The following is a 57,671-nucleotide window of genomic DNA, read 5'->3' on the forward strand; positions in this document are numbered from 1 at the left end:
GGTATCCGCCGAGCGCCCTGCCTGACGCGGGGCGTGCGGAGTGACGGGCCGACCTGCGATCGGCCTGGGACGAGGTGCGACGGGATCGAGGGCTCACCTGATCGATCGTAGTCACCTCCCCGGTAGACTTCCGCCCACCAGCCGAGGTCCCTGAGGCCGACTCCTGAAGGAAGGCGCCGTCATGTCTGTCGACCCGAACGTCGATCACCACGCCCACGATCCCGAGGACGAGGACCAGCCCTCGGACGATCCGACGATCCGGGAGGCGCAGGAGCTCGAGGCCAAGATGCGCCGCGCGCTGGCGACCAAGGAAGATCCGCTGCGCGATGACGAATCCACGTCGGAGCGTCTGCGCCGTCTGGCCCGCGAGAACTCCGCCTCCGACGACACCTGAGCCTCCCAGCGACCTCTCCTCCCCATCGGGGCCGGGACGGGTTCTGTCCACCACGGCGCTCTGCCAGCTCGCGCGTCGGCACGAGTTGCCACACTGGGGGCATGGAACCCTCGCAGCCCTCCCCCGCCCCGTCCGACTCGGCACTGCACGACGAGGCGCAGCAGGCTCTGGCCGCGCTCACCGGGCGCCCCGATGCCGATTTCCATGCGGGGCAGTTCGAGGCGATCTCGGCACTCGTCGAGGAACGGCGCCGCGTGCTCGTGGTCCAGCGCACGGGATGGGGGAAGTCCGCCGTCTACTTCCTCGCCTCCCTGCTGCAGCGTCGCCGCGGCGCTGGACCGGCACTCATCGTCTCCCCGCTGATCGCGCTCATGCGCGACCAGGTCGCCGCGGCCGCGCGAGCCGGGGTCCGGGCCGAGGCGATCAGCTCGGCGAACCCCACGCAGTGGCAGGAGATCGAGCAGAGCCTCGCAGCCGATGAGATCGATGTGCTGCTGGTCTCCCCCGAGCGTCTGGTGAACCCCCGCTTCCGCGGAGAGCAGCTGCCCCGCCTGGTCGAGCGCTGCGGCCTGCTGGTGATCGATGAGGCGCACTGCATCTCCGACTGGGGGCACGACTTCCGGCCCGACTACCGCCGGCTGCGGGATCTCGTCGCGCAGCTCGGCCCGGAGGTGCCCGTGCTCGCCACCACCGCGACCGCCAACAGCCGCGTGGTCGCGGACGTCGAGGAGCAGCTTGGGGTCATCGCGCAGGGCCCCGAGACGACCACCTCGGGGGTGCTGACGCTGCGTGGCCCGCTCACCCGGCGATCCCTGCGACTGGGCTCCCTGTCCCTGCCCGATGACCGGCAGCGGCTGGACTATCTGGTGCGCCACCTGGACTCCTTCGAGGGGTCCGGCATCATCTATACCCTCACCGTCTCCGCCGCGGAGGACCTGGCGACGCTGCTGAACCGTCCCGACCGGCCCGTGCGCGCCTACACGGGGCGCACGGATGCCGAGGAACGCGCCCAGCTCGAGGCGGACCTCAAGGACAATCGGCTCAAGGCTCTCGCCGCCACGAGCGCGCTGGGCATGGGCTTCGACAAGCCCGACCTCGGCTTCGTGATCCATCTGGGCGCACCGAGCTCGCCGGTCGCCTACTACCAGCAGGTGGGGCGTGCCGGCCGTGCGACGGACACTGCTGACGTGCTGCTGCTTCCCGGGCGTGAGGACCGAGCGATCTGGGAGTACTTCGCCACGGCGTCGATGCCCTCGCAGGAGTCCGCGGCGCAGGTGCTCAGCGCTTTGGCGGAGTCCGGCTCCCCGCTGAGCACGCCGGCTCTCGAGGCGCGGGTGGACGTGCGCCGCACCGCGCTCGAGCTGCTGCTGAAGGTCCTCGCGGTCGACGGCGCGGTCGAGGCCGTGCGCGGAGGTTGGATCGCGACCGGTGCTCCGTGGCACTACGACGCCGAGCGGTACGAGAACGTGGCGCGCACTCGTCGCGAGGAGCAGCAGGCGATGCTCGCCTATGAGCGTCTCGGCGCGGACGGCCAGGGCCCCGAGGCGGTCGCTGCGGACCCGGCCCAGTGCAGGATGGTGTTCCTGGCCCGTCAGCTCGACGACACCACAGCCGTCCCCTGCGGCCGCTGCGACGTCTGCTCAGGACCCTGGTATCCCGCGGTCGACGCTCCGGCAGCGGCGGGCTCCGCGGCCGATACCCAGGTCGCCGCGCTGCTGGATCGTGTCGGCGTGCCGGTCGAGCCGCGTGCTCAGTGGCCGCAGGGCCTGGATCGTCTGCAGGTCACTCTCGACGGGAGCGCTCCTCCCAAGGGCCGCATCCCCGAATCCGAACGGGCCGAGGTGGGGCGCGTGATCGCGCGCATGTCGGATCTGGGATGGGCGGTCCCCCTGCGCGAGCTGCTGCGCACCGACGAGAACGGCCACCGCGTCGACGCCGAGGTGCCCGAGCGCATCGGCTCCCGGATCGTCGAGGTCCTCGCCGAATGGGACTGGGCCCGGCGACCCGTCGGAGTGCTGGCCGTGCCCTCGGCCACGCGTCCGCATCTGGTGAGCTCACTCGCCTCGGGCATCGCGTCGGTCGGTCGGCTCGAGAATCTCGGTCAGCTCGGCCTCGCCCCCGAGGCGGCTCCTCTGAACGGGGCTCGCAACAGCGCCTTCCGGGTCGCCGCCCTCTGGAACCGTTTCGCGGTCACCCCGGAGCTGCAGCAGCGCCTGCAGGCCCTGGACGGTGCCCCGATCCTGCTGGTGGACGACATGATCGACACCCGGTGGACGATGACCATCGCCGCGCGCCTGCTGCGGCGCGCGGGCTCCGGTCCGGTGCTGCCGATCGCCCTCGCCCAGGAGGCGTGAGCACCTCGGCGCTGCGGGTCCGCGCCGGCGATCTCGCCGACATGGGGCCCGCCGTGCCGTCGGACTACGCGTCCGTCGACGGTTCCTCGACGGTCTCGTCTGCCGAGCTCTCCTCCACCGCCGTCTCGTCCGGGGCGGCCGCCCCGTCCTCGGCGTCGGCTCCGGTCTGGTCTCCGGCTGCGGCCTCGTCCTCGGCGTCGGCCTCGACGACCGCGTCGGCCCCGCCGTCGAGCAGCGCGACGAACCCGGCCTCGTCGAGGATCCTCAGTCCGAGGTCGCGGGCCTTGGTCTCCTTGGTACCGGCGTTCTCGCCGACCACCACGAAGTCGGTCTTCTTGGAGACCGAGCCCGAGGCCTTGCCGCCGCGGGTGATGATCGCTTCCTTCGCGCCGTCACGGCTGAAGCCCTCCAGCCCGCCGGTGACCACGATCGTCAGGCCCTCGAGGGTCTTCACGAAGCCCTCCTCGACCTCGTCGACCATCCGCACGCCGGACGCGGCCCAGGCATCGACGAGCTCGCGGTGCCAGTCCACGTCGAACCACTCGACCACGGCCTCCGCGATGATCGGACCCACGCCGTCGGTGTCGGCGAGCTGGTCGACGCTCGCCTCGCGGATGGCGTCCATCGACCCGTAGGCGGTGGCGAGAGAGCGTGCGGCCGTCGGCCCCACGTGCCGGATCGACAGCGCGACGAGCACCCGCCACAGCGGCTGGCTCTTCGCCTTCTCGAGCTCGGAGGCGAGGGTCTCGGTGGTCTTCAGCACGGTCGGGGCCTTGTGCTGCGTCCAGACGCCGTCGCGCTTGAAGTGCTTGAACTGCGGACGGGACCAGAAGGCGGGCTGGATGCGCCAGTCCCCCGTCGGCTCCCCGTCACGACGCTCCGGCTGCCAGACGACCACGTCCCGCAGGTCCTCGACGGTGAGGTCGAACAGATTGCTGCCGATGGTGACCACGGGCTCCTGCAGCCCGGGCAGCAGAGGATCCTCCGCCGAGGTGATCTGCAGCAGCGGCACGCCATCGGTGCCCTGGGTGACCCGACCGTTCTTCACCACGACGAAGTTCTCGAGCTCCGCGTCGGAGGCCTCGCGGATCGGGAGGTGGATGCTGTGCCCGGCGCTCAGGGCGGCGAGCGCCTCCCCGCGGCGCTTGTCGGGATCCGTCAGGGCGATGGCGGACTCCTCACCGAGCGCCTCGATGTCGAAGCCTCCTCGGGAGGCGGCGTGCTCCACGCGCCCGGTGACCTGCGCGGGACAGTTCTTCTGGTTGGGACAGCGCCAGTCCTTGTCGCCCTCCCGCTCGGGCCGGATGGTGGTGCCGCAGGCCGGGCACTGCGTGGGCATCACGAAGGGGCGCTCGCTGCCGTCGCGCAGGGAGTCGACGGGGCCCAGGATCTCCGGGATCACGTCGCCGGCCTTGCGCAGCACGATGGTGTCGCCGATCAGCACGCCCTTGCGCTCCACATCGAACTGGTTGTGCAGCGTGGCCTTCTCGACCGTGGAGCCGGCGACGGTCACCGGTTCCATGACGCCGAAGGGGGTGACGCGGCCGGTGCGTCCCACCTGCACCTGGATGTCCAGGAGCTTGGTGGTGACCTCTTCGGGCGGATACTTGAAGGCGGTCGCCCAGCGCGGGGCGCGCGAGGTCGCGCCCAGGGCCCGCTGCTGCGCGAAGGAGTCGACCTTCACGACGATGCCGTCGATCTCGTGCTCGACGTCGTGGCGGTGCTCGCCGTAGTGCTCGACGTAGTCGACCACCTCCTCCGACGAGGTCACGACCTTCATGTAGTGGCTGGTCGGGAGCCCCCAGGACTCCAGCAGGTCGTAGACCTCGCTCTGGGAGCCGACGGGCGGGTCCGGCCAGGCGCCGAGGCCGTGCACCGTCAGCCGCAGGGAGGTGAGCCGGGCGTCGCCCGCCTCACGCTCCAGACCTGTCTTCTTCTCGAGCTGCTGGCGCAGCCCTCCGGCCGCGGTGTTGCGCGGGTTCGCGAAGGTCGGGAAGCGGCGGGTCGCGGCCAGCTGCTCCCGTTCCTCGTCGAACGCGCGCCGGCCCGCGGCCTGACGCGATTCCCAGCGCGAGCGGGATTCGGCGACCGCGCGCTCACGCAGCTCCACCTGGAAGTCGTTCAGACGGGCGAAGTCCGCGGTCGGCATGAACACCTCGCCGCGCACCTCGACCAGGTCGGGATGGCCGCTGCCGGACAGGGACCGCGGGATGCCGGGGATCTGCACCGCGTTGGCGGTGACATCCTCGCCGGTGCGCCCGTCGCCGCGGGTCGCGGCCGTGACCAGCTCGCCGCGCTCATAGCGGAGGTTGATCGCGAGACCGTCGATCTTCAACTCGGTGAGCCAGCGGACGTCCTGGCCGAGCTCGGCGCCGGCATGGGCGCACCAGTCGCGCAGCTCCTGGACGGAGAAGACGTTGTCGAGGCTGAGCATCCGCTCCGCGTGATCGATCTCCGCGAGACCCTCGGCCACCGCGCCGTGCACCGTCTGCGTCGGGGAATCCTCCTTGGCCAGCTGCGGGTGCCGCTCCTCGAGCTCGCGCAGCTCGCGCTCCAGCGCGTCGTACTCGGCGTCGGCGAGGGTCGGGGCGTCATGGACGTAGTAGTCCTCGATCGCCTTCTCGATCTGAGCCGTCAGCTCGGCGATGCGCTGCTGCGCCTGGGTGGCGTCGCCCCCCGAACGCTCGGTGGATGCGGTGTGCTGGGTGTCCTGCTCGTCCTGACTCACCAGGACATTGTGACCCACCGTCCTGACAAGGCATAGCCGGGCGGATCAGCCCGCGACGCGCTCCGCCCACGGCGGCGCGGCGCGCAGGAGCGATTCCAGGGCGTTCTCATCGAGCATGGTCGACAGCTCCGGCTGCGCTGAGGGATCGAGCCTGCCGGCGTGGACGTCGTGCGAGACGCCCGTGTTCGCCAGCAGGGTGCAGCCGGCCGCATCGGCGTCGGCGTATCCCATCTGGTTCCAGATGCCCAGAAGCTTCTCGAGCTCGGGGGCGAGCTTGCCGCCGGGGCGCGGATCGACGACGACCTCGAAGGAGCAGCCGGCCTCGCGGGCATCGGCGATCCCCTCCCACAGGGCGCGACCTCGGGGGTCCTCGAGCGTCGGCATGCGGCGCGGGCCGAGCGTCATCCTGCGCACGCCCGCATCGCGTGCGGCGCGCAGCAGCTCGAGATCTGCGCCGATCCCGATGGTGATCGAGTCCGCGCCCAGGCCGGCGTCCTCGAGCGCGACGATCAGGCTGCGCCACAGCGCCCCAATCTCGGGAGCCGGGACGGCCGGGTAGGCGCGGCGACCGGACGGGGTGGGGATGCGCCCCTCGTGCACACCGGCGACCGCGTCCTCACGCAGCAGCAGGTGAGGGCGCGCGCCCGGGACCCGCTCACGGACCTCGGTGAGGTGGTCGATGAGTCCCTCGGCCAGCAGCAGCGGCAGGTCGCGCACGGCGCCGGGATCACCGAGGGTGCGTTCGCCCGAGTTCAGGAAGGTGGCGCCGGCCAGGGTGACCGGGCCGAGCGCCGTCGTCATCAGCGGTCCCTCGTAGCCGAGCAGGGCGATGCGGGCGGCGTCCAGGAGCCGGTCGCGCAGCTCGCGGGCGTGCTGCCAGGCGCGCCCGATGCCCGGGCCCAGCCGCCAGCCGTAGCTGACGAGGTCGCCGGTGGTCTCGGCGAGCAGGGCCAGGGTGGCCGGCAGCAGGTGGTCGGTCTCGTCGGTGCCGAGCGCCGAGGGCAGGTAGAGCCGGGTCGCGATCTGCTCGTCGAGATCGTCGCCCAGCAGAGCGCGCAGGCGCATCAGCGCGGCCAGGTGCGGATCGTCGGGGAGCTCGAGGCGGAGCGTCTCGGCAGGGGTGGGCACTCGGAAGGTGCCGTCGCCCGTGAGGGTGACCAGTGTCGTCATGCGCGTCGCTCCAGGGTGGCGGCGGCGATCACACGGTCGCCGTCGTACAGGACGAGGGTCTGACCGGGCGCGACGCCTCGGATCGGGGTCTCGAGACTCACGCGGAGGCTCGAGTCGGCGGTGGGGGCGTCAGGGTCGGTGCCGGCCCCGGTGGCAGCAGCGCCAGTGGCAGTGGCCCCGGTGGCGGCGGCGCCGGTGGCAGCGGCGCCGGTGGCAGCACTATCGGCGGTGGCCCCGGCGGCAGCGCTATCGGCGGTGGTGGCGGGGACCGTGGCGTCGGTCGGGACTTCGAGCAGGCGGGCCGGGGTGGCCTCGCCATGCGCTCGGATCTGGGCGCGCACCTCGCGGCCGACGGACAGCGGCTCGAAGGAGATCACGTCGGTGGCGATGAGCTCGCGGGTGGACAGCAGCTCCGCCGCACCGACGACGACCTGGCGGGAGGAGGGGTCGATGTCGACCACGTAGCGGGGCGCGCCGTCGGCCGCGGGGTGCTGGATGCCCAGGCCCTTGCGCTGGCCGATGGTGAAGCCGTGGGTGCCCTGGTGGGAGCCGATCACGCTGCCGTCCGCGTCGAGGATCTCGCCGGGCGAGGCCCCGAGGTTGCGCTCGAGGAAGCCCTGGGTGTCGCCGTCGGCCACGAAGCAGATGTCGTAGCTGTCCGGCTTGGTGGAGACGCCGAGTCCGCGTGCCCGGGCCTCGGCCCGCACCTCCTCCTTGGTCTCGTACTCCCCCAGCGGGAACAGCGAGCGGCCCACGGCGTCCGGACCCATCACGGCCAGGACATAGGACTGGTCCTTCGCCATGTTGCGGGAGCGGTGCAGGGACGGCGCGCCGTCCGGGCCGTCGGTGCGGATCGAGGCGTAGTGGCCGGTGCACACGGCGTCGAAGCCGAGCAGCCGGGCACGGTCCATGAGGGTGGCGAACTTGATCCGCTCGTTGCAGCGCACGCAGGGGTTGGGGGTGCGGCCGGCGGCGTACTCGGACAGGAAGTCCTCGACGACGAGGTCGTGGAAGTCGTCGGAGAGGTCCCACACGTAGTACGGGATGCCGATGCGGTCTGCGGCACGCCGGGCGTCGGAGGCGTCCTCGACGGTGCAGCATCCCCGGGAGCCGGAGCGGGTCTGGTCCCGGTTCTTGGACAGGGCCATGTGGACGCCGACGACCTCGTGGCCCGCCTCGGCCGCGCGGGCCGCGGCGACGGCCGAGTCGACCCCACCACTCATCGCTGCGAGCACCTTCATCGTCCCGTCACCTCCTTGAATCGCACCCGAGAAGTCTACGGTCGCGCATGGTCCCGGGCAGGTGGCCCGAACGTGAGATGCGCCCCGGTAACAACCGGCCCGACGCCGGGGCCCGGTGCCGGGGGCAGGGCGCGAGCGGACCGGTGCGTCAGCCCAGGAGCGCGCCGACGGCCCGAGCCTTCTCCAGCGTGTCCGGCAGGGCGCGCAGCAGGAGGTCGACGTCGTGGTCGGTGCTGGTCCAGCCCAGGGAAAGGCGCAGTGCGCCCCGGGCGGTGGCGTCGTCGATGCCCATCGCGGCCAGCACGGGGCTGGCCTGGGTGACGCCGGCGGAGCAGGCGGAGCCGGCCGACGCGTCGATCCCGCGCTCATCGAGCAGGAACAGCAGGGAGTCGGAGTGCGCGCCGGGGAACACGACGTGCACGATGTGCGCCGAGCGCGGGGTGTCCTCGGCGAGGGTGAATCGGGCCGTGGGGTCGATCTCGTGGATCCCGCGACGCAGCCGCTCGGCGAGGGCGCGCAGCCGTCTGATCTCCTGGTCGCGATCGGACAGGGTCTCGCGCAGCGCGGCGGCGAAGGCTGCGGCGAGGGCGAGGTCCAGCGTTCCCGAGCGCACTTCGCGCTGCTGACCGCCGCCCGTGCTCACGGGCCCGAAGGGCACGTCGGGCTTGGCGACCAGTGCCCCGACCCCCACGGGGGCTCCGATCTTGTGCCCGGACAGCGTCATGAGGTCCACGTCGTCCCACGACCAGAAGGGGAACGCCCCAGCGGAGCCGTGCCCCAGGGCAGCACCGTGCCCCAGGTCAGCACCGTGTCCCAGGGCGGCACCGTGTCCCAGGGCCTGGACCGCATCGGTGTGCACGATGGTGCCGTGGGGACGGGCCTGCGCAGCCAGGGCCGCCGGATCCTGCATCGCGCCGGTCTCGTTGTTGACCAGGGCTGCGCTGAGCAGCCCTACGGCACCGTCGGCCAGGGCGGCCTCGACGCCCTCGGACCGCAGCATCCCCTGGCCATCGACCGGCAGCATCCGGGCCTCGAGAGCGGGTGCGAGCGACCGCGCCGTGGCGACCACGGCCGGGTGATCGGTGGCCGCCACCGCGACGGCGGTGCGGGAGGGATCCGCGGCGAGGATCCCGGTGGCCGCGCCGCGGATCGCGAGGTTGTCCGCCTCGGTCCCTCCGGATGTCATGATCAGCCAGCTGCGAGGCACTCCGAGCTGCTCGGAGATCGACTCCAGGGCGTCGTCGAGCACGGCTCGGGCGCGGCGTCCCGTGGCATGGGTCGAGGACGGGTTGCCCGGAGTCGCCGAGGCCTCGAGAAGGGCTTCCCGGGCCGCGGGACGCAGCAGGGTGGTCGCCGCATGGTCGAGATAGGCGCGCTCGGCGCCGACGTTGTTCACCATGGCTTGTTCGGATCCTGGTCGGTGTCGCCGGGCTCGTCGTCGCCCTCGCCGCCCTGCGCGCCCTTGTTGCGCTCCTCCAGCTCGTCGTCCTTCTTCTGCTGGTCGTCCGAGCCGTCCGTGGGGGCCTCCTCGTCGGGGCCATCGCCCTCGGGGTCCTCACGGGTGGGATCACCGGCGGGCGGAGGGCTGCCCTCGCCCTCCTGATCGCGGTCCGCAGGGTCGTTGCCGGCCTCCTCGTCGGCCTCGCGGCGCTTCTCCTCGACACGCTCTCCGTTCTTCTCGGTGGTCTCGGAGTCCTCGTTGCCGGTGCCCTCCTCGCCGCCGCCGGAGCCGCCTTCGCCTTCTCCCTCGCCGCCGCCGCCACCGCCGCCGCAGACCGCCAGCAGCTCCTCGGCCTCGTGGAGGCGATCGGCGCGCTTCTGCGCGTCCTCGATCTCGTCGGCCTGTCGCTCGATGGAGATCGCGAGGTTGTTGGCGATCTTGCACTGCGCGTGCAACGGGGAGTTGAGGTCGCTGTGCTCGTCCCACTCGTCCATCGCGATGCGCAGCTCCTCCTCCGCCGCCTCGTTCTCCCCCTGCTGCAGCAGGGCCGTGCCCTTGGACAGATGCGGCAGGTAGGGCTCGAACCAGTTTGCGAGCTCCACGGGCGCCAGCCGTTCGATCGCCGCCGGATAGTCACCGCTGTCGTAGGCGGAGCGGTGACCGGCCTGCGTGATCGGCATGGACACGAACTTCACGGCGAGCAGCGCGAGCGCCAGGATCGGCAGCGCGAGCACCACGAACACGATGATCCGGGTGCGTCGCAGCCGGCGCACGTTCAGCCCGAAGTCCTTCGGGCTGCCGGAGGTGTCCTGCTCGAGCGCGGGCGGCATCGGGCTCGTCGCCGGCGACGGGCTGGGAGCGCTCGGGGCGGAGGGATCGGGCCCGGGGGCCGTGGGTGCACTCATCGCTGCGCTCCTGTGACGTCGTCCCGATCCAGCCGCCGAGGAAGCCGATAGGTCATCGCGCCGAGCTCCCAGATCAGGAGTGCGGCGAGCGGGATCGAGGCGACCCAGTACCAGTCCTCGAAGCTGGCCACGTCCCGCGCGGACTCCATCGGGACCGGGCGCAGCGTGATCCCCTCCATGGTGCCCTCGATCTCCGCCTCGGGGTCCTCCCGATGGAGATAGGGCACGCCCATCTGGTCGGCGATGGCCTGCAGCTGCTCCTCGTCGATCTTCGAGATGCCCTTCGCCCCGCTGGAGTCGGTGATGTACTCGCCGTCGGCGTCGCCGCCCTCGACCTTCATCGGTCCGCCCTCGGCGGTGCCGTAGCCGAGCACGCCGCCGCCGTCGGTGTAGCCGGCGATGGGGCTGAACGATTCCGAGTCCCGATCATCGGTGTTCTCGCCGTCGGTGAGGAGATAGACCAGGATCTGCGAGTCCGGGTCCTCCTTCCGGGTCGCTGCGAGCTGTCCCATCAGCGACTCCAGCGGGCGGTCGACGTTCGAGCCCTGGGAGTAGGCCGTCGGCTCCGTGGTGAGGGTGTCGATCCAGGAGCGGGCGGCCCCGGCATCCGTGGTCAGCGGCAGCTGCTGCGTGGCGGAGGAGTCGAAGGCGAGGATCGAGTAGCGCGACCCCTCGGTCATCCCCATGATCCGGGTCATGTCCGCCTTCACGCCCTCCAGGCGCGGCTGGCCGTCGGCATAGTCCTCGGCGTTCATCGAGCCGGTGCGGTCCACCACGAAGAACACGTTCGCGTTCATCCTCTGGGTCTGCTCGCTGTCCAGCGGGGTCACCGGGCGCAGGGCGACGGCGAGCAGCAGAACCACCATCAGCAGGCGACGCAGCCACGCGATCCGCTGGCGCGGCCGCCGGATCAGCAGCACCGCGCACAGCGCGAGCATCGCCGTGAACAGGGGGATCGTCGCCCACAGCGGCATCAGGGGCTCCAGGCGGATCATCGTGCCCTCCAGCCCAGCACCAGGATGCCGATCAGGGACAGGAACGTGAGCACGAACCCGAACGTCGGATGGTCGGTGCGCACCACGGTGGGTTCGGCCCCCATCGCCTGGGCCTGGGACTTCTGGATCTGGTCGATGATCGACGGGATCGCCCGCGGGTCCGAGGACTCGTACAGGGAGCCGTCATGACCCTCGGTCGCGGAGCGCAGCTCCTCGAGGCACTCGGGGCCGCAGTCGTACGCGCCGGGATAGAAGGTGTACAGGTCGATGTCCCGCGCAGCGACGGCGTCGGCGGCCTCGTCCAAGGTGAAGATCGGCTCTCCGTTGACCTCGTTGTCGGTGGCGAAGATGATCGAGCGGGAGCGCTCGGTGTCCGCCTGGTCGAAGACCTGCCCGCAGGAGGCCAGGCCGTCGGGCACCACGGAGGCCTGGTCCGGGATCCCGCGCGTGCCCTCGACGAAGTCGACGTAGCTGCGCACCTTGTCCTCGGGATAGTCGCGGTTGCCGAGCCGGTACCCGAACTCGTCGAAGTCGATCGCCTCGGCGCCCTCCTCGAGCTGGCGCTGGATCAGGTCGTAGTCGTTGGTCAGCGGGAACACGGTGCGACTGGTCGAGTTGAAGATCGTCAGGGCCACCCGCTCCCCGTCGAAGGAGTCGACCATCTCGGCGAAGGTCGAGAGGATCTCGGTGTCGTACTCGTACATCGAGCCGGAGACATCCAGGCACAGCACGATGTCCCGCGAGGAGAACTCCGGGGTCTCGATCCGCTCGGTCGCGATCCGGCCCGAGAGCACGGAGGCGGAGACCACGGCGATCACGGCGATCCCGATCTGCAGCACCCGCAGCACCTTGGCGACCCGCTGGGCGCGCACGAAGCTGGGGATGCGGTCGAGGTACTGGGAGTTGGCCACCAGCACCGGCGCCTTGCGCATCGCCCGGCGGTTCCAGAACGTGATGCCCCAGACGGCGAGCGCGGCCAGCAGGAGCAGCAGGGTGACCCACCAGAAGGTCATGACCATCGTCGGATCACCTCCCGGGCGCGGCGCACGGAGTCCCGCAGCTCGGCGTCCGTGGACAGCGCGAAGTCGGGCTCGTACAGTGCCGCGATCAGCTCGCCGACGTCACGGGTGCGCGGATCCGCGGTCAGGGTGCCGGTGTCCTGGCTGGTCACGTCGTGGCCGGTGGTGCGGCGCACGAAGCGGCGCATCACGGCGGTGAGCTCGTGATGGCCGGGGCGGGCCTCCAGCTCCCCCGCGTCATGGCGGTCGGCGATGTCGTTGACGGCTCGCAGGAACTCGGCCTTCAGGGTGTCCACGTCGGTGGGGCGGCGCCGGTAGGCGACACGCTTCTCGATCGCCCGGGTGATCTTCAGGGTGGCGACGATCAGTGCGGTGATGACCAGCAGGCACAGCACTGCCAGGATCACCCATGCCACCGAGTACTGGGGCGGGGCGATGATGTCCTTCGGCGAGGGGTCGGCCAGGAGCGCGCCGGCGCCGGTGAGCAGCTCAGACGCGGGCATGGCGGTACTCCCTCGACCTCAGCATGGCGATCATGTCCTCGACCACGGTGGTCTCGCCCTCGGTGATCATGTGGGTCACGTGCAGACGATCGAGCATCTCGGTGATGCCCTCGCGGCGAGCGCGGCGGTACGCCTCGACATCCTGGGCGACGCGCTTCGAGGAGCGGGACAGCGAGGCGATCTCGCGGGGACGGTCCACGTCGATCACCTCGTGGTCCAGCTCCGTGCGCTGCAGCGGGTCGGCGTCGGCGATGCGGATGACCATCACGTCGTGCCGTGTCGTCAGGCGCCTCAGCAAGGTGTAGTCCTCGACCACGGGATGCGCCTCATCGGTGATGATCGTCATCAGCGTGGAGCGCGAGGTGACGCGGAAGGCGCGCTCGAGCAGCCAGGAGGTGTCCGTCGCGGGGGCCGCCGGCGTGGCGGCCTGCTGGACGCTGCGCAGGAGCAGCTCGAGATGACCGTCGCTTGAGCGTGAGGGCAGCTGGATCGGGTGGCCCTCGTGGCCGCCCACCAGGCCCACGAGGTCGCCGTTCTTCTGGGCGAGGAAGCAGATCATCCCCGCCGCGAGGATCATCGCTTCCCGCTTGGACGTGCCGTCCGCAGCGGTCGCGGCCATGGCCGAGGAGGTGTCGGCGACGACCGAGAGGTGCCGCACCCGCTCCTCGTTGAACCGCCGGATCAGCGGCTCGCCGGAACGGGCGGTCGCCTTCCAGTCGATCTCGGAGATCCTGTCGCCGGGCTGGTAGTACTTCAGATCGTCGAAGTCCTCGCCGCTGCCCTTGAACAGCGAGCGGCCGCGGCCCTGGATGAGGCCGCGCGCTCGGTTCGAGGTGTGCAGATCGACCTGGGCCTTGACCCGGGTCAGCAACGAGGTCGCCATGGGGTGTCTCCGGTCCTTCGCGCCGTGCTCGGGCCGCTCAGGGCATCGGCACGGCGTGGAACACCGCGTCGATGATCTGTTCGGGCTTGATGCCGCCGGCCAGGGCGTCGAAGGTGAGCACGAGGCGGTGCCGCAGCACGCCATAGCGCATCGCCCGCACGTCATCGGGGGTGACGTAGTCGCGCCCGTGGAGCAGCGCATGCGCCTGTCCCACCCGCATCAGCGCCAGGGACCCTCGCGGGCTGGCGCCGACGCGCACGGACTGGGTGAGATTCGGGACCGGGCGGGGCCCCGAACCGCGGGTGGTGAACACCAGATCGATGATGTAGCGCTTGACGGCAGGGTCGACGTAGACCGCGTCCACCATCTCCTGCAGGAAGCGGACGTCCTCGAGGTCCACGGTGCCCACGGCCTCGCGCGGCCCGGTGAGGCTGCCCGATGTGGAGCGGTCGAGGATCTCGTGCTCCTCGCCGGGACGGGGGTACGTGAGGATCTCCTTCATGAGGAAGCGGTCCATCTGCGCCTCGGGGAGGACGTACGTGCCCTCCTCCTCGATCGGGTTCTGGGTGGCGAGCACCATGAACGGATCGGGCAGGCGGTACACCTCGCCGCCGATGGAGGTCTGGCGCTCCTGCATCGCCTCGAGCATCGCCGACTGCGTCTTGGCGCTGGAGCGGTTGATCTCGTCCAGCAGCACCACGTTGGCGTGCACCGGGCCCAGCTGGGTGGTGAAGGTGCTCGAGCCGTAGTTGAAGATCTGGGTGCCGATGATGTCGTTCGGCATGAGGTCCGGGGTGCACTGGATGCGTGCGAAGGAACCGGTGATCGAGGAGGCCAGCGCGCTCGCAGCGGTGGTCTTGGCGAGCCCCGGCACGGATTCCAGCAGCACGTGGCCGCCCGCGGCGAGCGCCGCCACCAGGGTGAGGCGCAGGTTCTCCTGGCCCACCACCCGGGACTGGAACACCTGGGAGATGGTGCCGATGATGGATCCGGTGCGCTCGAGGTCCGCCGGCGGGATCGCGGCCGACGACGGGGCGAAATCCCCGGAGCGACGGGGCGCCGCACCCTGCGCGGCAGTGCCCTGGGGCACGCCGCCCTGGGGCACAGCGCCCTGGGCGACGGGGCCCTGGGTGACCGGACCCTGGGTGGCCGGGCCCTGAGCAACGGCGTCCGGAGCGCCGTGTCCCGGGGCCCTGCGGCCGCCCGGCTGGTGCTCCTGGTGCTGGGGATGCTGCGGTCGCTGCTGGTGCTGCGGGCTCAGCTGGCCCTGCCCGTGCGGCTGGCTCTGCCCGCCCTGGTGGCCGGGCTGGCTGGCTGGAATGCTCATGCGCTGCTGCTCCCCGTCGTGCGTTCGACTCGTGCTGTCCTTGCGAGCAGGCTCGCGGCCCGATCTCTCCGCCCGGCCCGTGCCCTGCGGCGGCCGGCGGCCGTGACCGGTCCTATGACTGTGCGGCGCCTGTCGGCCCCTCGTCGAGGGGCGTGACGGCACCGCGACGATCCTAACGGTACGGGGCCGGTCAGGGTGGGATCGTCCCCGCTCGGTGCAAGAATGCGGGCGTGCCAGCAGACCCTCCCGATCGTGCCGCTCCCCCGGTCCCTCCGACCTCCCCAGGCCTCGTCGTGGACGAGCTGGGCCGGGGCACGTTCGCCGTCGCCGCGCCGCGCGCCGAGGCGGTCGACCTGTGCATCCGGCACGGCGCCACCGAGCACCGGCAACGGCTGCGCCATGTCGACGGCGGTCTGCACTGGGACCAGGTCACCTCGATGGTGCCGGGCACCCGGTACGGACTGCGGGTGCACGGACCCTGGGATCCCGGTGCCGGACAGTTCGCGAACCCGCAGCGCCTGCTCCAGGACCCGTGGGGCCGCGGCATCTCGCACTCCTCGCCGCTGCTGAGCTCGTTCTTCCCCTTCGACGTCGATGCGATGCTCGACCGGGTCGAGGAGCGCACCCGGCGCGCCGAGGCCGACAACGGCGAGGACGCCGTGTGGTCGGTGGTCGTCTCGGACGCCTTCGACTGGCAGGAGGATCTCCGACCGATCCTCGAGTGGGATGCCTCCGTGCTCTACGAGCTGCACGTCAAGGGCTTCACCGCCCAGCATCCCGCGCTGCCGGCCGAGCAGCGCGGCACCTATGCGGGTCTCGGCCATCCTGCCGTCACCAGCTATCTGCGCGACCTCGGCGTGACCGGTGTGGAGCTGCTGCCGATCCATGCCGCGATGGACGAACCGCATCTCACCCGGCAGGGCATGACGAACTACTGGGGCTATTCGACGATGTCGTTCTTCGCCCCGGAGCCCTCCCTCGCCACGGCCGCCGCGCAGGCCGCCGGAGCGCAGGCGGTGCTCGACGAGGTGAAGACCATGATCCGCGCGCTGCACGCGGCCGGGCTCGAGGTGATCCTCGACGTGGTCTACAACCACACCGCGGAGGGTGGCGCGGATGGCCCCTCGCTGTCCCTGCGGGGACTGGAGAACCTCGAGTACTACTGGACCGACAGCGGCGCCTTCCGGGACATGACCGGCACCGGTGGCACCCTCGACCCCCGCTCGGTGCACGTGATGGACCTGATCCTCGGCTCGCTGCGCTACTGGGTGCAGGAGCTGCACGTGGACGGCTTCCGCTTCGACCTCGCAGCGACGCTGGGCCGCGATGACCGGGGCTTCCGCGCCGACCATCCTCTGCTGCGAGCGATCGCCACCGATCCGGTGCTGCGCGGGGTGAAGCTCATCGCCGAGCCCTGGGACCTGGGCACCGGCGGCTGGCAGACCGGGAGCTTCCCGCCGCCCTTCGCGGAGTGGAACGACGCCTTCCGCGACCAGGTGCGGGCGTTCTGGCTCTCCGACCAGGCCGTCCGCGCCCGCACCGGCGACGAGTCCCTCGGCGGCATCCGCGATCTCGCCACCCGACTGGCCGGGTCCAGCGATCTGCTCACGGCGCAGGACCCGCCCTGCCTTCCCGCAGGCCGCAGCCTGCGCGCCCCCTGGGCCTCGATCAACTATCTCACCGCCCATGACGGCTTCACGCTGCGCGACCTCACCACCTACGAGTGCAAGCGCAACGACGCCAATGGCGAGGGCGGCCGGGACGGCACCGACGACAACCGCTCCTGGAACCACGGCCACGAGGGCGAGGTCGACCCGCGTGCGGAGGACTCCGCCCGCATCCTGGAGCTGCGCACGCGCACGGCGCGCAGTCTGCTGGCGACCCTGCTGCTCGCCTCGGGCACGCCGATGCTCACGGCCGGCGACGAGTTCGGCCGCACCCAGCGGGGCAACAACAACGCCTACTGCCAGGACAACGAGATCTCCTGGATCGACTGGTCCCCGACGCCCCGGGGCCGCGCGCTGCGCGAGACCGTCACCAGGATCCTCACCCTGCGCGGGAAGCACCTCCAGCTGCGCACACGCCACTTCCTGCGACCGGCGGACGTCGAGCAGCTGGCACCCGATCAGGTCGCCTGGTTCGGGGCCGACGGGGAGGGCCTGAGCCACGAGGACTGGATGGATCCGTCCCGGCACCTGCTGGCGATGCTGCGCCCCGCCCCGCGCGGACGCACGGACGCCGACCACCTCCTGGTGATCCTCTCCGCCGCCTCGGAGGACACTGCGGTGCGCCTGCCCGGCTCCCCCTGGCCGCAGGGCATCGCCCGGGTGCTGCTGGACACGTCGCTCGAGCGTCAGGACGATCTGCCGGCCTCCCCGCTCACGGAGCGGACGGTGCTCGTGCCCGCCGGCAGCGTGGTCGTCCTCGGGATCGCAGCCGACGGCCCGGTGGAGTCTCCCGAACGGCTATCGTGAGGACCGTCACCGCGAACGTCGCAGGCGCCGAGCCGCCAGGCAGGAGAGGTCATGTCCGAGACCACCGAACACCGCGAGGTTCCCGCATCGGCCTCTTTGTCGTCCGCGTCTGCTTCCGCGTCATCCCCTGCGGCGGCGTCTGAGCCCGCCGGGCTGGACGGCGGAGTGGGGCGCATCCCGATCATGGGTGTCCAGCCAGTGGTCGACGGCGGTCGCTTCCCGGCCTCCTGCGTCGACGGGGAGACGGTGAGGATCACCGCGAACGCCTTCCGCGAGGGCCACGACGCGATGGGCGTGCAGGTCGTCCTCGTGGATCCCGAGGGCCGCGAGGAACGCGTGCCGATGGTCTCCACGAACCCGGGGCTGGACCTCTGGGAGGCCGCCGTCCGGCCCGAGACCACCGGGCACTGGTCGTTCCGGATCGAGGCCTATTCCGCGCCGTACGACACCTGGGCCCACGCCGCCGAGGTGAAGGTCCCCGTCGGCATCGACGTCGACCTGGTGTGCGCCGAGGGCGTGCTGGTGCTGCACCGGGTGCTCACGGAGATCGCCGAGGGCGACCGTCCCGCCTCCGACGGCCCCGTCGTCACCACCGCGTTGGAGAGCCTGCGCTCCTCCGACCTTCCCGCCGCCGCCCGGGTCGCCCCGGCGCTCGCGGCGGATCTGCGCGGACTGCTCACGGAGCGTCCGCTGCGCGAAGGGGTCACCGTCTCCGGTCCGTACGAGCTGATCGTGCATCGCCGTCGTGCGCTGTACGGCTCCTGGTACGAGTTCTTCCCGCGCTCCGAGGGCGCCCATTTCGATCCCTCGACCGGATGGACCTCAGGGACCCTGCGCACTGCGGCGACTTCCCTGGACCGGATCGCCCGGATGGGCTTCGACGTCGCCTACCTCACGCCCATCCATCCGATCGGGACGACCTTCCGCAAGGGACGCAACAACTCCCTGGACCCGCGGCCCGAGGATCCCGGCTCCCCCTACGCGATCGGCTCGGCCGACGGCGGCCACGATGCGATCCATCCCGACCTCGGGACTCTCGAGGACTTCGACGCCTTCGTCGCCCGCGCGAAGGAGCTGGACCTCGAGGTCGCGCTCGACATCGCCCTGCAGTGCTCCCCGGACCATCCCTGGGTGCACGAGCATCCGGAATGGTTCACCGTGCGTGCGGACGGCACGATCGCCTACGCGGAGAATCCGCCCAAGAAGTATCAGGACATCTATCCCCTCAGCTTCGACACCGACTACGACGGGCTGTACGCGGCGGTGCGGGACGTGCTCGAGCACTGGGTCGCCCACGGCGTGACACTGTTCCGCGTCGACAACCCGCACACCAAGCCGGTGCGGTTCTGGGAGGAGCTGCTGGCGGAGTTCGACCGGAAGCATCCCGAGGTGATCTTCCTGGCCGAGGCGTTCACCCGGCCCACGATGATGCACACGCTCGGCAAGGTCGGCTACCACCAGAGCTACACCTACTTCACCTGGCGCGAGAGCGCGAAGGAACTGCGCGAGTATCTCGAGGAGCTGGTCGAGTCCGCGCCGTACATGCGGCCCAGCTTCTGGCCCACCACGCATGACATCCTCACCCCGTTCATGACCAGCGGCGGCCGCCAGGCGTTCGCGCTGCGCGCCATCCTCGCCGCGACCCTGGTGCCCACCTGGGGCATCTACACCGGCTATGAACTGGTGGAGGACGTCCCGCGGCCCGGGGCCCAGGAACAGATCGACAACGAGAAGTACGAGTACAAGCCCCGCGACTTCGCCGGTGCGCTCGTCTCCGGGAAGAGCCTCGAGCCCCTGCTCACGGACCTCAACCGCATCCGGCGGGAGCATCCCGCGCTGCAGTCGCTCACCGCGATCCGCTTCCACGAGGCCGAGGACGAGCAGGTGCTGGTCTTCTCCAAGCACCTCGACGCCGAGGCCAGCGGCACCGGCTCCCCGGACACGATCCTGGTGGCCTCGGTGACCGCGCACGACCGTGACGCCGCCACCACCTTGCACCTGGACCTCGACGCTCTCGGTGTGGGCACGACCTTCGAGGTCGAGGACCTCCTGAGCGGTGAGCGCTACACCTGGGACAAGAATCCCTACGTCATCCTCAGCGCCGCCGACCGGCCCGCGCACGTCCTGCGGATCATCCACCCCGAGGAGAGCTGACATGGCTGACCACATCGATCCCGCCGCCCCTGCGGTGATGCCCCTGGGCGTGCACGAGCTCGGCGCCACCGCCACCGGCAGCTACCACGACCCCCACTCGGTCCTGGGGGCGCACGAGTACGAGGGCACCACCACCGTGCGCACCCTCAAGCCCCTCGCCCGCGCCGTCGAGCTGGTGCTGCCCGACGAGAGCGCCCATCCGCTCGCCCACGAGTACGACGGGATCTGGGCGCTCGCGCTCGACGAGCCACGGCTGGAGTCCTATCGCCTCCGCGTCACCTGGGAGGAGGGCGCCGAGCCGGTCGAGCTCGAGGAGCCGTACCGCTTCGAGCCCACCGTCGGCGAGTTCGATCTCCACCTGATCCGCGAGGGCCGCCACGAGGAGCTGTGGAGGGCGCTCGGTGCGCATGTGCGCACGCTGGACGACGTCGAGGGGACGTCCTTCGCGGTATGGGCTCCCAACGCCCGCGCCGTGCAGGTGATCGGCGCCTTCAACGGCTGGGACGGTCGCAGCCACGCGCTGCGCTCCCTGGGCGCCTCCGGGGTGTGGGAGATCTTCGTGCCCGGGATCGGGGACGGCGAGGTCTACAAGTACCGGATCCTCGGGGCCGACGGCACCTGGCGCGACAAGGCCGATCCGATGGCACGACGGGCCGAGGTGCCCCCGGCGACCGGCTCCGTCGTCACCACCAGCGAGTTCGAATGGACCGACGAGCACTGGCTCGCCCAGCGCGCCGCACAGGATCCCGTCTCGTCCCGGATGTCGATCTACGAGCTGCACCTGTCCAGCTGGCGGCCCGGCCTCACCTATCTCGAGCTGGCCACCGAACTGGTCGACTACGTCACCGACCTCGGCTTCACCCATGTGGAGTTCATGCCCCTGGCCGAGCATCCCTTCGGCGGCTCCTGGGGATACCAGGTCACCGGCTACTACGCGCCGACGTCCCGCCTGGGCTCCCCCGACGAGCTGCGCCATCTGATCGATGCGCTGCACGCCGCGAACATCGGGGTGATCCTGGACTGGGTGCCGGCCCATTTCCCCAAGGATGACTGGGCGCTGGCCCGCTTCGACGGCACCGCTCTGTACGAGCATGCCGATCCGCGTCGCGGCGAGCACCCCGACTGGGGGACGCTCGTGTTCGACACGGGTCGTCACGAGGTGCGCAACTTCCTGGTCGCCAACGCCAGCTACTGGCTCGAGGAGTTCCACGTCGACGGCCTGCGGGTGGATGCCGTCGCCTCCATGCTCTACCTCGACTACTCGCGCGAGGAGGCGCAGTGGATCCCGAACCGCCATGGCGGGCGCGAGGACCTCGAGAGCATCGCCTTCCTGCAGGAGACCACCGCGACCGCCTACAAGCGGGCCCCGGGCATCATGATGATCGCCGAGGAGTCCACCTCGTTCCCCGGCGTCACCCGCCCCACCGATGCCGACGGCCTGGGCTTCGGCTTCAAATGGAACATGGGCTGGATGCACGACACCCTGGAGTATCTCGGCCAGGATCCGATCAACCGCCAATACCACCATGGCGACCTGACCTTCTCGATGGTCTACCAGTACTCCGAGAACTTCGTGCTCCCCATCAGCCACGACGAGGTGGTCCACGGCAAGGGGTCGCTGCTGCGCAAGGCGCCCGGCGACGACTGGCAGCAGGCCGCTTCGCTGCGCACCTACCTCGCCCTGCAGTGGACCCACCCGGGCAAGCAGCTGCTGTTCATGGGCAGCGAATTCGCCCAGGGCACCGAGTGGTCGGAGCAGGCGGGCCTGCCCTGGTGGCTGCTGGAGTACCCGCTGCACCGCGGGACCCAGCAGCTGGTCAAGGACCTCAACGCCCTCCAGGCCGAGCTGCCCGCGCTGTACGAGGGCGATCAGGACCCCGCCGGGTTCGAGTGGCTGATCGGGGACGACGCCGAGCACAACACGATCAGCTTCGTGCGGCGCGACCGCGCCGGCGATCCGGTGGTGGTGGTCTTGAACTTCTCGCCGCAGCCGTGGCACGACTACCGGATCCCGCTGCCCGAGGGCGGCGATTGGCTCGAGGTGCTGAACTCCGACGCTCCGGTCTACGGCGGCAGCGGGCTCGGCAACCTGGGACGGGTCCATGCCGAGGAGCTGCCGCTGCACGGTCGTGGTCATTCGGTGCGACTGACGGTGCCGCCGCTCGGCGCGGTGGTCCTCGTGCCGGCGCGACTGCGCGAGAGCTGAGTTCGACGCCTCACCGGCCCGGACACCGCGCGACCGCATAGACGGCACGGGCACCGCAGCTCGGGCACCGCAGCGCAGGTACCGCGGCTCGGACACCGCAGCGCAGGTAGCGCGGCTCGGGTGGCACGGACACGGCATCAAGAGCGGGCCGGGGGCATCCCCGGTCCGCTGGCCTGTCAGCAGAGCGGATCTCCACCCGGACGGCCGCCCGCCGTCAGCACTGCACGATCAGGTACGCGAGATCGGCACTGCACGATCAGGCAGGCGAGATCAGTAGAGCAGGTTCGCCAGGCGCTTGCGGGCGGCGGGCACGCGCGGATCGGCGGGACCGGCCACCTCGAACAGCTGGAGCAGACGGTCACGGAGCTGCGCCTTCGTCTCCGCGTCGGCGCCCCGGAGGCGGTCGAGCAGACGGGTGAAGGCATCCTCGACGTGGCCGCCGAGCATGTCGAGATCGGCGACCAGGAGCTGGGCGTCGAGATCCTGCGGCCGCTGCGCGGCATCCTCGCGCACTGTGTTCGCGTCGATGCCCTGGGTGCGCTGCATGAGCGACACGGTCGCCAGGCCCGCCTTGGCCTCGGCGTCGGCCGGGGAATCGTTCAGCTGCTTCTCGTAGGCCACGACAGCTGCCTCGAGGTCACCCTTCTCGATCGCCTCGTAAGCCTCCGCGATGAGCGGGGGCAGGGGCTCCTCGGGCGGGGCCTGCTGCTCGCTCTCCCCGGCGGCAGTGGTGTCCAGCCCCTGCTGCGTGGCGAGGTCGATCACCTGCGTCAGGAGATTGTCGACCTCTTCGTCGGGCAGCACGGACTGCACGATGGGCTGAACCTGGCCGAGGATCAGGAGCAGCAGGGTGGGCAGCTGCTGGACCCTCAGGGCGCCGGCGACGCGCTGCTGGGTGTCGGCATCGACCACCGCGAGGCGCAGAGCGCCGTTCTTCGCGTCGACCCCACGCCGCAGCGAGCTGAGGAACTGCTCGCCCTCGGGGACCCGGGCGCTGGTGACCAGCAGCAGCGTGGGGATCTGCTGCGAATCGGCGACGAGCTGCTCGAGCCCCTGCTCGGTCACCGCCACCTCATGCGCGGACGGGGTGCCGCTGGTGCTCGGGGACCCACCGGCGGGCTGCTTCAGCTCGGCGAGGTCGATGATGCCGTACGGATCGGTCACGGAAGTGCTCCTTCGACGAGTTCGGGACTCCGACAGTCTAAGGAGTGCAGCCGCTCTGCGCTCCCAGCTCCTGCGGGTCGGCCCTCAGGGCCTCACGAGCCCTCGGCACCCAGGGTGGTGAGCGTCGCGGCGATCGGCTGGATCGTGCCGCCGGCGTCCTTGGAGGGGATGTACAGCGCCACGTGGGTGCCGAACTTCCGGATGTACTCCTTGGTGAACTCCCGCTTGCCGATCACCTTGGTGTAGGGATTGTCCTCCCCGTACCGCATGGTCGCGCGGTCCTTGATGGACACCGTGCGGGAGGACAGCAGAGTGCCCATGACGATCGCGCCGCCGTCATCGGTGCGCAGGCCTGCGAACTCCTCCTCCTTGACCGCGTAGGTCTCCTTCACGGTCGCCGCCTCGTCCTTCTCGACGCCCGTGTTCAGCTCGGTGCGCTCGGTCTGGATCTGCTTGTGGCGCTCCGTCATGAACGGGTCCTCGCCGAGCAGGTCGTCGGCGTCCGCGTCCTTGCCGTCCGAGAGCACCTTGGCGTACAGCGCGAGCGCCTTGTCCGGAGTGAGCAGGAGGTCATCGGCATCCGCCGCGACCGCCTCGGAGCCGACCAGCTCGTTGGGCACGCTCGGCATCTCGATGCCGGCAGCCTGCTGAGCCCAGCCCCAGGCGGAGTAGGGGGACTTCGCGTCGGCCTGCTGGAGCGCCATGAAGAACGGCACGCCCTCCTTCGCGGAGTCCTCGACCAGCGCGATCGCCACCCGCGGGAACTCCGCGCTGACGGTCGTCATGGGGACGATCAGCGTGTCGCTGGGCGTGGTGAGGAAGTCCTTCCACTCCTCGGCCTCCTCGATCATCGCGTAGGCGGCCTTGCGGAAGTCCGCGGCGGACCCGGAGACGCGCGGCGCGAGCTTCTTGGCGTCCATTTTCTTGTCCGCGGCGACCACGGCGGCATTGACCTCGCTCACGCAGGTCTCGAACTGCTCGTGCGTGTTCACGGGCGTGGGCTCGGCCGGCTCGGGACCCTTGGGCGGTGCCGGCGGGGCCTCGGGCTCGGAGGAGCACGCGGCGAGGGCACCGGTGGCGAGCAGGGAGCCCGCACCGAGGAAGAAGCCGCGGCGGGCGACGGGTCGAGCGGTCATGAGCGTGTCCTTCCGCGCGGGGCGGCGCAGGGTCGGGCGGGTCATCGCGGGTCCTCGCTGCCGGGGAGCTCTTCGGACGCATCGGACGCACCGAAGCCGTCGGAGGCGTCGGACCCGTCGGAGCCATCGGGCCCGTCGGAGGCATCGGAGGACTCAGCGGTGCCGTTGTCGCCTCCGAGCGTGTGCGCGGGAGCGTCATCGGCCCGGCCGAACCCCCAGGCGTCGGTGTCGCCGTCCACGGGGGCGAGGACCTCGGTGTCGTCGACCGGGGCGAGCGTCTCGGTGCGGTCCGTCGGACGGTCCTCGGCGTGGTCCGTCGAACGGTCCCCAGCGTGGTCCGTCGGACGCTCCTCGGCGCGGCCCACTGCGGAGAGGACCTCGGTGTCGTCCGTCGGGGCGTGCGTCCGGGACTCGTCCACCGGAGGGAGCACGTCGGTGGTCTCCGCGCTCGTCACGCTCGCCTCGTCGGCCGAGACGTCGTCATCGGCCTCCGGAGCGGCCATGGCGCCCGCTCCTGCGGCGGCCGGGGCCGTCGCCCCGCCGGCGAACGGTGCGTCGGTCTCGTCGACGCCGTCGGTCGCGACGTCCTCGCCGCCGATCTCGTCCAGCTCTTCCTCGTCACGGCGACGTCCGCCGATCGAGACCACGAGCAGCACCAGACCGATCACGGCGATCGCGGCGCCGCCGGCGTAGGCGAAGGGGACCCATTCGTTCTCGGCCTCGACCGGCCAGGTGATGGAGATCGAGTCGGCGCCCGGGGCGCTGCCGTCGGTGACCACGAGGATCGAACGGTAGGCCTGCTTGTTCTCGCCGTGTTCCTGCGCGGCGAAGTCGGCGACCTCAAGGGTGTACGGCGAGGCGCTCGTGTCCACGGTGCGCCACAGATCGGAGTCCGTGGGGCTGCTGATCTCCGTCTCCCCGTCGGGATGCACGGCCTCGGTGCTGAGGGTGCTCCAGTCGCTCGCCCCGGTGATGCGGGTGTAGGCGGTGTCCTCCAGGTAGGCCTCGATGTCGGAGTTGTCCGCGGTGATGACGGAGACGTCCGATTCCCCCTCGATGGTCACCTCGCCCTCCATGCCTCCCACGTAGAGCACGCCCGGATCGATCACGACGGCGGGGCCCGGATCGCTGAGCTCGACGGAGGCGGTGGTCTCGGTGGCGGGGGCCCAGGTGGTCTCTCCGAGGCGGCCCAGCGCCAGCCCGATCAGGCCCAGCAGGACCAGGAGGACGGCGAGGAGTCGTTTCACGATGGGTTGTGCTCCTAGAAGGCGGCCCGAGGGGGCCAAGGCGGCGGACCGTCCCACGATAGGGTGCGCAGCACGGCCTGGAACAGTTCCGCGTGACCATGTGCACCTGGGCAAAGAGATCTCCATGAGCATGCCATGCGCCTCTCATCAGGCACGGGACGGCGCTCCGCAGAGCCGTCGGGCCTTCCCGTGCCGTACCCTGTCGGGGTGCGTCTCGTCGTTGCCCGCTGCTCTGTCGACTACACCGGTCGACTCACCGCCCACCTCCCCCTGGCTCCGCGCCTGCTGATCGTCAAAGCCGATGGCAGCGTGCTGGTCCATTCGGACGGAGGCAGCTATAAACCTCTGAACTGGATGACTCCTCCCTGCACGCTGCGCTCCACGCGTCGCGATGACGACGAGATCGAGGCCGATCCGGACAGCGACTGGATCGAGCAGTGGGACGTCACCCATGACAAGACCGGTGACAAGCTCCGCGTGCGTCTGCACGAGATCCTCGAGGACAGCTCCCATGAGCTCGGCGAGGACCCCGGACTCCAGAAGGACGGCGTCGAAGCGCACCTCCAGGCCCTGCTCGCCGAGAACATCGACACCCTCGGCGAGGGCTGGAGCCTGGTGCGCCGGGAGTACGGCACCGCGATCGGCCCGGTCGACATCATGGCGCGGGACGCCGACGGTGCCGCCGTGGCGATCGAGATCAAGCGCCGCGGCGAGATCGACGGCGTGGAGCAGCTGACCCGTTATCTCGAGCTGCTGAACCGTGACCCGCTGCTGGCGCCGGTGCGCGGGGTCTTCGCCGCCCAGGCCATCAAACCGCAGGCCCGCGTTCTCGCGGAGGACCGCGGGATCGACTGCGTCACCCTCGACTACGACGCCCTGCGCGGGATCGACGACGTCGACTCGCGACTGTTCTGAGCCATCCCTCCCCCACCCCCAGGAGTTCCCGTGACCACGGCAGCCTCGTCGGACCGCACCGCACCACTGGCCGTCGACCTCGCCCTGCACGGGACGACCGTGCTGAAGCAGGGCGTGCTCCCCGACGGCCTCGTGCTGATCTCCGGCGCGGACGTGGTGTGGTCCGGCCCGGCCTCCCACGCCCCGGAGCATGCGGCCGCCGAGGAGATCGCCCATGACGGGCTGATCCTGCCGGGCCTGGTGGATCTGCACTGCCACGGCGGCGGCGGCGTCTCCTTCCCGGACTCGACGTCCCCCGAGGAGATGCTCACCGCAGTGCGCGAGCACCGCCGCCATGGGACCACGTCCCTGGTCGCCTCGCTGGTCACCGCGGAGGCCGAGACCCTGCGGGCACGGGTCGCGGATCTCGCGCAGCTCGCGGACGATGGCGAGATCGCCGCGATCCATCTCGAGGGGCCGTTCGTCTCCGTCGCCCGCTGCGGAGCCCAGAACCCCGAGCACATCATCGGCGGCGACGCCGATCTGGTGCGTGAGCTGGCCGCGATCGCCGGCGGATCGCTCGCGACGATGACCGTCGCCCCCGAGGTCGACGGCGCCGACCCGGTGCTCGAGGCCCTCGCCGAGGTGGGGGCGGTCCCCTCGCTCGGGCACACCGACGGGTCGAGCGAGCAGATGACCCGGGCGGTCGCCACCGCGAGAGCCGAGCTTCGCCGTGAGCACGGCCGCTCCCCACTCCCCACGGCGACCCACCTGTTCAACGGCATGCGCCCGATCCACCATCGCGATCCCGGGCCCGCGTTCGCGGCACTCGATGCCGCCGCCCGCGGCGAGCTCGTCGTCGAGGTGATCGCCGACGGCGTCCACCTGGATCGCCGGACCGTCGCCCACATCTTCTCCGTCGCTGCGCAGGACACGGTCGCGCTCGTGACCGATGCGATGGCGGCCGCCGGAATGCCCGACGGCCAGTACCGTCTGGGCGCGCTGGACGTCACGGTCGACGCAGGCATCGCCACCCTCACCGGGGGCAGCTCGATCGCCGGTGGCACGGCGCATCTGCTCGAGGTGGTCCGCTTCGCCGTCTTCGAAGCGGGTGTGGACCTGGTCTCCGCGGTGCGCGCTGCGACGACGGTCCCGGCACGAGTGCTGGGCCAGGAGGATCGGATCGGCTCGCTGGAGCCCGGCCGCCGCGCCGACGCCGTGCTGGTGGACGCCGATCTGCGGCCGGTGACGGTGCTGCGGGCCGGTCAGCGCGTCGAGGGCTGACCCCCCTCACCGCGCGCCACGGGAGCGACCCGCTCAGAGGATCGAGCCGAGAAAGGTCGCCGAGCACCGCCAGGGCGTGCCGCGTTGCGGCGGTGCACAGGGCCGTCGGCACGTGCCGCGCCGCGGAGGCGTGCAGGGCCGTCGGCACGTACCGTGCTGCGGGGGCGTGCAGGGCCGTGCAGGCTCAGTCGGCGTCGCCGATGACGAGTCCGGTCGGTGCGGCTTCGATCCAGGCGTTCAGCGCCGCGCCCGAGGAGATCCCCATGATCGCGAGCTCGGTTCGCCCGCCACGCAGCCGGAACTCGACCAGATAGCTGTCCTCCTCGCCCTGTGCCCGAGCCTCGAGCCGACGGCGGGACACGTCCAGCAGGTCAGCTCTCAGGATGGTCGTCTCGGGCCCCACCCGCAGGGAGAGCGCACGGAACCACAGCAGCCGATCGGTGCCGAAGCGCATCAGTCCCGGCGACCAGTGCGAGCGCCCGGTGACCCCGCGGCGCTCGAGGGAGCAGTCGAAGGCACCGCGCCGGCGCGACATCCCGATATTGCGGACGATGAGCACCACGGCCAGGACGACAAAGAGCATCCCGACCCCCTCGAGGAGGACCGGGATGCTCAGGTCGATCATGGACGGTTCAGAATCCGCTCAGCGTGCCGACTCGACGAGCTCGGCGTCGTCGACGCCGATCGTCACGATGTCGGAATCGACGGAGACGAACCCGCCATGGACCGTTCGCTCGGAGACGGTGCCGTCCTCGCCGGTGATGCGCACCGCGCCCTCGCCGAGCACGGCGAGAGTGGGCTGCATGCGCGGCAGGATGCCCATCGACCCGTCGGCCGCAGGCACGACGACCTGGGCGGCCTGGCCGGTCCACACCGTCCGGTCGCTGGTGACGAAGGTGACCTCGAGGGTGCTCACGCCCCGAGCTCCTTCTGGATCCGGTGGTGGTTCTCCATCACCATGTCGATGCCGCCGACGTTGAAGAAGGCCTGCTCCGAGATGTGGTCGAACTCGCCGTCGCAGATGCCCTTGAAGCCCTCGATGGTGTCGCGCAGCGGGACGTCCGAGCCGTCGACGCCGGTGAACTGCTTGGCGAGGTGCGTGTTCTGCGAGAGGAACTGCTGGATGCGGCGTGCCCGCGACACCGTGATCTTGTCCTCCTCGGAGAGCTCGTCCACACCGAGCATCGCGATGATGTCCTGGAGCTCCTTGTTGCGCTGCAGAATCTGCTTCACGCGCACCGCGGTGCCGTAGTGGTCCTGGCCCACGTACTGCGGGTCGAGGATCCGCGACGTGGAGGTCAGCGGGTCGATCGCCGGGTACAGACCGCGCGAGGCGATCTCTCGGGAGAGCTCCGTGGTGGCGTCGAGGTGCGCGAACGTCGTGGCCGGCGCCGGGTCGGTGTAGTCGTCAGCCGGCACGTAGATCGCCTGCATCGAGGTGATCGAGTGACCACGGGTCGAGGTGATGCGCTCCTGGAGCACACCCATCTCGTCCGCGAGGTTGGGCTGGTAGCCCACGGCCGACGGCATGCGGCCCAGCAGGGTCGACACCTCGGAGCCCGCCTGCGTGAAGCGGAAGATGTTGTCGATGAACAGCAGCACGTCCTGGGACTGCACATCGCGGAAGTACTCCGCCATGGTCAGCGCGGACAGCGCCACCCGGAGACGGGTGCCCGGGGGCTCGTCCATCTGGCCGAAGACCAGTGCGGTCTTCTCGATGACGCCCGACTCGGTCATCTCCTCGATGAGGTCCCAGCCCTCACGGGTGCGCTCACCGACGCCGGCGAACACGGACACACCGTCGTGGTTGTTCGCCACGCGGTAGATCATCTCCTGGATGAGGACCGTCTTGCCGACGCCCGCGCCGCCGAACAGGCCGATCTTTCCACCCTGCACGTACGGGGTGAGGAGGTCGATCGACTTGATGCCGGTCTCGAACATCTGGGTCTTGGACTCCAGCTGATCGAAGTTCGGCGCCTTGCGGTGGATGGGCCAGCGCTCGGTGACCTCGAGGGTCTCGCCCTCGGGGAGGTTCAGCGCGTTGCCCACGGTGTCGAAGACGGTGCCGAGGGTGACGTCGCCGACGGGCACCGAGATCGGAGCGCCGGTATCGGTCACGTCCTGACCGCGGACCAGGCCGTCGGTCGGCTTGAGCGCGATCGCGCGGATCATGCCGTCGCCGAGGTGCTGGGCGGTCTCGAGGGTGATGACGGCCGAATCGAGCCCGGCGCTGCTCGCCTCGACGCTCGCGTGCAGAGCGTTGTACATGGCGGGGATGTTCCCGGGCGGGAACTCGATGTCGACGACGGCGCCGGTGACGCGCGCGATGCGTCCGGTCGCGGTCGCGGGGGCGGAAGCTGTGGTGGTCATGTTCGTTCTCTCCAAGGGGTCGGGCCCGCGCTCAGGAGCGCAGGCCAAGAGTTCTCAGCGTTCGGTGCGCCCGGATCCGGCGAGGGCGTCGGCGCCGCCGACGATCTCCGTGATCTCCTGCGTGATCTCTGCCTGACGAGCGGTGTTCGCCAGCCGGGTGAACTTGTCGATCTGTGTCTGTGCGTTGTCGGTCGCGGTCTGCATCGCACGCTGGGTGGCGGCGTGCTCCGAGGCCATCGACTGCATCAGCAGGTTCACGATGCGCGACTCGACGTACCGCGGGATGAGCTCCTGCAGGGTCGTCTCCGCGTCCGGAGCGAACTCGTAGAGCGGGAAGGCGCCGGGGACGTGATCCTCGGCGTCCACGAGCTGCATCGGCACCAGACGACTGGCCCGTGCGGCCTGCTTGAAGCGGCTCAGGAAGCGCGTCCCGACGAGGTAGAGCTCATCCAGATGCGTCTCCGGATCCTCCGACAGGAGATCGGCGGTGAGGGTGTGCGCGATGTCCTGTCCGAGCGACCCGAGCTCGGGCTCGCTGTACGGTGCCCAGGCACGGTGAGGATCACGGTTGCGGAAGCGGAAGTACGCCTCCCCCTTGCGACCCACGACGTACAGGACCGGGGTCTTGCCCTCGTCGATCAGGGTGTTGGCGAGCTCCTCGGCCGTGCGGATCGCGTTGTGCGAGTACGAGCCCGTCATGCCGCGGTCCGCGGTGATGAGCAGGATCGCGACGCGACCGCTCTGCGCACGGTCCGCCTGGAGGAACGGATGCTGCGCCTCCTGCGAATGCGTCGCCACGGCACCGATCGCCTGCGTCAGCGCATCGGCGTACGGGGTCGTCGCGAGAACGCGGGCATGTGCCTTGGAGATGCGCGAGGCCGCGACCATCTCCTTGGCCTTGAAGATCTTCTTCATGCCCTGAGCGGACCCGATCCGCTGCTTGTACTCCCTCTGCTGTGCTCCCATGTCTCTCCTCGTACGTGGCGATCGACCGGCATCATCCGCCGTGCCCGCCGCGAACGGCGGGCACGGTGATCGGATCAACCGCGGGCGATGGTCTCCTGGTCGATGTCTTCGTCCTCGAGGCTCGTCTCGACGTCGTTCAGCGGGGTCTTGCCCTTGCCGGCGAGGAAGTCCTTCTTGACCTCGTCGAGGATCGCGATGAGCTCCTCCTCGGTCGCGGGCTCGAACTTCGAGGTCGAGCGGATCGCCTCGAGCACGCCGCCGTTGTGGCGGAGGTGCTCCAGCAGGTGCGACTCGAAGTCACGCACGTCCTCGACGTCGATGTCGTCGAAGCGACCGGTGGTGCCGGCCCAGATCGAGACGACCTCCTCCTCCATCGGGAAGGGAGAGCTCTGGTTCTGCTTGAGCAGCTCCATGAGGCGGGCGCCGCGGTTCAGCTGCTGCTTGGACGCACCGTCGAGGTCGGAGGCGAACATCGCGAAGGACTCGAGGTCGCGGTACTGCGCGAGCGAGATCTTCAGCGTGCCCGAGACCTTCTTCATGGCCTTGGTCTGCGCGGAGCCGCCGACGCGGGACACCGAGATGCCGACGTCGACCGCCGGGCGCTGGTCCGCGTTGAACAGGTCCGACTGCAGGAAGCACTGGCCGTCGGTGATCGAGATGACGTTGGTCGGGATGTACGCCGAGACGTCGTTCGCCTTGGTCTCGATGATCGGCAGGGCGGTCATCGAGCCGCCGCCCATCGCGTCGGACAGCTTCGCACAGCGCTCGAGCAGACGGGAGTGCAGGTAGAACACGTCGCCCGGGTAGGCCTCACGGCCCGGCGGGCGGCGCAGCAGCAGGGACACGGCGCGGTAGGCCTCGGCCTGCTTGGAGAGGTCGTCGAAGACGATGAGGACGTGCTTGCCCTCGTACATCCAGTGCTGTCCGATGGCCGAGCCGGCGTAGGGGGCGATGTACTTGAAGCCCGCGGGGTCGGAGGCCGGAGCCGCGACGATCGTGGTGTACTCCAGCGCACCGGCCTGCTCGAGGGTCGAGCGCACCGAGGCGATGGTCGAGCCCTTCTGGCCGACGGCGACGTAGATGCAGCGCACCTGCTTCTCCGGGTCGCCGCTCTCCCAGTTCGCCTTCTGGTTCAGGATGGTGTCCAGCGCGATCGTGGTCTTGCCCGTCTGACGGTCGCCGATGATCAGCTGACGCTGGCCGCGACCGATCGGGGTCATCGAATCGATGGCCTTGATGCCGGTGGCCAGCGGCTCCTTGACGCTCTTGCGCTGCATGACGCCGGGCGCCTGCAGCTCGAGGGCACGACGCCCGGAGGTGTCGATGGTGCCCAGGCCGTCGATCGGGGCGCCGGTGGGGTCGACCACGCGGCCGAGGTAGCCCTCGCCGACGGGGACGGAGAGGACCTCACCGGTGCGGCGGACCTCCTGGCCCTCCGCGATGCCGGAGAACTCGCCGAGGATCACGACGCCGATCTCGCTGAGCTCGAGGTTCAGCGCAAGGCCGAGCTCCCCGTTCTCGAAGCGGACGAGCTCGTTGGCCATGACGTTGGGCAGGCCCTCGACACGGGCGATGCCGTCGGCCGACTCGGTGACGCGGCCGATCTCCTCGCGGTCGGTGGAGCCTGCCTGGTAGGTGGACACGGCGGTGTCCAGGGCATGCCGGATGTCCTCCGGGCGGATCGTGAGCTCAGCCATCGCGGTGCTTCGCTTCCTCTCGTGGTCCCGTCGCTGCGGGAGGTGATGTGTGGTGCTGGGGGATGTGCCGCGGCCAGGGGCCGTCAGGACACCAGGTGTTCGCGAGCCTGGGACAGGCGCGCGAGGACGGTTGCGTCGTAGAGGTCGTCTCCGACGTGGATCCGCAGACCGCCCACGACGTCCTGCGAGACCTCGAGGTTCATCTGCACCTCACGGCCGTAGATGCGCGCGAGCACGGTCCCCAGACGGGACTGCTGCGCCTCGTCCAGCGGACGCGAGGTCTCGACCACGGCCAGCAGACGCTGACGGCGCTCCGAGGCGAACTCCGCGAACTCGCGCACTCGACGCGAGGGCTTGAGCTCGACCGCTCGGGACACGGCACGGACCGCGAGTGCGGTGGTGAGCCGGTTCGCGCGGCCCTCGAGCAGGGTGCGGACGACGTTCCCGCGGGCGGACGGATCCTCCCTGGCATCGTCGAAGCTCGAGGAGAGCTCGGCGCTGTCGTCGATCGTGCGGGAGAACTGGAACAGCTCCTCCTCGACCTGACCGAGGCTGCTCTCCCGCTCGGACTGCTCGAGCAGTGCGAGCACGCCCAGCCGTTCGAGCGCGTCGAGGATGTCCTCCTGCTCGGACCAGCGATGGCTCACGACCCCAAGGGTGAGACCGAGTGCGGCGTCGCTGACCTTGCCGGCCAGCAGCGCACGGACAGCCGCCTCCTTCGCCTCGGCGCCACGACCGGAGTCGCTCAGCAGACGCACGAGCTGGTTGCTGGAATCGATCGCATCGGCGATCGCGAACAGTTCGTCCGCGGTGCTGTCCAGCGAGACGCCGTCCGTCGCGAAGACGGACTGGGCCTGCTGAGCGACCTCGGCGAACGAGGTGGAGGAAGTTCCTCGCATCACTGGTCCTTATCGGGTGGCGGTCTGGCTCGACTCGAGGTCGTCCAGGAACCGATCGATCACACGGCGGGAGCGCTCATCATCGGTGAGGGACTCCCCGACGACCTTGGAGGCCAGATCGCTCGCAAGCGTGCCGACCTCGCTGTGGAGCTGCGCGGAGGCCGTCTGGCGCTCTGCGGACAGCTGCTGACGGCCGGCGACGAGCACACGCTCGGACTCCGACTCTGCACGGACCTTCGCCTCTTCCACGATGCGGGCGCCGTCCTGGCGCGCCTTCTCGCGAATGCCTGCGGCCTCCTGGCGAGCAGCGGCGAGCTCCTCCTCCTGGGTGGCCTTGAGGTCGTCGGCCTGCTGCTGGACCTCTTCTGCCTTCTTCAGGCCGCCCTCGATCTTCTCCGCACGCTCGTCGAGCACGGCGTTCAGCCGCGGCAGGACGAACTTGAGGAAGACGACGGCGAAGATGATGACGAAGATCAGGGTCCAGATGATCTCCGGGACCTCGGGCAGCAGAAGCTTGTAGCCCGGGACTTCTTCTTCGGCGAGAATCATGGGGAGAGCCTCAGTTGAAGAGCAGGCCGGTGACGATGGCCAGCAGGGTCAGGATCTCGGTGAACGCGATACCGATGAACATGGTGGTCTGGAGCTGGCCGCGCAGCTCGGGCTGACGCGCGGTGGCCTCAGCGGTCTTGCCGACAATGATGCCGATGCCGATGCCGGGGCCGATCGCGGCGAGGCCGTAGCCGATCGACGCGACGTTGCCGGAGACTGCGGAGAGGATCATCGGGTCCACGGGATTTCCTTTCGTTGTGCCGCCCGGGCGGGCGGCAGACAGGGGTCTTGCGGGGAGGTGAGGGTCAGGTGCGAGCGGTCAGTGCTCGTCGGAGGTGGCCATCTGGATGTACACCGCGGCCAGCATCGTGAAGATGAAGGCCTGCAGGGCGGCCACGAAGATCTCGAAACCGAAGATGCCGATCGCAAGGGCGCCGGTGAAGGGCGAGCCCAGGATGAGCCAGGTGCCCGAGAGCAGCAGGCCCTGGGTCAGGCCGATGAAGACGACCATCATGATGTGGCCGGCGACCATGTTCGCGAGCAGTCGGATCGTGAGCGACGCCCAGCGGATCAGCACCACCTGCAGGAACTCGATCGGGATCAGCAGCAGGTAGATCGGCTTCGGCACCCCGGGAGGCATCGTCTCGTGCTTGAGGTAGCCCGCGAAGCCATGCTTCTTCACGCCCGCGACCACGTAGGTCACGAAGGTCCACAGCGCCAGCAGCAGCGGCAGACCGATCACGGAGGTGCCGGCGAGGTTGAGCCCCGGGACCACTCCGGCCAGGTTCATCGAGAGGATGAGGAAGAAGATCGTGATCAGGAAGGGGGCGAAGCGCCGGCCCTCCCGGATGCCCAGGGTGTTCTGGATGATCGTGCCGTGCACGAATTCGATGAGCAGCTCGACGATGCTCTGCGCACGACCCGGCACCAGCTTGGCGCGCGAGGCGATCACGCACGTCACGATGAGGACGACGGCGATCACGATCAGTCGCACGAGCTGGACGCGGTTGAACTCGAACGGCGTCCCTGCGAAGAGGATCGCCGGCGGGAAGAACTCCGCGAGGGTCGGGATGTGGAAGAGCGAATCGCCCTCTGCGTACAGCGTGGGGCTGAGGTCTGCGGTGTTCAGCTCGATCTCCCGTGGTCGTACAGCCTGGCGTGAACACGCCGGCCGTGGCCGTCATCTCGATCTGGACCGACCCGGGTACGACCATCGTGCGTACGGCGATGGACGAAGCTAGGCGCCTCGGGTGGTCGATCAGTGGTCGCAACCCTGCGGTTATGCACCGTGATCAGGGCTCGAGCACCTGGAAAAGCATAACAGAGTGCACTCCTCATGCATCGTCCTCGGGAGGTGCTGCGACCGGCTCCACATCCAGCGGCTGGCGTGAGCGCATCAGCAGCGTCACCTCCACCGTCACGGCGGACACTGCGCCGACCAGCAGTGCCAGTCCGATCCATCGGGTCGAGACGCTCGCGAGGTCCCGGACCACGATCAGGACGAGAATCACAATCAGCATCTTGACGGCCCAGCTGCCGAGCACGCCCGCAGCCATCGTCACGGGGGTCATCCGACGGCCGATGACGGCGATCACGAGAGTCGGCAGCACGACGACGAGGGTCAGGCCGGTGCCGATCAGGGCGCCGATGAGGGCCGGCCCGTCGGCCGTCACCGCGGCGACCGTGATCACGATCGCGTCGAGGACCAGGCCGACCACGAGCGCCAGCAGGACCGCTCGCTGCATGGCGCGGTCCCCCACGGCACGGCGGCGCCTGCGCGCCTCCGAGACGGGCGGGTCGGCGGGAGCGGCGTCGCCCCCTGCGCCGGGAGCGCCGACAGGGCGGGAGGGCTGGTCAGACTGAGGAGACATCGGGGTCCTTCCGGCGGCGCCCAGGGCGCCATCTGAGCGGGTCGAAGGTCATCAGGAGCGCGAACAGCAGTCCGCACACCCAGAAGATCACGACGGCCTGGGTGGAGAGCACGAGGGGCAGGAGCAGCCCGACGGAGATCACCACCGTCCACGTGTACATGATCAGCACGGCGTTGCGCTTCGAATGGCCCAGCCGCAGCAGTCGGTGGTGCAGGTGGGCCTTGTCGGCGTGGAAGGGCGACTTGCCCGACCCGATCCGTCGCACCACGGCCAGGGCGAAGTCCAGGAACGGGATCACCATGACCCCGATCGGCAGCAGGATCGGAAGGAACTGACCGAAGAAGTCCGCGCTCGAGAGCCGGGCGGGGTCCACCTGCCCGGTCACCGCGATCGTGCTCGCGGCCAGCAGCAGTCCCAGCAGCATCGACCCGGAGTCCCCCATGAAGATGCGGGCCCGGGTCATGTTGTGCGGGAGGAAGCCCAGACAGGCACCGATCAGCACGGCGGTGAGCAGTGCGGCGAGGGACGAGTAGTCCGTGGTCGAGGCATTGCGGGTGAGCGTGTAGGCGTAGACGAAGAACGCGGCGCCTCCGATGGCCATCACCCCGGCGGCGAGCCCGTCGAGCCCGTCGACGAAGTTCACGGCGTTCATGCACACCACCACGACGAGCACGGTGAGGATCAGGGCCGAGCGCTCCGACAGGATCGTCACTCCCCCGATGGGCAGGGACACCAGGCTCACCCCCTGCCAGGCCAGCAGCATCGCGGCGAGGATCTGCCCGGCGAGCTTCGTCATCCAGTCCAGGTCCCATTTGTCATCGGCCGCGCCGAGCAGGCACACCAGTCCTGCCGCGGCGAGGATCGCCCACGCCTGTCGGGTGTCGGCGAAGAGACCTTCGAGGAAGGGGATGTTGCTCGCGACGACCATGGCGGCGACCACGCCGGAGAGCATCGCCAGCCCGCCCAGGCGAGGGGTGACGGCGTCGTGCACGTCACGGGCGCGCACTGCGGTCATCGCACCGGCCCGTCGGGCCAGCAGCCTCACGGCGGGAGTGACCAGATATGTCACCGCGGCGGAGACCAGCAGGATGAAGAGATAGATCCTCACCCTTCAGCGTTCTCCTCGCCGGGTCCGCCGGGGCGCCTGGGTGCGGCGGCATCGGGGTCGTCCGTGCCAGGAGCCTCGGCGGCGGGCTCCGCGGCGGCGTCGGACGCGGCGGGCGCCGGATCGGGCTGCGTCGGCGGGTTCTCCAGGGGCGATTCAGGGTCGGGGGTGGTGGAGAGCTCGACGAGGTCGGGCTCTGCCGGGAGGTCGAGCACGCCGGGGGCCTCCGCTGAGGCAGCGGGCGCAGCGGTGGCCTCGAGGGTGGACGGTTCCGCGGGATCTGCGGGGTCTGCCGGACCTGCGGGAACTGCGGGGTCAGTCTCCTCCGCAGGAGCGAGGCTCGTGGCAGCTCCGGTGGCGTCAGCCTGCTCTGCGGGGTTCTGCGCCGCGGGGTCGTGCTCTGCGCCGTCCTGCTCCGTGGCCTGCTCAGAGCCCTCGGACTCTTCAGACCCCTCAGCCCCTTCAGCCCCTTCTGCCTCTTCAGCGCCCTTGGCGTCCTCGGAGTCCTCGACCTCGGGAGCGGCGAAGATGTCGCCGACGGCGGCGATGATCTCCTCCTTCGTCAGGACGCCCTCACGGACGATCTCGGGGGGCTCCACCGTGGTGTCGATGATCGTGGAGCTGGTGCCGATCTTGGCGGTGCCGCCGTCGAGGTACTCCTCCACGGAGTCGCCGAGCTGGGTGGCCGCGTCGAGCACCGTGAGCGCTGCGGACTTCCCGTGGCGGTTCGCGCTGGAGACGGCGAGCGGCCCGGTGCGGCGCAGCAGCTCGAGGGCGACCTCGTCATCGGGCATGCGCAGCGCGACGGTGCCGCGGGTCTCGCCCAGGTCCCAGGTCAGGGACGGCTGGGCGCGGAGGATCAGGGTGAGCGGGCCGGGCCAGAACTCCTCGGCGAGCTGCTCGACGTAGTCCGCGACGTCCATCGCCAGCGCCAGCAGCACGGCATGGTCCCCCACCAGCACGGGCGGAGGCACATCGCGACCTCGGCCCTTGGCCTCGAGCAGGTCGGCCACGGCGTCAGGGGTGAAGGCATCGGCGCCGATGCCGTAGACGGTGTCCGTCGGCAGGACGATCAGCTTGCCGTCGCGGACGGCGTCGGTCGCCGCGGCGAGGGCCGCCTCGCGGGATTCAGGGTTCTGGGTGTCGTGCACGCTCACTGGGTCAGTCTCTCACTTCCAGGGTTAAGGTCCCCGTCCCCACGTCGCGCGATCAGGAACCGATCGCGACCGGTGAGGTCAGGGGCAGTGCTCAGAGGGTCGAATCCACCGATCTGCGCGGCGGCGTCTCGGGCGGCCGGACCCTGGACATCAGCATGCTCCATGATGAGCACGCCGCCGGGGCGCAGCAGGCGGGAGGCCCAGGAGATCACGGCACGCGGTACCTCCAGGCCGTCGCTCCCCCCGCCGAACAGTGCTCGGTGCGGATCGTGCTCGAGCACCTCGGCGTCGCGGGGCACGGCTTCGGGCGGGATGTACGGCGGGTTGGAGACGATCGCGTCGACCGGTGCCGCCGCGATCAGCTCCGCGAGGGACGAGGACGTGGAGTCTCCGAGGTCGGCCTGCAGCACGCGCCCTCGGCCGGGACCCGCACTCTCGAGGTTCTCCCGGGCCAGGGCGGCCGCGGCGGCATCGATCTCGACCGCGAGCACCCGGCTGCCGGGGATCTCATCGAGCACTGCGGCGCCCAGGGCACCGCTGCCGGCGCACAGGTCCAGCACGGTGGCGAGCGGACCCTCGCTGTGCTCGCGCAGCAAGTCGATCGCGAGCTCGGTCTCCGGGCGCGGGATGAACACGCCCGGCCGCACGGCGAGCATCAGGCGGCGGAAGGGCGCCCGGCCGAGGATCAGCTGCAGGGGTTCGCGCAGCTCCCGGCGCGCGGTGAGCCTTTCGAGCTCCGCGGAGAAATCGTCCGGCAGGTCGTCGAGCATCACGAGGGGACCCTCGCAGCGGGCGGCGGCGCCGAGCAGAGCACGCGCATCGACGCTGGGTGAGGGCACGCCGGCCCGTCCCAGCCGCTGGGTGGTCTCGGACAGTGCGGTGCGCAGACGCGTGCGGGTGTCGGCGGCGCTCATCGGGTGCTGTCCTCGCCCGAGGAGCGTCGGGCGTCCTCGAGCCGGGCGGCGCGCTCTGCATCCCGGGAGGAGGCGATCAGCGCATCGAGGTCGCCGGCGAGGACGTGGGCGAGGTTCCCTGCCTTGTACCCGGTGCGGTGGTCGGCCACGCGCGACTCGGGGAAGTTGTAGGTACGGATGCGCTCACTGCGATCCACGGTGCGCACCTGGGAGCGACGGGCGGCGGCGGATTCCTGCTCCTGCTCGGCACGACGGGCATCGAGCAGACGGGTGCGCAGGATCCGCAGCGCCTGCTCGCGGTTCTGCAGCTGGCTCTTCTGGTCCTGGCAGGAGACGACCACACCCGTCGGCAGATGGGTGATGCGCACGGCGGAGTCCGTGGTGTTCACGCTCTGGCCTCCGGGACCGCTCGAGCGGAAGACGTCGATGCGCAGGTTCGCGGGCGCCATCGCCTCGGCGAGCAGCTCGCCCTCGTCGGTCTCGTCGGCCTCGGGCATCACGAGCACGCCGACGGCGGAGGTGTGGATCCGCCCGGCGGATTCCGTGACCGGCACACGCTGGACCCGGTGCACGCCGGCCTCGTGCTTGAGGTGGGCGTAGACGCCGTCGGCCGGAGCGGTTCCGGAGCGGGCGCTGATGGCGGCGGTGACGTCCTTGAAGCCGCCGAGGTCGGACTCGGCGGAGGTGAGCACCTCCACGCGCCATCCCCGGTGCTCGGCGTAGGCGCGGTACATGCGCAGCATCTCGGCGGCGAACAGCGCGGATTCCTCGCCGCCCGCCCCGGCCTTGATCTCCAGGATCACGTCGCGGGCGTCGTCGGGGTCACGAGGTGCCAGCAGGTCCTCGAGGTGCTCCTGCTCCTGCTCCAGGCGGGCCCGGAGCTGCTCGGCCTCGGCGGCCAGCTCCGGGTCGTCCTCCCCCATCTCGAGCAGCTCGTGGGCGGTGGCGAGATCCGCGGAGAGGGCGGTGACCCGATCCGCGGTGGTGAGCACGGTGTCGAGCTCGGCATACCGCCTGCCCACCCGTCGGGCGCGGGCCGGGTCGTCGTGCAGCTCCGGATCCGCCATCGATTCCTGGAGCCGGGCGCGCTCGAGGCGCAGGGGATCCAGACGATCATCCTGACCGTCCGTGCTGTGCTCACTCATCTCGGCTCATCTCGGCTCCGCCCTCACATACGACGACGCCGGTGCACGCCCTGGGGCGCGCACCGGCGTCGGAGACTGGGATCAGGCTCGCGCTCCGCAGCCTGACCTCCTGCCGAACGCGCCTTCCAGCGCGTCCGTCAGGAACTCTGTCAGGCCTTCTTGCCGTAACGGGCCTGGAAGCGTGCCACGCGGCCGCCGGTGTCGAGGATCTTCTGCTTGCCGGTGTAGAAGGGGTGGCATGCCGAGCAGACCTCGGTGCTGATCGCACCGTCCTTCTTGGTGCTGCGGGTCGTGAACGAGTTGCCGCAGGTGCAGGTCACCTGGGTCTCGACGTATGCGGGGTGGATATCAGCCTTCATGTCTCTCCTTCTCAGGGTCGCTGGGTCGGCGCCCGGCGGGCGCCGTGAACCAGAACCGACGTCACAGTCTGCCACGCGCCGCACCTCCGACGCGAGAGCTGGAGGTGCGGCGTGCGCTACATCGCCTCTCAGGTGGAGGCCCCCACCTCGAGGCGATAGGGCACCACGCGATGGGCCTCCGGCCCGGTGAGCGGCACGGAGCCGTCGAGCATCCCCTCGACCAGGGACACCGTCTCCCTCGCGACAGCTTCGATGTCGATGCTCAGCGTGGTCAGCTCCGGGGTCACCAGCGAGGCGATCTCCAGGCCGTCGATCCCCACCAGCCGCACTCCCCCGGGCACCTCGACATCCATCTCCCGCAGGGTGCGCAGCAGCCGCACGGCCAGCACGTCGTTGAAGGAGAGCAGCACATCGGCCCCGCTGGCGAGCGCCTCCTCAAGGGCGGCTCGGTGCCCCTCCCGGGGATGGATCTCCCGGACCGGCACCTCCCCGCTCTCATGGAGCTCGCTCAGGCCGGCGGCGAGAGCGAGCGCGCGGTCACCGATCGGCCCTCCCACGAGGTCGAGCACCAGCGGCCTGCGCACTCCCGCATTGCGCAGGTGCTCGACCAGCTCCGCGATCGCCTCGGCCGGTGCCAGTTCGACGACCGCGAGCTCCTCGAGCTGGTCCACGCTGCCATCGAGACGGACCACCGGCATGCCGGCAGTGCCGCGGATCCCTTCGGTCCGCACCCCGTAGCCGACGATCGCGTCGACCCGTCGGGCCAGCTCGCCGGCGACGGCCTCGGGATCCGGGGCGTGCTCGGCCTCGGCGAGCACGACGTTCCAGCCGAGCGGGGCGCAGGCGCGCACCACGGCGGCGCCGAGCTCCGCGTAGTACGCATTGGACAGGTCCATCACGACCAGGCCGAGCGTGATCGGACCCTGCTCCACCAGCCCCCGACCGAAGCGCGAGGGCCGATAGTTCAGCTCCTGCACGGCGGCGAGGACGCGCTCACGGGTGCCCGCGCTGATGCCGGACATGTCGTTCAGCGCCCTCGAGACCGTCTGCCGGGAGACCCCGGCCCGCTCGGCGACGTCGATGATGGTGGGCCTGCGCCCCGAACGGCTCACCTCGACTCGGACCGCAGGTCGAGCCAGGCGAGGTCGGCATCGCTCAGCTCCACCCCGAGACCGAGGGTCGACGAGCGCATCTCGGCGATGCTGCGCGGCCCGAACAGCGGGAACGTGGGGAACTTCTGGTGCAGCACGAAGGCCAGGGCGATCGCCGTGGCCGGGACGCCGCGCTCCGCACCGAGCGTCTCGGCCCGGGCCAGGCGCTCGAAGTTCTCGTCGCTGTAGTAGCAGCGCACGAGCTCGGCATCGGAGCGGTCCTCGGGGTGCGCGCGACCGGTGAAGAAGCCGCGTGCCTGCGAGGACCACGGCAGCAGTGCGATACCGCGCTCCTCGAGCCAGGCCTTGGAGTCGGCGTCGGTCGCGTGGACGCAGCCGGCCCACGGCACGTCCAGCGCCTCGGCGAGACCGAAGTGGTTGGACAGGATGGTGAAACCGGTGCGGCCGTTGGCGCGCGCGTACTCGTTGGCCTCGTCCACGCGGGCGGGCGTCCAGTTCGAGCCGCCGTAGGCACGGATCCGTCCGGCCTGCAGGTGCTCCTCCAGGACGTCGACGAACTCCCCGACCGGGATGTCGAGGTTGTCGCGATGCATCATGTAGAGGTCCGCGTAGTCCGTGCCCTGCCGCTCGAGGGACTCCTCCAGCTGGCGGGAGATCGACTCGGGGTCGCAGTGCGGGGTGTGGGCGCCCTTGGTGATGACGACGACGTCCTCGCGCACTCCGCGGTTCTGGACCCACTTGCCGAACAGCTTCTCGATGTAGCCGCCGCCGTAGATGTAGGCGGTGTCGAACGTGGTGCCGCCGATCTCGTAGAACGCATCGAACATCGCGGAGGCATGGGCCAGGTTCATCTGGTTGTCGCAGCCCATGACCAGGCGCGAGACCTTCTTGTCGATCCCGGGCAGCGACCCGTAGGCCATCTCGGGTCCGGTCTGCACGCTGCCGGCGACGAGGGGCCTGCCGGTGAGGGTCGGGATGTCGGCGTCATCGGCCTCGAAGGGGAACCGCAGGCCGATCTGCTCGCGCCAGAGGTCCAGCGCACGGGCCTGACCCAGTGAGTTCTCCCCGGTGACCTCGGGGACGACCTCGCCGGCGCGGGCCGCACGGGCCAGGGCGTCGGCCTCGAGCGCGTAGGCGGCCGCCGCGGGGATCTCGAGCTTCTGGGGCTGCTGGCCGACCACGTCGAGCTCGATGGTCTGCTGCTCGCCCAGGGCCCACGGGTCCGACAGGCGGATCACGCCGCGCGAACCGGTGATGGTGGCGGACTGCGGGTCGGCCAGGCGCACGCCGGTGCGCAGGCTCGCGGTGATCGCTCCGGGCAGGGTCACCTCGGCAGCGGCCCATTCGTCGACCCCGGTCTCCCCGATCGTGCCGCTGCCCTGCAGGCTCAGCGGGTCGGCGAAGGCGGCGCCCTGCGCGGCACCGGCGACGAAGCGGGCGAAGGACAGCGGGTAGCAGCCGACGTCGAGGATCCCGCCCCCGGCGAGGGCCGGGTCGAACAGGCGCCCGCTGCGGCCTCCGGTGTCGAAGGCGAAGGAGGCATCCACGTGGGTGACCTCGCCGATCGCGCCCTCGGCGACCAGCTCGAGGACCTTCACCGTCTGCGGGTGGAAGCGGTACATGTACGCCTCCAGCAGCACCTTGCCGCTGCGCTGCGCGAGATCGGTGAGCGCCATCGTGGTGCCGGAGTTCGGGGTCATCGGCTTCTCGCACAGCACGTGCTTGCCGGCCTCGAGCGCTGCGGCGGCCAGCTCGGCATGCCCGGTGTGCACGGTCGAGACGTAGACGGCGTCGACCTGATCGGACGCGAGGATCTCGTCATAGCTGCCCAGCAGTGCCGGCTCGGCGAGGGGGAACTCGTCGGCGAAGGCGCGGGCACGCTCCGGGGAGCTGCTGCCGACGGCGACCAGCACGCCGTCCTGCGAGGAGGGCAGCTGGGAGGCGAAGCGGCGGGCGATGCCGCCCGGGCCGAGGACAGCCCAGCGGAACGGGGTGGAGGAAGTGCTCATGGAGACGTCGTCGTCCTTCGAAGTCGGGATCGGGAGGGCGGACCAGCAGGAAGGGCGGGCCGAGGCCTGCCACCGCCATGTCGTGAACGTTCACGACATGACCACGTTAGCCCTTTCGCGACCGGAAGGACAAGTGCGGCCGTTCCGATGTCCCCAGATCCCACCCCGCTCACCGCGACCGTCGCCGCGGTGGTCGCCTCGGCGACCCCGACAGCGACAGAGACAGCGATGGGATGGCGATGGGGACGGGGGCGAGGACGGGGACGAGGGCGGTCGCTGCGGCACTCGTCCCCGCTTCGCCGCCCGGGCGTCCGCGCTGCAGCGCACCGTTGACGCACCCACGTCGCGCTGACATGATCTGCGTCACCCGGGAACGTTCACGGCTCGCTCTGCCGCTCAACGAGGAGACTGCATGACCACCCCGACCGCTCGACGCCCCCTCGGGGCGGTGTCGCCACCTCACCGACCGTCCCGCCGCTCCCTCCTGCTCGCGGCCGGGCTCGCGCCCGCAGCGGGACTGGCCGGGTGCGGCTCCGCTCCCACCATCTCCGACGATCCAGACGAGCTGGTCATGTGGTAATGGAACCGTGCCGCCAGCCCTTCCCTGCTCGAGAAGGCGGCCAGCCGGATACCGGGCTCCGATCGTCACGTCCGGGCGGACGTCATCGGCACCAGCTTCGACACCAAGCTGCGCACGAGCCTGGCCGGGAACGCGTACATCCCTGACATCACCTACATCAACTCCAACAACGCCCTCTACTTCACCAACGAGGACCAGTTCCTGGACCTCGCTGAACTCGGCGCCGACTCCGTGAAGGACGACTTCTACGAATGGAAGTGGAACCTCGGCACCACCCCGACGGGCCGCTTCTGCTTCTTCCCCCTGGACATCGGCCCCACCGGCTTCTTCTACCGCCAGGACATCTTCGAGGACGCCGGTCTGCCCAGCTCGCCGGGGGAGGTCGCGGCGGCGGTCACCACTTGGGAGGACTGGATCTCCCTGGGCGCGGAGCTCAAGGCAGCCGCCGACAGCTTCTTCGTCAACGACGCGCAGGCGATCTACGAAGGCGTCCTCAACTCCAGCCCGGAACGCTACTTCGACGCCGACGACACCCCTCTGTACACGATACCCGGCAGCGCCGTCCGCCAGGCCTGGGACATCACCGCCGCCGCGATCGACGCCGGCATCACGGCCAAGATCCCTCGCGATCGCGGCACCGATCAGAACGCCGCCTGGGCGAGCGGCCGCACCGCGGGGAACATCGGCGCCGCCTGGTGGTCCCAGATCCTCGAGGAATCGGCCCCGGAGACCGCGGGGACCTGGAGACTCGCAGCCCAGCCGGTCCGCCCGGGGAACAACGGGGGCTCCTTCGCCGCGCTCCCCCCGCACCTGCAAGGATCCAGAAGCGGCTCTCGCGTTCCTCACCTGGATCAACTCACCGGAGAACCAGGCCACAGCGTACGAGGACGTGCAGCTCTTCCCCTCCACCCCCGACTCCTTCTCCCAGCTCACCTACGGCGGTGATTTCTTCGGGGACCAGGATCCGCTGGACTTCTTCTCCACCGCCGCGGAATCCGTCCCCGAATCGTTCATCAGCACCTGGGAGACGATCATCGGCGGCTTCTTCACCGCCGAGATCACCGAGGTCGAGACGTCGGGCAAGGATCCCGAGCGCGCCTGGGACGATGCGGTCGCGCAGTCGCAGAAGGTCCTCGCCAAGCGAGGTGTCGAGGTATGAGCGCCATAGCTCCCGAGCACCCCAGCGCCGCGGAACGCGACCCTCGAGCACGCCGGAGGAAGAAGCTGCGCGAGGTGCTGCCGCTGTACGTGGCGATCTCGCCGTTCTATCTCCTGTTCGCCGTCTTCGGGCTGTTCCCGATCCTCTTCTCCATCGTCCTGTCCCTCACCGATTGGGACGGGATGGGAGACATCTCCTTCGTGGGGCTGGCGCAGTACCAGTTCCTGCTCGCGGACGGCCGCTTCTGGAACGCGGTGGGGAACACGTTCATCATCTGGTTCCTGTCCACGGTCCCCATGCTGTTCCTCGCGATGGTGATCGCGTTCCTGCTGCACCAGAACATCCGGTTCACGAAGTTCTATCGGGTGGCGTTCTTCCTGCCGAACGTCACCTCGATGGTGGCGATGGCGATCGTGTTCGGCTCGGTCTTCTCCGACACCTTCGGGCTCGTGAACTCAGCGCTCACGGCGCTGGGCCTGGACACGGTTCCGTGGCTCTCCAGCCCCTGGGGCATCAAGCTCACGATCGCGATGATGGTGATCTGGCGGTTCACCGGCTACAACGCGATCATCTATCTCGCCGGGCTGCAGTCCATCCCGACGGACATGTACGACGCCGCGAAGGTCGACGGGGCCAGCATGCGCCAGGTGTTCTTCCGGATCACGGTGCCGATGCTGCGGCCGATCATCCTGTTCACCGTCATCACCTCCACCATCGGCGGCTTGAGTCTGTTCACCGAGTCGCAGGTGCTCCTGGGCAACAGCGGCGGCGCCGGCGAGGCCGGCATGACGATCGTGCTCTACCAGTACAACCAGGCGTTCACCCAGTTCGACTTCGGCTACGGATCCGCGATCGCGTGGGCGCTGTTCCTGATCGCCGCGGTGTTCGCGATCATCAACTGGCGCCTGGTCTCCGGACGCGGTGACGACGCCGCACCCCGCATCTCCCGGAAGAAGGAGGCACGACGATGACCGCCCTGGCACCGATCCCGCCGAAGAGCTCGGTGGATGAGCAGCCCCGGAACCGGCATTACGTCGCCCGTGGTCGTGTCTCGACGATCGTCACCCATCTGTGCGTGATCATCGGAGTGCTCCTGTCGATCTTCCCGTTCTACTGGCTGATCGTCATGTCCACCTCGACCACCGGGGAGATCTTCGGATATCCGCCCAAGCTCACCTTCGGCTCGAGCTTCCTGGAGAACGTCCGCAACGTCGTCTCCAGCGTGGATCTGCTGCAGGCGCTCGTGAACACGATCATCGTCTCCACCTTGTGCGCGGTGCTGGTGATGTTCTTCGACTCCCTGGCCGCCTTCGCGTTCGCGAAGTTCGACTTCCCGGGGAGGAAATGGCTGTTCGTGCTGCTGATCGCCACGATGCTGGTGCCCGGCAGCCTGTCCCTGGTGCCGAGCTTCATCCTCATGTCCGCACTGGGCTGGGTCGGGACGCTCCAGGCGCTGATCGTGCCGGGCGCGGCGAACGCCTTCGGGATCTTCCTGCTGCGGCAGATGGCGGCGGGGTCGATCCCCGATGAACTCGTGGAATCCGCGCGTATCGACGGAGCCGGGTTCTTCACCACCTATTGGCGTGTGGGCGTGCCGCTGCTGCGCGGCGGCCTCGCCTTCCTGGGCATCTTCACCTTCATCGCCGCGTGGAACGACTACGTGTGGCCGCTGATCGTGCTGGTCGATCCGGATCGCCAGACCCTGCAGACCTCGCTGCAGAACCTCAACTCCGTCTACCTGACCGATTACGGGATGGTCATGGCAGGCGCTCTGATCAGCGTGATCCCGCTGATCGGCGTGTTCATCATCGGGTCACGGCACTTCATCGCGAACATCGCCGCGGGCGCGATCAAGGGCTGAACCGCCGACGGCACCGCTGCCGACGAAGAACGCAGGACAACGCAGGACGGGGCGCCTCCCCGGTGGGAGGCGCCCCGTCCGTGCGTCGGCATGATGCTGCGCTGCGCGAGCGCGCTGCCGATCAGTCCGCGGTGCGACCGTTCACGCTGGGCGTGTTCTTCTGCACTGTCATGAGGAACTCGGTGTTGGACTGCGTCTTCTTCACGCGCTCCATGAGGAGCTCGAGCGCCTGCTGCTGCTCGAGGGACCCGAGCACACGGCGGAGCTTCCACATGATGGCCAGCTCCTCCTTGCCCATGAGAGCCTCCTCGCGGCGGGTGCCGGAGGCGTTGACGTCCACCGCCGGGAAGATCCGCTTGTCGGCAAGGTTGCGCGAGAGGCGCAGCTCCATGTTGCCGGTGCCCTTGAACTCCTCGAAGATGACCTCGTCCATCTTGGAGCCGGTCTCCACCAGCGCGGAGGCCAGGATGGTGAGCGAGCCGCCGTGCTCGATGTTGCGGGCAGCACCGAAGAACCGCTTGGGCGGGTAGAGCGCAGAAGCGTCCACACCACCGGAGAGGATGCGGCCCGACGCCGGTGCGGCGAGGTTGTAGGCACGGGACAGGCGCGTGAGCGAGTCCAGCAGCACGACGACGTCGCGGCCCATCTCGACCAGACGCTTGGCCCGTTCGATGGCGAGCTCGGCGACGATCGTGTGATCCGAGGCAGGGCGGTCGAAGGTCGAGGCGATGACCTCGCCCTTGACCGTGCGCTGCATGTCGGTGACTTCCTCGGGACGCTCATCGACCAGCACCACCATGAGGTGGACCTCGGGATTGTTCGTGGTGATCGCGTTCGCGATCTGCTGCATGATGATCGTCTTGCCGGCCTTCGGGGGCGCGACGATCAGGCCGCGCTGGCCCTTGCCGATCGGGGAGACGAGATCGATGATGCGCGGGGCCACGGCGTTCGGCGCCGTCTCCAGGCGGAGGCGGTCGTCCGGGTACAGCGGGGTGAGCTTGCTGAAGTCCACGCGCGAGCGCGCCCGGTCCTGCGGCATGCCGTTGACCGTGTCCACCTGGACCAGTGCCGCGTACTTGTTCTGGTTGTTGCCGCCGCCCTTGCCACGACGGTTGCGCCCGCCACCATGGTGCTGCTGCTCGACGTGGTGGTCGTCGCCGTCGCGCGGGGCCTTCACCTGACCGGTGATGGCGTCGCCCTTGCGCAGTCCGCCGCGCTTGACCTGGTTCATGGTCACGTACACGTCGCTGGGGCCGGGCAGGTAGCCGGTGGTGCGGATGTAGGCGTTGTTGTCCCGGACGTCCAGGATGCCGGCGACGGTCATCAGCTCGTCGCTGTCGCGCGAATCGGACTCGTCACGCTGGCCCCCCTGGTTGCCCTGGTTGCCCTGGTTGCCGGAGCCGCCCTGGTTCCCGGAGCTGTTCTGACCACCCTGGTCACCGCGGTCACCACGGTCACCGCGGCCGCGCCGCTTGCGATCGCGGGAGCGGTTGCGGCTGCGCGAACGGCCCCGACGATCATCGTCGTCATCGTCGCCGTGCCCCTGGCCCTGGTCGTCGTTCTCGCCGGAGCGATCGGGCAGCTCGATGTCCTCGAGTCGGCGGCGCTGGCCGCGCCCGCCCTGCCGATCCCGTCCCTGACCGCTGCGATCGCCCTCGCGGTCGTCGTCCTGACGCTCCGAGCTGCCCCGGCGGGAGTCGTCCCGCCGGCCCGAGCCGGTGTCGTCGCGACGGCTCTCCGCACCGCGGCTCTCGTCGCGGCGGTTCTCGTCACGGTGGTCGTCCCCACCGCGGCTCTCGTCGCGGCGGCCCTCATCGCGGCGGTCGTCCCCACCGCGGCTCTGCTCACGACGGTTCTCGGCGCGACCGGTGTCGTCGCTCCGGGGACTGTCCGAGACCTGGTCTGCTCGACGGGACTCGGAGCTGCGGTCGGGCAGCTCGAGGCCGAGGTCGGGCGTGCTGCTGGCGCCCTGCTCACGGGTCGCGGCGCGGGAGCGTCCGCGGGTGCGGGTCCGCTCGCCGTCGGTGGAGGCGGACTGCGTGCGATCGGACGAGGCGCGATCAGACTGCGTGCGCTCTGCCGCAGGAGCCTGCGCTGGTGCGCTGTCCTGCTGCGGGGCCGCGTCCGGGGCCGGGGCCTGTGCCTGGGAGGTCGCCGCGGTGGGAGCCTGCGATGCTCCACCCCCGCGGATGGCCTCGATCAGCTCGCCCTTGCGCAGGCGCCGAGCGCCCTTGATGCCGAGATCGGCCGCGAGGGCCTGCAGCTCGGGAAGCTTCTTCGCCGCGAGATCCGCGCCGGAGGTGGAGTCGTTCACCCGGGTTCCTTCCTGTCGAACCGATCGGAGCCGGTTCTGTTCTGGTCTGGGTGCCGCTGGGGGCAGGGGACCTGGGTCCGGGTGCTTCAGCGGCTTTCCGAGCAAGGTGACGCCATGGTGCAGGGCACCGATGGTCGGCCTGCTGGTGTGCTTCGGGGTGCGTCAGCGTCTCTGCAAGTCCTGCTCGGCACGACGTGCGCGGAGCGCAGGGTCATACGGGACGCTGATCAGGGAGATGCATCGGGACACGGATCCTGCACACACGATCTGCTGCAGAATTCGCCATCGGACGATGTCGCCTGGACGCAGGCTCAACCTACCACAGGGGCGGCAGCGCTCTCACGCAGCGGCACCTGGGCGATCCGCCACTCCGCGGGATCGGACACGATGCGACGCACCAGCGGTGCGACCTCGGAACGTCGGCCGGAGAGCACGAGCAGCGAGGGCCCCGCGCCCGAGATGACCGCCGGGAGGCCCTCCTGGCGCAGCACGCGCATGAGCTCCACGCTCTGGGGCATGCCGGGGGCCCGCTGCTCCTGGTGCAGTCGATCCTCGGTGGCCTCCATGAGCAGCTCCGGCGAGCCGGACAGCGCGTGGACCAGCAGACCCGTCCGCGCCGCATTGAAGACGGCGTCGGCGTGCGGGACCTCCGCGGGCAGCAGGCCGCGCGCGCGGTGGGTGGACAGGGTGGTCGAGGGCAGCAGCACGAGCGGGTCCAGCACGCCGGGGGCGTGGGCGAGCGGGGCCGCGCGGGCCGCCCCGTCCGTCATCCAGGACAGCACCACTCCTCCATACAGGGCGGGCGCGGCGTTGTCCGGGTGCCCCTCGAACTCGGTGGCCAGCTGCAGCACCTGGGTGTCGTCGAGCGCCTCGGGTTCGGAGAGCAGCCCGCGGGCCAGCAGCAGGCCGGCGATCGTCGCCGCAGCGCTGGAGCCCATGCCCCGCCCGTGCGGGATGCGATTCACGGTGCGCAGGCGGATGCCTATCTGCGGTGCCCCGGCGTGATCCAGACCGCGCCGCAGCGCCCGCACCACGAGGTGGTCCTCCCCCGTCGGCACCGAGTCCGCACCCTCGCCCTCGGCGAGCACCTCGATCCCCCCGGTGGTCGCCTCGAGCTCCAGGGAGTCGCAGAGGCCGAGCGCGAGCCCGAGGGTGTCGAAGCCCGGGCCGAGGTTCGCGGACGTCGCCGGCACCTGCACCGAGACCCGGGTGTGCTGGATCCTCACAGGCCGATGGCCTCCGCGGCGGCGGCGATGTCCACGGGGATCACCGTCGGCGTCATGTCCCGCTGGGACAGGGCCGTGTCGATGTCCTTCAGACCGTTCCCGGTCACCGTGATCGAGATGGTGGCTCCGGCGGGGACCAGCCCGCGCTCGGCCTGCTGCAGCAGCCCGGCCACACCGGCGGCGGAGGCGGGTTCGACGAAGATCCCCACCTCACCGGCGAGCAGGCGCTGGGCATCGAGGATCTGCTGATCCGAGACGGCGTCGATGAGACCGCCGGAGTCGTCGCGCGCGGAGACCGCGAGATGCCAGGAGGCGGGGGCGCCGATCCGGATCGCGGTGGCGACGGTCTCGGGCTCGCTGATCGGGTGGCCGGCCACGAACGGCGCGGCACCGGCGGCCTGGAAGCCCCACATGGCCGGCAGGGAGTCGGTGACCCCGGCCTCGTGGTATTCGCGGTAGCCCATCCAGTAGGCGGAGATGTTCCCGGCGTTGCCGACGGGCAGGATGTGGATGTCCGGTGCCCTCCCGAGGGCGTCGCACACCTCGAAGGCGCCGGTCTTCTGGCCCTGCAGGCGGTACGGGTTCACCGAGTTCACGAGTTCGACGGGATGCTCCGCGTCGAGCTTGCGGGCGATCTCGAGGCAGTCGTCGAAGTTGCCCTGCACCTGGATGAGCTGGGCTCCGTGCACCACGGCCTGGGCGAGCTTGCCCGCGGCGATCTTGCCCTCGGGCAGCAGCACGGCGCAGGTCAGGCCCGCCGCGGTGGCGTATGCCGCGGCCGAGGCGCTGGTGTTCCCCGTCGACGCGCAGACCACGGCGGTCGCGCCGTCGTTGACGGCCTTGGACATGGCCGCGACCATGCCGCGGTCCTTGAACGAGCCGGTGGGGTTCTGTCCCTCGACCTTGATGTGGACCTCCGCTCCGACGCGCTCGGAGAGCGCCGGTGCGGCGACCAGCGGAGTGCCGCCCTCCCCCAGCGAGAGCAGGGTGTCGCCCTCGGCGAAGGGAAGATGATCGCGATATTCGGCGAGGACGCCGCGCCACTGATGGGCCATGGGGGTCATTCTCCTTCGATACGGAGGACGGAATCGATGCTCAGCACGGTCGCGGTCGACGAGAACACGTCCAGGGACGCGGTCATCGCGGACTCCAGCGCACGGTGGGTGCTGATGCCGATGTGCGCCAACGACTTCTCCCCACCGTCCTCGGACTGGTCGATCAGCTCCTGATGGATGGTCGAGATGGAGATGCCGTACCCGGAGAGGGTTCCGGCGATCTCGGCGAGCACACCGGGTCGGTCCTGCACGGTGAGCGAGATGTAGAAGGCGTTGCGCAGATCGTCCAGCGGGATCTGCTCCAGCTCGGCGTAGCGCGACTCCCGCGGGCCGACGCCTCCGCGCACCCGCTGGCGCGCGGCGGAGACCAGGTCGCCGAGGATCGCCGAGGCGGTGGGAGCGCCCCCGGCGCCCTGCCCGTAGAACATGAGCGATCCGGCGGCATCCGCCTCGATGAAGACCGCGTTGTAGGCCTCGGAGACCGAGGACAGCGGGTGGCTGTCCGGGATCAGCGCCGGGTAGACACGGGCCGAGATCCGCTCGCCGGTCTCGTCCCGGACGCGCTCGACGATCGAGAGCAGCTTGATCGTGCGCCCCATCCGGCCGGCGGCCGCGATGTCCTGCGCGGAGACCTCGGTGATGCCCTCGCAGTGCACGTCGCCCAGTCGCACGCGGGAGTGGAAGGCGAGGGAGGCCAGGATCGAGGCCTTCGCCGCGGCGTCGTGCCCCTGCACGTCGGCCGTCGGGTCCGCTTCCGCGTAGCCGAGCTCCTGAGCGTCGGCGAGCGCCTCGTCGAAGCTGGCCCCGGTGCGCGTCATCGCGTCGAGGATGTAGTTGGTGGTGCCGTTGACGATGCCCAGCACGCGCTGGATCCGGTCACCGGCGAGGGACTCCCGGACCGGGCGCACCAGCGGGATGGCTCCGGCGACCGCGGCTTCGAAGTACAGGTCCACGCCGTGGGTGTCGGCCGCCTCGTAGAGCGTCGGCCCGTCCTGGGCGAGCAGGGCCTTGTTGGCGGTCACGACGCTCGCGCCGTGCGCCATGGCGTCCAGCAGCAGGGTGCGCGCCGGCTCGATGCCTCCCATCACCTCGATGACCAGGTCCGCTTCGCGCACGAGCGCTGCGGGATCGGTGGTGAGCAGGTCGGCGGGGACGTGCTCGCCGCGGTCGCGGGTGAGGTCCCGGACGGAGACCCCGATCACCTCCAGACGACCGCCGATGCGGTGCGCGAGGTCCTCTCCCTGCTGAGCGATCAGCCGCAGGACCTCGGTGCCGACGGTGCCGGCGCCGAGCACGGCGACGCGCAGCACCGGAAGGTCCGGGGAGGCGGGGGGCAGCGGGCTGCCGGGTGACGACTGTGACATGTGCGAGGTGGTCCTTCCACACGGTCCGACGGGGTGGCCGGGGGCGGGCTCTCGAACTGTATCCGAGGAGCCTCCCCCTTCGTGACCGACGATGAACGTAGATGACCTGCGGTCGCTCAATGCGACGGAGGGGTCGGGCAGGGGGTCATCCCAGGTCGAGACCGAGCAGGTCCTCCTCGGTCTCACGACGCATCAGCGTGCGGATCTCCCCGCCCTGCACCGCGACGACCGGCGGCCGCGGGACGTGGTTGTAGTTCGAGGCCAGCGAGTAGCAGTAGGCACCCGTGACCGGCACCGAGATCAGGTCCCCGCGCTCCACGTCGGAGGGGAGGTACTCGTCCTTGACGACGATGTCCCCGCTCTCGCAGTGCTTGCCGACCACGCGCACCACCTCGGGCGCGGCGTCGGAGACGCGGCCGGTGAGCAGGCACGAGTAGTCCGCGTCGTAGAGCGCGGTGCGGACGTTGTCGCTCATTCCGCCGTCCACCGAGACGTAGACCCGGTGGTGGGGCCCGCCCAACCGCACGTCCTTGACGGTGCCCACGGTGTAGAGCGTCTGGGTGGAGGGGCCGGCGATCGCCCGCCCGGGCTCGAAGGAGACGTGCGGGACCTCGAGGTCGAGCTCGTGGCACTGCTTCTCGACGATGCCGGCGATGCCCGTGGCGAGCGCTTCCGGGGAGGCCGGGGTGTGCTGGGTGTTGTACATGACGCCGAACCCGCCGCCCAGGTCGAGCTGGTCGATGGTGTGGCCGAGTTCGGTCCTCACCTGGGCGACCAGGTCGAGCACACGGCGGGCCGCGACCTCGAAGCCGCCGACGTCGAAGATCTGGGAGCCGATGTGGGAGTGCAGTCCGACCAGCTCCAGGCGGGGCGCCTCGAGCACGCGGCGCACGGCCTCGAAGGCGGCGCCGCCAGTGAGCGAGAGCCCGAACTTCTGGTCCTCGTGGGCGGTGGCGATGAATTCATGGGTGTGGGCCTCGACGCCGGTGGTCACGCGCAGCATGACGGCGGCGCGGGTGCCCAGCTCGGCGGCGACGGCGTCGACCTGGCCGATCTCGTCCAGGGAGTCCACGACGATCCGGCCCACCCCGGCCTCGAGGGCACGGCGGATCTCGGCGTCGGACTTGTTGTTCCCGTGCAGGGCGATGCGCGCGGCCGGGAAGCCGGCGCGCAGGGCGACGGCGAGCTCGCCGCCGGTGCACACGTCCAGTCCGAGCCCGTCCTCCTGGACCCAGCGGGCCACCGCTCCGCAGAGGAAGGCCTTGCCGGCGTAGTAGACGTCGGCCCCCGCGAGTGGGCGGAAGGCGTCGGTGAAGGCGTCCCGGAAGGAGCGGGCACGGGAGCGGAAGTCGTCCTCGTCCAGCACGAAGGCGGGGGTGCCGACCTCCTCGGCGATGCGGCGCACGTCGACGCCGCCCACCTCGACCGCGCCATCGCTGCCGCGCCGGGTCGTGCTCGACCACAGCCCGTCGATGAGGGTGTTGACGTCCTCGGGATACGGGAGCCAGGTGGGGGCGGCGTCGTTTCCGTGGAGGGCTCCGGCCTCATGGGCGCGCATGTCTGCTCCTGGGGGTGGGTTCTCGGGTACGGCGGGGGTCCTGCAGAGTCGTGCGTCGTCCGTCATGCGCAGTGCGTCGTGCGTCATGCGCAGTGCGCAGTGCGTGCAGCGGTCCTGGGACCCGCCCGGGGATCGCCTCCGGCGGACGGCGCGACCACGACGCCCCACGACCCTAGACGGGGCGCGCCGCCGGCCGGAGCGCCGTCCGCTCCGCGATCAGGGAGCCTCGGGTCCGACCGCCACCGACCGAGCGGCCCGGGCACCGTCGATACTGGTCAGACGGCCTGGTGGGCGCGATGTTCGCGCGCCGCCCCGGACAGCGGGTGATCGATCGCACTTGATAGTCTCGGGATAGTCTCGAGGCTCGGCAGGGAAGCCGTCTGCGGCTGGTCCGGCCGTGGCCGGCGCCTCGCCCGACCCTGAGTCCGCCCCTCGTCAAGGAGTTCACGTGCCCGGTTCCGCTGACCGCCCCGCTCATGCCCCTCATCGCCCCGACCACGATCTCGTGGTCGTCGCCAACCGGCTGCCGGTCGATTCCCGCACGCTGCCCGACGGAGCGACCGAGTGGGTCACCAGCCCCGGCGGTCTCGTCACCGCGATGGAGTCCGTGATGAAGGGGGTCGACTCCGGCGCCTGGGTGGGGTGGGCCGGCGCACCGGGCGATGCCCCCGACCCGTTCGAGGCCGACGGGATGAGCCTGTACCCCGTCGCGCTGGATCAGGAGGACATCGAGCGGTACTACGAGGGCTTCTCCAACGGGACGCTGTGGCCGCTCTATCACGACGTCATCGTCGAACCCGCGTTCCATCGCACCTGGTGGGACTCCTACGTGAGCGCGAACCGTCGCTTCGCCCGCGCCGCGGCGGCGGTCGCGAGCCGGACCAGCACGATCTGGGTGCACGACTACCAGCTGCAGCTGGTGCCACGGATGATCCGCGACGACCGGGCCGACGTGCGCATCGGGTTCTTCAACCACATCCCGTTCCCGCCCGTCGAACTGTTCTCCCAGCTGCCCAAGCGCAATCAGATCCTGCGCGGCCTGCTGGGTGCGGACCTCATCGGGTTCCAGCGCGAGAGCGACACCCAGAACTTCCTGGCCGCGGTGCGCAAGCTGCTGGGCCATCACGTGGACGGGCAGACCATCTCGGTGCCCGGTCTGGGCGCCGCACCGATGCGTGAGGTCACCGCCCAGACCTTCCCGATCTCGATCGACTCCGCCTCGGTGTCGGCCCTCACGGAGGATCCGGAGGTGCGCGAGCACGCGGCGCAGCTGCGCCGCGATCTCGGCAACCCGCGCAAGGTCGTGGTCGGTGTGGACCGTCTGGACTACACCAAGGGCATCCGCCATCGGCTCAAGGCCTGGGGCGAGCTCCTCAACGACGGGTCGATCGACCCTCACGACACCGTGATGATCCAGGTCGCCACGCCGTCCCGTGAGCGGGTGGAGGCCTACCGGCAGCTGCGCGACGAGGTCGAGCTGACGGTGGGCCGCATCAACGGCGACCACGCCTCGATCGGGCGCGCTGCCGTCTCCTACCAGCACCGCTCCTTCGACCGGCGCTACATGACCGCGCTGTACATGGCTGCCGACGTCGTGCTCGTCACCGCCCTGCGCGACGGCATGAACCTGGTCGCGAAGGAGTACGTGGCCTCCCGCCCCGACCTGCAGGGCGTGCTCGTGCTCAGCGAGTTCGCGGGCGCGGCCGATGAGCTGCGGGCCGCCGTGATGGTCAACCCCCACGACATCGACGAGCTCAAGGCCGCGATCCTGCGCTCGCTCGCGATGCCCGAGGAGGAGCAGCAGGAGTCGATGCGCTCCCTGCGCCACCAGGTGATGGAGAACGACGTGCAGAGCTGGGCGCACGATTTCCTGGAGCGTCTGGAGCAGTCCGACGATCCCCACGGCGAGGCGAAGCCGGTGGTCCGCCTGAGCGGCGGCGACCCCACGGAGCCCGAGGTGCTCGAGGGGGCTCTGGCGGAGTTCGCGCAGACTCCGAGGATCCTGATCGCCTCGGACTTCGACGGCGTGCTCGCTCCGATCGTCAACGACCGGGACGCGGTCGAGCCCGATCCGGCGGCGCTGGACACGCTGCGGGAGCTCGCCGACATGCCGGGGGTGGCGGTCGCCCTGATCTCCGGACGGTCGCTGGAGGATCTGGACTCCCACACCGGGATGCCCAGCTCCGTGGTGCTGGTGGGATCCCACGGCGCGGAGGTCGGGGCGCTCCCGCCGTGGATGCAGGCCGAGGTGCTCGACTCCGCGGCACTGTCCATGACCCCGGAGAAGGATGAGCTGCTCCAGTCGATCACGGCGACCCTGCACAGAATCGCCCGGGCTCATCCCGGCGTCGAGGTCGAGACCAAGCCGTCGGCCGCTGTGCTGCACACCCGCAACGCCCGTGGGCGCGGCGCCGACAACGCCACCGACTCCGCGCTCGAGTACGCGGTGACGCTGCCCGAGGTCACGGTGACCCCCGGCAAGGAGGTCGTCGAGTTCTCGGTGGTGCACGCCTCCAAGGGCGACGCCATCGACGCGCTGGCCCGCGCCAGTGCGGCCGACGCCTGGCTCTACCTGGGGGACGACGTGACCGACGAGTCGGTCTTCGGACACCTCGGCGAGAGCGACTGCGGCATCAAGGTCGGCGAGGGCGACACGGCGGCGAACTACCGCATCGCCGGCACCCCGGAGGCCGCGGCGGTGCTGGCCCGGCTCAAGGCGCTGCGCCAGGACGGCTGAGCACCGCCGGGCGCCATCCGCGCACGGAGCTCACCACGGCGATCTCGTCGGCTGCGGCCAGCTCCCCGGCGGTGATGCTCCGGAGGGCCGCCTCGCCCCGTTCGAGGGCGAGGCGGCGTCCGATCCCGGGCAGGCAGCCGTCCTC

General features: G+C 70.4%; 50 protein-coding genes (2 of these 50 running past the window's edge). 13 read left to right on the forward strand and 37 right to left on the reverse strand.

What is annotated here, in order from left to right; genetic code table 11:
• Positions 1-97, reverse strand: the 5' portion of a protein-coding gene (locus tag CIK71_RS10695; protein ID WP_096165657.1) for a GNAT family N-acetyltransferase. 821 nt of this gene lie to the left of the window's left edge; the window shows 97 of its 918 coding nt (coding positions 1-97); it begins with the start codon at positions 95-97; the stop codon falls past the left edge of the window.
• Between the two features lie 84 nt (positions 98-181).
• Between CIK71_RS10695 and CIK71_RS10700 the strand changes: the two genes are divergently transcribed.
• Together CIK71_RS10700 and CIK71_RS10705 are read left to right on the forward strand one after the other, a co-directional pair.
• On the forward strand, positions 182-394 hold the full coding sequence (locus CIK71_RS10700; protein ID WP_096165659.1) for a hypothetical protein: 213 nt from the start codon (positions 182-184) through the stop codon (positions 392-394).
• Positions 395-495: 101 nt separating this feature from the next.
• Entirely contained in the window at positions 496-2,748 is a 2,253-nt protein-coding gene (locus CIK71_RS10705) for a RecQ family ATP-dependent DNA helicase (RefSeq protein WP_096165660.1), read from the forward strand.
• Between the two features lie 64 nt (positions 2,749-2,812).
• Here the strand turns inward: CIK71_RS10705 and CIK71_RS10710 are convergent, their stop codons facing one another.
• From CIK71_RS10710 to CIK71_RS10755, 10 genes are all read right to left on the reverse strand, one after another.
• Positions 2,813-5,476 (reverse strand): NAD-dependent DNA ligase LigA, encoded by a 2,664-nt coding sequence (locus CIK71_RS10710; RefSeq protein WP_096165730.1) that lies wholly within the window; start codon positions 5,474-5,476, stop codon positions 2,813-2,815.
• A 45-nt stretch (positions 5,477-5,521) separates the two neighbouring features.
• Complete coding sequence (locus CIK71_RS10715) at positions 5,522-6,646, reverse strand: hypothetical protein (RefSeq protein ID WP_096165661.1); 1,125 nt, start codon at positions 6,644-6,646, stop codon at positions 5,522-5,524.
• Positions 6,643-7,887, reverse strand: coding sequence for a tRNA 2-thiouridine(34) synthase MnmA (gene mnmA / locus CIK71_RS10720; protein WP_096165663.1), 1,245 nt, complete (start codon positions 7,885-7,887; stop codon positions 6,643-6,645). Before mnmA ends, CIK71_RS10715 begins: the two co-directional genes overlap by 4 nt.
• Positions 7,888-8,035: 148 nt before the next feature.
• Positions 8,036-9,286: a cysteine desulfurase family protein gene (locus CIK71_RS10725; protein WP_096165664.1), complete on the reverse strand. Its 1,251-nt coding sequence runs from the start codon at positions 9,284-9,286 to the stop codon at positions 8,036-8,038.
• A complete protein-coding gene (locus CIK71_RS10730) occupies positions 9,280-10,233 on the reverse strand; it encodes an ICP22 family protein (protein WP_096165665.1) in 954 nt (317 codons plus the stop codon). Before CIK71_RS10730 ends, CIK71_RS10725 begins: the two co-directional genes overlap by 7 nt.
• On the reverse strand, positions 10,230-11,228 hold the full coding sequence (locus tag CIK71_RS10735) for a vWA domain-containing protein (protein ID WP_158541977.1): 999 nt from the start codon (positions 11,226-11,228) through the stop codon (positions 10,230-10,232). The genes CIK71_RS10730 and CIK71_RS10735 overlap by 4 nt, the downstream gene beginning before the upstream one ends.
• Entirely contained in the window at positions 11,225-12,247 is a 1,023-nt protein-coding gene (locus tag CIK71_RS10740; protein ID WP_096165666.1) for a vWA domain-containing protein, read from the reverse strand. Before CIK71_RS10740 ends, CIK71_RS10735 begins: the two co-directional genes overlap by 4 nt.
• Positions 12,238-12,750, reverse strand: a complete 513-nt coding sequence (locus CIK71_RS10745) for a hypothetical protein (RefSeq protein WP_096165667.1) — start codon at positions 12,748-12,750, stop codon at positions 12,238-12,240. The genes CIK71_RS10740 and CIK71_RS10745 overlap by 10 nt, the downstream gene beginning before the upstream one ends.
• Positions 12,737-13,633 (reverse strand): DUF58 domain-containing protein, encoded by an 897-nt coding sequence (locus CIK71_RS10750; RefSeq protein WP_096165668.1) that lies wholly within the window; start codon positions 13,631-13,633, stop codon positions 12,737-12,739. Before CIK71_RS10750 ends, CIK71_RS10745 begins: the two co-directional genes overlap by 14 nt.
• A 37-nt stretch (positions 13,634-13,670) precedes the next feature.
• Positions 13,671-14,651 (reverse strand): AAA family ATPase, encoded by a 981-nt coding sequence (locus CIK71_RS10755; protein WP_096165732.1) that lies wholly within the window; start codon positions 14,649-14,651, stop codon positions 13,671-13,673.
• 539 nt (positions 14,652-15,190) lie between these two features.
• On the opposite strand from CIK71_RS10755, the gene glgX reads away from it, so the two are divergent.
• The 3 genes from glgX (at position 15,191) to glgB (ending at position 21,794) form a co-directional block, all read left to right on the forward strand.
• Positions 15,191-17,434 (forward strand): glycogen debranching protein GlgX, encoded by a 2,244-nt coding sequence (glgX, locus tag CIK71_RS10760; protein ID WP_096165669.1) that lies wholly within the window; start codon positions 15,191-15,193, stop codon positions 17,432-17,434.
• A 183-nt stretch (positions 17,435-17,617) separates the two neighbouring features.
• A complete protein-coding gene (locus CIK71_RS10765) occupies positions 17,618-19,588 on the forward strand; it encodes an alpha-1,4-glucan--maltose-1-phosphate maltosyltransferase (protein WP_245857485.1) in 1,971 nt (656 codons plus the stop codon).
• Between the two features lies 1 nt (position 19,589).
• Complete coding sequence (glgB, locus tag CIK71_RS10770) at positions 19,590-21,794, forward strand: 1,4-alpha-glucan branching protein GlgB (RefSeq protein ID WP_096165671.1); 2,205 nt, start codon at positions 19,590-19,592, stop codon at positions 21,792-21,794.
• A gap of 270 nt (positions 21,795-22,064) precedes the next feature.
• Here glgB and CIK71_RS10775 read toward each other — a convergent pair whose 3' ends face one another.
• The 3 genes from CIK71_RS10775 to CIK71_RS18040 form a co-directional block, all read right to left on the reverse strand.
• Positions 22,065-22,958: a co-chaperone YbbN gene (locus tag CIK71_RS10775; protein WP_096165672.1), complete on the reverse strand. Its 894-nt coding sequence runs from the start codon at positions 22,956-22,958 to the stop codon at positions 22,065-22,067.
• A gap of 92 nt (positions 22,959-23,050) precedes the next feature.
• Positions 23,051-24,139 (reverse strand): DUF8094 domain-containing protein, encoded by a 1,089-nt coding sequence (locus CIK71_RS10780; protein ID WP_096165673.1) that lies wholly within the window; start codon positions 24,137-24,139, stop codon positions 23,051-23,053.
• A complete protein-coding gene (locus CIK71_RS18040; RefSeq protein WP_245857488.1) occupies positions 24,136-25,341 on the reverse strand; it encodes a hypothetical protein in 1,206 nt (401 codons plus the stop codon). The genes CIK71_RS10780 and CIK71_RS18040 overlap by 4 nt, the downstream gene beginning before the upstream one ends.
• A 207-nt stretch (positions 25,342-25,548) precedes the next feature.
• Between CIK71_RS18040 and nucS the strand changes: the two genes are divergently transcribed.
• Entirely contained in the window at positions 25,549-26,256 is a 708-nt protein-coding gene (gene nucS, locus CIK71_RS10790) for an endonuclease NucS (RefSeq protein WP_096165733.1), read from the forward strand.
• A 30-nt stretch (positions 26,257-26,286) separates the two neighbouring features.
• On the forward strand, positions 26,287-27,519 hold the full coding sequence (locus CIK71_RS10795) for an N-acetylglucosamine-6-phosphate deacetylase (RefSeq protein ID WP_158541978.1): 1,233 nt from the start codon (positions 26,287-26,289) through the stop codon (positions 27,517-27,519).
• Positions 27,520-27,703: 184 nt separating this feature from the next.
• Here CIK71_RS10795 and CIK71_RS10800 read toward each other — a convergent pair whose 3' ends face one another.
• From CIK71_RS10800 to CIK71_RS10880, 17 genes are all read right to left on the reverse strand, one after another.
• On the reverse strand, positions 27,704-28,144 hold the full coding sequence (locus CIK71_RS10800) for a DUF2550 domain-containing protein (protein ID WP_096165674.1): 441 nt from the start codon (positions 28,142-28,144) through the stop codon (positions 27,704-27,706).
• Positions 28,145-28,162: 18 nt separating this feature from the next.
• On the reverse strand, positions 28,163-28,435 hold the full coding sequence (locus CIK71_RS10805; protein ID WP_096165675.1) for a F0F1 ATP synthase subunit epsilon: 273 nt from the start codon (positions 28,433-28,435) through the stop codon (positions 28,163-28,165).
• On the reverse strand, positions 28,432-29,889 hold the full coding sequence (gene atpD, locus CIK71_RS10810) for a F0F1 ATP synthase subunit beta (protein ID WP_158541979.1): 1,458 nt from the start codon (positions 29,887-29,889) through the stop codon (positions 28,432-28,434). Before atpD ends, CIK71_RS10805 begins: the two co-directional genes overlap by 4 nt.
• 54 nt (positions 29,890-29,943) lie before the next feature.
• Entirely contained in the window at positions 29,944-30,855 is a 912-nt protein-coding gene (locus tag CIK71_RS10815; protein WP_096165677.1) for a F0F1 ATP synthase subunit gamma, read from the reverse strand.
• Positions 30,856-30,929: 74 nt separating this feature from the next.
• Positions 30,930-32,552 (reverse strand): F0F1 ATP synthase subunit alpha, encoded by a 1,623-nt coding sequence (gene atpA / locus CIK71_RS10820; protein WP_096165678.1) that lies wholly within the window; start codon positions 32,550-32,552, stop codon positions 30,930-30,932.
• A gap of 83 nt (positions 32,553-32,635) precedes the next feature.
• A complete protein-coding gene (locus CIK71_RS10825; RefSeq protein ID WP_096165679.1) occupies positions 32,636-33,451 on the reverse strand; it encodes a F0F1 ATP synthase subunit delta in 816 nt (271 codons plus the stop codon).
• Positions 33,452-33,460: 9 nt separating this feature from the next.
• Positions 33,461-34,000 carry a F0F1 ATP synthase subunit B gene (locus CIK71_RS10830; protein ID WP_096165680.1) on the reverse strand — a complete coding sequence of 180 codons (540 nt, stop codon included), beginning with the start codon at positions 33,998-34,000 and terminating at the stop codon, positions 33,461-33,463.
• 10 nt (positions 34,001-34,010) lie between these two features.
• Complete coding sequence (gene atpE / locus CIK71_RS10835) at positions 34,011-34,241, reverse strand: ATP synthase F0 subunit C (RefSeq protein WP_096165681.1); 231 nt, start codon at positions 34,239-34,241, stop codon at positions 34,011-34,013.
• A 78-nt stretch (positions 34,242-34,319) separates the two neighbouring features.
• Positions 34,320-35,135, reverse strand: coding sequence for a F0F1 ATP synthase subunit A (atpB, locus tag CIK71_RS10840; protein WP_158541984.1), 816 nt, complete (start codon positions 35,133-35,135; stop codon positions 34,320-34,322).
• A 199-nt stretch (positions 35,136-35,334) separates the two neighbouring features.
• Positions 35,335-35,871: a Cg1360 family ATP-synthase-associated protein gene (locus CIK71_RS10845; protein WP_245857491.1), complete on the reverse strand. Its 537-nt coding sequence runs from the start codon at positions 35,869-35,871 to the stop codon at positions 35,335-35,337.
• Positions 35,855-36,979: a glycosyltransferase family 4 protein gene (locus CIK71_RS10850; RefSeq protein WP_096165684.1), complete on the reverse strand. Its 1,125-nt coding sequence runs from the start codon at positions 36,977-36,979 to the stop codon at positions 35,855-35,857. Before CIK71_RS10850 ends, CIK71_RS10845 begins: the two co-directional genes overlap by 17 nt.
• A complete protein-coding gene (locus tag CIK71_RS10855) occupies positions 36,976-38,133 on the reverse strand; it encodes an L-threonylcarbamoyladenylate synthase (protein WP_096165685.1) in 1,158 nt (385 codons plus the stop codon). Before CIK71_RS10855 ends, CIK71_RS10850 begins: the two co-directional genes overlap by 4 nt.
• Complete coding sequence (locus tag CIK71_RS10860; RefSeq protein WP_096165686.1) at positions 38,130-39,047, reverse strand: N5-glutamine methyltransferase family protein; 918 nt, start codon at positions 39,045-39,047, stop codon at positions 38,130-38,132. Before CIK71_RS10860 ends, CIK71_RS10855 begins: the two co-directional genes overlap by 4 nt.
• On the reverse strand, positions 39,044-40,192 hold the full coding sequence (gene prfA / locus CIK71_RS10865; RefSeq protein ID WP_096165687.1) for a peptide chain release factor 1: 1,149 nt from the start codon (positions 40,190-40,192) through the stop codon (positions 39,044-39,046). Before prfA ends, CIK71_RS10860 begins: the two co-directional genes overlap by 4 nt.
• A 149-nt stretch (positions 40,193-40,341) precedes the next feature.
• Positions 40,342-40,551: a 50S ribosomal protein L31 gene (rpmE, locus tag CIK71_RS10870; RefSeq protein ID WP_096165688.1), complete on the reverse strand. Its 210-nt coding sequence runs from the start codon at positions 40,549-40,551 to the stop codon at positions 40,342-40,344.
• Positions 40,552-40,679: 128 nt separating this feature from the next.
• On the reverse strand, positions 40,680-41,663 hold the full coding sequence (locus CIK71_RS10875; protein WP_096165689.1) for a LacI family DNA-binding transcriptional regulator: 984 nt from the start codon (positions 41,661-41,663) through the stop codon (positions 40,680-40,682).
• Positions 41,660-43,672: an aldo/keto reductase gene (locus CIK71_RS10880; protein WP_096165690.1), complete on the reverse strand. Its 2,013-nt coding sequence runs from the start codon at positions 43,670-43,672 to the stop codon at positions 41,660-41,662. The genes CIK71_RS10875 and CIK71_RS10880 overlap by 4 nt, the downstream gene beginning before the upstream one ends.
• A gap of 412 nt (positions 43,673-44,084) precedes the next feature.
• Here CIK71_RS10880 and CIK71_RS17730 point away from each other — a divergent pair, with 412 nt between their 5' ends.
• From CIK71_RS17730 to CIK71_RS10895, 5 genes are all read left to right on the forward strand, one after another.
• On the forward strand, positions 44,085-44,252 hold the full coding sequence (locus CIK71_RS17730) for a hypothetical protein (RefSeq protein WP_176485614.1): 168 nt from the start codon (positions 44,085-44,087) through the stop codon (positions 44,250-44,252).
• A 147-nt stretch (positions 44,253-44,399) separates the two neighbouring features.
• Positions 44,400-45,197 (forward strand): extracellular solute-binding protein, encoded by a 798-nt coding sequence (locus tag CIK71_RS10885; RefSeq protein WP_245857496.1) that lies wholly within the window; start codon positions 44,400-44,402, stop codon positions 45,195-45,197.
• Positions 45,142-45,411 (forward strand): hypothetical protein, encoded by a 270-nt coding sequence (locus tag CIK71_RS17735; RefSeq protein ID WP_176485615.1) that lies wholly within the window; start codon positions 45,142-45,144, stop codon positions 45,409-45,411. Before CIK71_RS10885 ends, CIK71_RS17735 begins: the two co-directional genes overlap by 56 nt.
• Complete coding sequence (locus CIK71_RS10890; protein WP_096165691.1) at positions 45,408-46,382, forward strand: carbohydrate ABC transporter permease; 975 nt, start codon at positions 45,408-45,410, stop codon at positions 46,380-46,382. The genes CIK71_RS17735 and CIK71_RS10890 overlap by 4 nt, the downstream gene beginning before the upstream one ends.
• Positions 46,379-47,272, forward strand: a complete 894-nt coding sequence (locus CIK71_RS10895) for a carbohydrate ABC transporter permease (protein ID WP_096165692.1) — start codon at positions 46,379-46,381, stop codon at positions 47,270-47,272. Before CIK71_RS10890 ends, CIK71_RS10895 begins: the two co-directional genes overlap by 4 nt.
• A gap of 121 nt (positions 47,273-47,393) precedes the next feature.
• Here CIK71_RS10895 and rho read toward each other — a convergent pair whose 3' ends face one another.
• From rho to lysA, 5 genes are all read right to left on the reverse strand, one after another.
• The gene (gene rho / locus CIK71_RS10900; RefSeq protein ID WP_096165693.1) at positions 47,394-49,586 is read right to left on the reverse strand and encodes a transcription termination factor Rho; all 2,193 of its coding nucleotides are present in this window, start codon (positions 49,584-49,586) and stop codon (positions 47,394-47,396) included.
• 311 nt (positions 49,587-49,897) lie between these two features.
• On the reverse strand, positions 49,898-50,812 hold the full coding sequence (gene thrB, locus CIK71_RS10905; protein WP_096165694.1) for a homoserine kinase: 915 nt from the start codon (positions 50,810-50,812) through the stop codon (positions 49,898-49,900).
• Positions 50,809-51,867: a threonine synthase gene (gene thrC, locus CIK71_RS10910; protein WP_096165695.1), complete on the reverse strand. Its 1,059-nt coding sequence runs from the start codon at positions 51,865-51,867 to the stop codon at positions 50,809-50,811. The genes thrB and thrC overlap by 4 nt, the downstream gene beginning before the upstream one ends.
• Positions 51,868-51,872: 5 nt before the next feature.
• Entirely contained in the window at positions 51,873-53,231 is a 1,359-nt protein-coding gene (locus CIK71_RS10915) for a homoserine dehydrogenase (protein WP_096165696.1), read from the reverse strand.
• A 145-nt stretch (positions 53,232-53,376) separates the two neighbouring features.
• Positions 53,377-54,789: a diaminopimelate decarboxylase gene (gene lysA, locus CIK71_RS10920; protein WP_096165697.1), complete on the reverse strand. Its 1,413-nt coding sequence runs from the start codon at positions 54,787-54,789 to the stop codon at positions 53,377-53,379.
• Positions 54,790-55,237: 448 nt separating this feature from the next.
• Between lysA and CIK71_RS10925 the strand changes: the two genes are divergently transcribed.
• Positions 55,238-57,526 (forward strand): bifunctional alpha,alpha-trehalose-phosphate synthase (UDP-forming)/trehalose-phosphatase, encoded by a 2,289-nt coding sequence (locus tag CIK71_RS10925; RefSeq protein WP_096165698.1) that lies wholly within the window; start codon positions 55,238-55,240, stop codon positions 57,524-57,526.
• Here CIK71_RS10925 and pabB read toward each other — a convergent pair.
• Positions 57,501-57,671, reverse strand: partial view of an aminodeoxychorismate synthase component I gene (gene pabB / locus CIK71_RS10930; RefSeq protein ID WP_096165699.1) — the final stretch only. 1,707 nt of this gene lie beyond the right edge of the window; the window shows 171 of its 1,878 coding nt (coding positions 1,708-1,878); the start codon falls outside the window, past its right edge; it ends in the stop codon at positions 57,501-57,503. The two genes, CIK71_RS10925 and pabB, sit on opposite strands and share 26 nt — an antisense overlap.

The organism is Brachybacterium alimentarium (genome assembly GCF_002332425.1).
In the GTDB taxonomy this organism is placed as follows: Bacteria; Actinomycetota; Actinomycetes; order Actinomycetales; family Dermabacteraceae; genus Brachybacterium; species Brachybacterium alimentarium.

Coding starts and splice junctions, on each gene's coding strand:
- CIK71_RS10825 (WP_096165679.1), bottom strand. CDS start 33,451: ATGCGAGGAACTTCCTCCACCTCGTTCGCCGAGGTCGCTCAGCAGGCC.
- CIK71_RS10880 (WP_096165690.1), bottom strand. CDS start 43,672: ATGAGCACTTCCTCCACCCCGTTCCGCTGGGCTGTCCTCGGCCCGGGC.
- CIK71_RS10895 (WP_096165692.1), top strand. CDS start 46,379: ATGACCGCCCTGGCACCGATCCCGCCGAAGAGCTCGGTGGATGAGCAG.
- atpA (WP_096165678.1), bottom strand. CDS start 32,552: ATGGCTGAGCTCACGATCCGCCCGGAGGACATCCGGCATGCCCTGGAC.
- CIK71_RS10890 (WP_096165691.1), top strand. CDS start 45,408: ATGAGCGCCATAGCTCCCGAGCACCCCAGCGCCGCGGAACGCGACCCT.
- CIK71_RS10740 (WP_096165666.1), bottom strand. CDS start 12,247: ATGGTCATGACCTTCTGGTGGGTCACCCTGCTGCTCCTGCTGGCCGCG.
- CIK71_RS10860 (WP_096165686.1), bottom strand. CDS start 39,047: ATGAGCGCCGCCGACACCCGCACGCGTCTGCGCACCGCACTGTCCGAG.
- CIK71_RS10750 (WP_096165668.1), bottom strand. CDS start 13,633: ATGGCGACCTCGTTGCTGACCCGGGTCAAGGCCCAGGTCGATCTGCAC.
- CIK71_RS10735 (WP_158541977.1), bottom strand. CDS start 11,228: ATGATCCGCCTGGAGCCCCTGATGCCGCTGTGGGCGACGATCCCCCTG.
- CIK71_RS10815 (WP_096165677.1), bottom strand. CDS start 30,855: ATGGGAGCACAGCAGAGGGAGTACAAGCAGCGGATCGGGTCCGCTCAG.
- CIK71_RS10800 (WP_096165674.1), bottom strand. CDS start 28,144: ATGATCGACCTGAGCATCCCGGTCCTCCTCGAGGGGGTCGGGATGCTC.
- CIK71_RS10705 (WP_096165660.1), top strand. CDS start 496: ATGGAACCCTCGCAGCCCTCCCCCGCCCCGTCCGACTCGGCACTGCAC.
- prfA (WP_096165687.1), bottom strand. CDS start 40,192: ATGAGTGAGCACAGCACGGACGGTCAGGATGATCGTCTGGATCCCCTG.
- CIK71_RS10780 (WP_096165673.1), bottom strand. CDS start 24,139: ATGACCCGCCCGACCCTGCGCCGCCCCGCGCGGAAGGACACGCTCATG.
- CIK71_RS10700 (WP_096165659.1), top strand. CDS start 182: ATGTCTGTCGACCCGAACGTCGATCACCACGCCCACGATCCCGAGGAC.
- CIK71_RS10730 (WP_096165665.1), bottom strand. CDS start 10,233: ATGAGTGCACCCACGGCCCCCGGGCCCGATCCCTCCGCCCCGAGCGCT.
- rpmE (WP_096165688.1), bottom strand. CDS start 40,551: ATGAAGGCTGATATCCACCCCGCATACGTCGAGACCCAGGTGACCTGC.
- CIK71_RS10745 (WP_096165667.1), bottom strand. CDS start 12,750: ATGCCCGCGTCTGAGCTGCTCACCGGCGCCGGCGCGCTCCTGGCCGAC.
- mnmA (WP_096165663.1), bottom strand. CDS start 7,887: ATGAAGGTGCTCGCAGCGATGAGTGGTGGGGTCGACTCGGCCGTCGCC.
- CIK71_RS10830 (WP_096165680.1), bottom strand. CDS start 34,000: ATGATTCTCGCCGAAGAAGAAGTCCCGGGCTACAAGCTTCTGCTGCCC.
- CIK71_RS10765 (WP_245857485.1), top strand. CDS start 17,618: ATGGGTGTCCAGCCAGTGGTCGACGGCGGTCGCTTCCCGGCCTCCTGC.
- CIK71_RS10715 (WP_096165661.1), bottom strand. CDS start 6,646: ATGACGACACTGGTCACCCTCACGGGCGACGGCACCTTCCGAGTGCCC.
- lysA (WP_096165697.1), bottom strand. CDS start 54,789: ATGCGCGCCCATGAGGCCGGAGCCCTCCACGGAAACGACGCCGCCCCC.
- thrC (WP_096165695.1), bottom strand. CDS start 51,867: ATGGCCCATCAGTGGCGCGGCGTCCTCGCCGAATATCGCGATCATCTT.
- CIK71_RS10725 (WP_096165664.1), bottom strand. CDS start 9,286: ATGGTGAACAACGTCGGCGCCGAGCGCGCCTATCTCGACCATGCGGCG.
- atpD (WP_158541979.1), bottom strand. CDS start 29,889: ATGACCACCACAGCTTCCGCCCCCGCGACCGCGACCGGACGCATCGCG.
- CIK71_RS10915 (WP_096165696.1), bottom strand. CDS start 53,231: ATGTCACAGTCGTCACCCGGCAGCCCGCTGCCCCCCGCCTCCCCGGAC.
- CIK71_RS17730 (WP_176485614.1), top strand. CDS start 44,085: ATGACCACCCCGACCGCTCGACGCCCCCTCGGGGCGGTGTCGCCACCT.
- CIK71_RS10845 (WP_245857491.1), bottom strand. CDS start 35,871: ATGTCTCCTCAGTCTGACCAGCCCTCCCGCCCTGTCGGCGCTCCCGGC.
- glgB (WP_096165671.1), top strand. CDS start 19,590: ATGGCTGACCACATCGATCCCGCCGCCCCTGCGGTGATGCCCCTGGGC.